This is a genomic window from Pseudomonas sp. C2B4 (genome assembly GCF_013359695.1).
Classification (GTDB): Bacteria; Pseudomonadota; Gammaproteobacteria; order Pseudomonadales; family Pseudomonadaceae; genus Aquipseudomonas.
Map to the genome: position 1 here is coordinate 57672 of NZ_JABFMU010000010.1, position 57266 is coordinate 114937.

52 protein-coding genes, 1 other RNA gene and 2 pseudogenes (2 of these 55 cut by a window edge) are annotated in these 57266 nt (G+C 60.4%); 25 read left to right on the forward strand and 30 right to left on the reverse strand.

The window, feature by feature from the left end:
* Positions 1-138 carry the 5' portion of a nucleotide exchange factor GrpE gene (grpE, locus tag HNQ83_RS10010; RefSeq protein WP_095194007.1) on the reverse strand. It extends 429 nt beyond the left edge of the window, so 138 of the gene's 567 nt are visible here — the first part of the coding sequence; the start codon lies at positions 136-138; the stop codon falls past the left edge of the window.
* Positions 139-379: 241 nt separating this feature from the next.
* Here grpE and recN point away from each other — a divergent pair, with 241 nt between their 5' ends.
* A complete protein-coding gene (gene recN / locus HNQ83_RS10015) occupies positions 380-2053 on the forward strand; it encodes a DNA repair protein RecN (protein ID WP_175388786.1) in 1674 nt (557 codons plus the stop codon).
* A gap of 75 nt (positions 2054-2128) precedes the next feature.
* Here recN and fur read toward each other — a convergent pair whose 3' ends face one another.
* The gene (gene fur / locus HNQ83_RS10020) at positions 2129-2533 is read right to left on the reverse strand and encodes a ferric iron uptake transcriptional regulator (RefSeq protein WP_003197684.1); all 405 of its coding nucleotides are present in this window, start codon (positions 2531-2533) and stop codon (positions 2129-2131) included.
* Between the two features lie 97 nt (positions 2534-2630).
* On the opposite strand from fur, the gene HNQ83_RS10025 reads away from it, so the two are divergent.
* Complete coding sequence (locus tag HNQ83_RS10025; protein ID WP_175388787.1) at positions 2631-3158, forward strand: outer membrane protein assembly factor BamE; 528 nt, start codon at positions 2631-2633, stop codon at positions 3156-3158.
* A 61-nt stretch (positions 3159-3219) separates the two neighbouring features.
* Here the strand turns inward: HNQ83_RS10025 and HNQ83_RS10030 are convergent, their stop codons facing one another.
* The 3 genes and pseudogenes from HNQ83_RS10030 to HNQ83_RS10040 all read right to left on the reverse strand — a co-directional run.
* Positions 3220-3534 (reverse strand): RnfH family protein, encoded by a 315-nt coding sequence (locus HNQ83_RS10030; protein WP_175388788.1) that lies wholly within the window; start codon positions 3532-3534, stop codon positions 3220-3222.
* Complete coding sequence (locus HNQ83_RS10035; RefSeq protein WP_175388789.1) at positions 3527-3961, reverse strand: type II toxin-antitoxin system RatA family toxin; 435 nt, start codon at positions 3959-3961, stop codon at positions 3527-3529. Before HNQ83_RS10035 ends, HNQ83_RS10030 begins: the two co-directional genes overlap by 8 nt.
* A gap of 7 nt (positions 3962-3968) precedes the next feature.
* A pseudogene (locus HNQ83_RS10040) lies at positions 3969-4252 on the reverse strand (sodium-dependent transporter); the annotation flags it as partial.
* Positions 4253-4353: 101 nt separating this feature from the next.
* On the opposite strand from HNQ83_RS10040, the gene smpB reads away from it, so the two are divergent.
* Positions 4354-4836 (forward strand): SsrA-binding protein SmpB, encoded by a 483-nt coding sequence (gene smpB, locus HNQ83_RS10045; RefSeq protein WP_077046406.1) that lies wholly within the window; start codon positions 4354-4356, stop codon positions 4834-4836.
* Positions 4837-4952: 116 nt separating this feature from the next.
* On the opposite strand, the gene HNQ83_RS10050 is transcribed toward smpB, so the two are convergent.
* Positions 4953-5720, reverse strand: coding sequence for a GntR family transcriptional regulator (locus HNQ83_RS10050; protein WP_175388790.1), 768 nt, complete (start codon positions 5718-5720; stop codon positions 4953-4955).
* A gap of 262 nt (positions 5721-5982) precedes the next feature.
* Between HNQ83_RS10050 and HNQ83_RS10055 the strand changes: the two genes are divergently transcribed.
* From HNQ83_RS10055 to ssrA, 7 genes are all read left to right on the forward strand, one after another.
* Positions 5983-7677 carry a lactate permease LctP family transporter gene (locus HNQ83_RS10055; protein ID WP_175388791.1) on the forward strand — a complete coding sequence of 565 codons (1695 nt, stop codon included), beginning with the start codon at positions 5983-5985 and terminating at the stop codon, positions 7675-7677.
* A gap of 146 nt (positions 7678-7823) precedes the next feature.
* Positions 7824-8648 (forward strand): (Fe-S)-binding protein, encoded by an 825-nt coding sequence (locus HNQ83_RS10060; protein WP_175388792.1) that lies wholly within the window; start codon positions 7824-7826, stop codon positions 8646-8648.
* Positions 8645-10099, forward strand: a complete 1455-nt coding sequence (locus HNQ83_RS10065) for a LutB/LldF family L-lactate oxidation iron-sulfur protein (protein ID WP_175388793.1) — start codon at positions 8645-8647, stop codon at positions 10097-10099. Before HNQ83_RS10060 ends, HNQ83_RS10065 begins: the two co-directional genes overlap by 4 nt.
* On the forward strand, positions 10099-10770 hold the full coding sequence (locus HNQ83_RS10070; protein ID WP_175388794.1) for a lactate utilization protein: 672 nt from the start codon (positions 10099-10101) through the stop codon (positions 10768-10770). The genes HNQ83_RS10065 and HNQ83_RS10070 overlap by 1 nt, the downstream gene beginning before the upstream one ends.
* Positions 10767-13577, forward strand: a complete 2811-nt coding sequence (locus HNQ83_RS10075) for an FAD-binding and (Fe-S)-binding domain-containing protein (protein WP_175388795.1) — start codon at positions 10767-10769, stop codon at positions 13575-13577. Before HNQ83_RS10070 ends, HNQ83_RS10075 begins: the two co-directional genes overlap by 4 nt.
* A 249-nt stretch (positions 13578-13826) precedes the next feature.
* The gene (locus HNQ83_RS10080; RefSeq protein ID WP_175388796.1) at positions 13827-14102 is read left to right on the forward strand and encodes a hypothetical protein; all 276 of its coding nucleotides are present in this window, start codon (positions 13827-13829) and stop codon (positions 14100-14102) included.
* 96 nt (positions 14103-14198) lie between these two features.
* Positions 14199-14595, forward strand: a transfer-messenger RNA (tmRNA) gene (gene ssrA, locus HNQ83_RS10085).
* Between the two features lie 108 nt (positions 14596-14703).
* Here the strand turns inward: ssrA and HNQ83_RS10090 are convergent.
* A complete protein-coding gene (locus HNQ83_RS10090) occupies positions 14704-15840 on the reverse strand; it encodes an alkene reductase (RefSeq protein WP_175388797.1) in 1137 nt (378 codons plus the stop codon).
* A 91-nt stretch (positions 15841-15931) separates the two neighbouring features.
* Here HNQ83_RS10090 and HNQ83_RS10095 point away from each other — a divergent pair, with 91 nt between their 5' ends.
* Positions 15932-16309 carry a helix-turn-helix domain-containing protein gene (locus HNQ83_RS10095; protein WP_175388798.1) on the forward strand — a complete coding sequence of 126 codons (378 nt, stop codon included), beginning with the start codon at positions 15932-15934 and terminating at the stop codon, positions 16307-16309.
* Between the two features lie 14 nt (positions 16310-16323).
* On the opposite strand, the gene HNQ83_RS10100 is transcribed toward HNQ83_RS10095, so the two are convergent.
* From HNQ83_RS10100 to HNQ83_RS10145, 10 genes are all read right to left on the reverse strand, one after another.
* Positions 16324-17043, reverse strand: coding sequence for a hypothetical protein (locus tag HNQ83_RS10100; RefSeq protein WP_175388799.1), 720 nt, complete (start codon positions 17041-17043; stop codon positions 16324-16326).
* Positions 17044-17173: 130 nt separating this feature from the next.
* The gene (locus HNQ83_RS10105; protein WP_175388800.1) at positions 17174-18124 is read right to left on the reverse strand and encodes an enoyl-CoA hydratase/isomerase family protein; all 951 of its coding nucleotides are present in this window, start codon (positions 18122-18124) and stop codon (positions 17174-17176) included.
* 341 nt (positions 18125-18465) lie between these two features.
* On the reverse strand, positions 18466-19836 hold the full coding sequence (pelG, locus tag HNQ83_RS10110) for an exopolysaccharide Pel transporter PelG (RefSeq protein ID WP_175388801.1): 1371 nt from the start codon (positions 19834-19836) through the stop codon (positions 18466-18468).
* Positions 19837-21351 carry a GT4 family glycosyltransferase PelF gene (gene pelF / locus HNQ83_RS10115; RefSeq protein ID WP_175388802.1) on the reverse strand — a complete coding sequence of 505 codons (1515 nt, stop codon included), beginning with the start codon at positions 21349-21351 and terminating at the stop codon, positions 19837-19839.
* Positions 21348-22337 carry a HEAT repeat domain-containing protein gene (locus tag HNQ83_RS10120; protein ID WP_175388803.1) on the reverse strand — a complete coding sequence of 330 codons (990 nt, stop codon included), beginning with the start codon at positions 22335-22337 and terminating at the stop codon, positions 21348-21350. Before HNQ83_RS10120 ends, pelF begins: the two co-directional genes overlap by 4 nt.
* Positions 22315-23679 (reverse strand): PelD GGDEF domain-containing protein, encoded by a 1365-nt coding sequence (locus tag HNQ83_RS10125; protein ID WP_256668923.1) that lies wholly within the window; start codon positions 23677-23679, stop codon positions 22315-22317. The genes HNQ83_RS10120 and HNQ83_RS10125 overlap by 23 nt, the downstream gene beginning before the upstream one ends.
* A 5-nt stretch (positions 23680-23684) precedes the next feature.
* Positions 23685-24203 (reverse strand): penicillin-binding protein activator LpoB, encoded by a 519-nt coding sequence (locus HNQ83_RS10130; RefSeq protein WP_175388804.1) that lies wholly within the window; start codon positions 24201-24203, stop codon positions 23685-23687.
* A gap of 28 nt (positions 24204-24231) precedes the next feature.
* A complete protein-coding gene (locus HNQ83_RS10135; RefSeq protein ID WP_175388805.1) occupies positions 24232-27855 on the reverse strand; it encodes a tetratricopeptide repeat protein in 3624 nt (1207 codons plus the stop codon).
* Positions 27833-30646: a bifunctional glycoside hydrolase 114/ polysaccharide deacetylase family protein gene (locus HNQ83_RS10140; protein ID WP_175388806.1), complete on the reverse strand. Its 2814-nt coding sequence runs from the start codon at positions 30644-30646 to the stop codon at positions 27833-27835. The genes HNQ83_RS10135 and HNQ83_RS10140 overlap by 23 nt, the downstream gene beginning before the upstream one ends.
* A 60-nt stretch (positions 30647-30706) precedes the next feature.
* Positions 30707-31639: an NAD-dependent epimerase/dehydratase family protein gene (locus HNQ83_RS10145; protein WP_175388807.1), complete on the reverse strand. Its 933-nt coding sequence runs from the start codon at positions 31637-31639 to the stop codon at positions 30707-30709.
* Between the two features lie 270 nt (positions 31640-31909).
* Here HNQ83_RS10145 and HNQ83_RS10150 point away from each other — a divergent pair, with 270 nt between their 5' ends.
* The 3 genes from HNQ83_RS10150 to rimJ all read left to right on the forward strand — a co-directional run bounded on the left by HNQ83_RS10150 (position 31910) and on the right by rimJ (position 33707).
* The gene (locus HNQ83_RS10150; RefSeq protein WP_175388808.1) at positions 31910-32380 is read left to right on the forward strand and encodes an isochorismatase family protein; all 471 of its coding nucleotides are present in this window, start codon (positions 31910-31912) and stop codon (positions 32378-32380) included.
* 83 nt (positions 32381-32463) lie between these two features.
* Positions 32464-32631: a hypothetical protein gene (locus HNQ83_RS10155; protein ID WP_175388809.1), complete on the forward strand. Its 168-nt coding sequence runs from the start codon at positions 32464-32466 to the stop codon at positions 32629-32631.
* Positions 32632-33119: 488 nt separating this feature from the next.
* Positions 33120-33707, forward strand: a complete 588-nt coding sequence (gene rimJ, locus HNQ83_RS10160; RefSeq protein ID WP_175388810.1) for a ribosomal protein S5-alanine N-acetyltransferase — start codon at positions 33120-33122, stop codon at positions 33705-33707.
* Between the two features lie 166 nt (positions 33708-33873).
* On the opposite strand, the gene HNQ83_RS10165 is transcribed toward rimJ, so the two are convergent.
* Together HNQ83_RS10165 and HNQ83_RS10170 are read right to left on the reverse strand one after the other, a co-directional pair.
* On the reverse strand, positions 33874-34707 hold the full coding sequence (locus tag HNQ83_RS10165; protein ID WP_175388811.1) for a phosphatase PAP2 family protein: 834 nt from the start codon (positions 34705-34707) through the stop codon (positions 33874-33876).
* A gap of 26 nt (positions 34708-34733) precedes the next feature.
* Complete coding sequence (locus HNQ83_RS10170; protein ID WP_175388812.1) at positions 34734-35405, reverse strand: histidine phosphatase family protein; 672 nt, start codon at positions 35403-35405, stop codon at positions 34734-34736.
* 405 nt (positions 35406-35810) lie between these two features.
* On the opposite strand from HNQ83_RS10170, the pseudogene HNQ83_RS31625 reads away from it, so the two are divergent.
* Together HNQ83_RS31625 and HNQ83_RS31630 are read left to right on the forward strand one after the other, a co-directional pair.
* A pseudogene (locus HNQ83_RS31625) lies at positions 35811-36689 on the forward strand (methyl-accepting chemotaxis protein); the annotation flags it as partial.
* A gap of 201 nt (positions 36690-36890) precedes the next feature.
* A complete protein-coding gene (locus HNQ83_RS31630) occupies positions 36891-37595 on the forward strand; it encodes a methyl-accepting chemotaxis protein (protein ID WP_372241890.1) in 705 nt (234 codons plus the stop codon).
* Positions 37596-37714: 119 nt separating this feature from the next.
* Here the strand turns inward: HNQ83_RS31630 and HNQ83_RS10180 are convergent, their stop codons facing one another.
* The 4 genes from HNQ83_RS10180 to HNQ83_RS10195 form a co-directional block, all read right to left on the reverse strand.
* On the reverse strand, positions 37715-38083 hold the full coding sequence (locus tag HNQ83_RS10180) for a glyoxalase superfamily protein (RefSeq protein WP_175388814.1): 369 nt from the start codon (positions 38081-38083) through the stop codon (positions 37715-37717).
* Between the two features lie 94 nt (positions 38084-38177).
* Positions 38178-39659: an amidohydrolase family protein gene (locus HNQ83_RS10185; protein WP_175388815.1), complete on the reverse strand. Its 1482-nt coding sequence runs from the start codon at positions 39657-39659 to the stop codon at positions 38178-38180.
* A gap of 1 nt (position 39660) precedes the next feature.
* Complete coding sequence (locus HNQ83_RS10190) at positions 39661-40521, reverse strand: MurR/RpiR family transcriptional regulator (protein WP_175388816.1); 861 nt, start codon at positions 40519-40521, stop codon at positions 39661-39663.
* A 15-nt stretch (positions 40522-40536) separates the two neighbouring features.
* The gene (locus HNQ83_RS10195) at positions 40537-41886 is read right to left on the reverse strand and encodes a gluconate:H+ symporter (RefSeq protein WP_175388817.1); all 1350 of its coding nucleotides are present in this window, start codon (positions 41884-41886) and stop codon (positions 40537-40539) included.
* Between the two features lie 302 nt (positions 41887-42188).
* On the opposite strand from HNQ83_RS10195, the gene HNQ83_RS10200 reads away from it, so the two are divergent.
* The 3 genes from HNQ83_RS10200 to HNQ83_RS10210 all read left to right on the forward strand — a co-directional run bounded on the left by HNQ83_RS10200 (position 42189) and on the right by HNQ83_RS10210 (position 44134).
* Positions 42189-42443 (forward strand): hypothetical protein, encoded by a 255-nt coding sequence (locus HNQ83_RS10200; RefSeq protein ID WP_175388818.1) that lies wholly within the window; start codon positions 42189-42191, stop codon positions 42441-42443.
* A 66-nt stretch (positions 42444-42509) separates the two neighbouring features.
* Positions 42510-43355: a DUF692 domain-containing protein gene (locus HNQ83_RS10205; RefSeq protein WP_175388819.1), complete on the forward strand. Its 846-nt coding sequence runs from the start codon at positions 42510-42512 to the stop codon at positions 43353-43355.
* Positions 43346-44134: a DNA-binding domain-containing protein gene (locus HNQ83_RS10210; protein ID WP_175388820.1), complete on the forward strand. Its 789-nt coding sequence runs from the start codon at positions 43346-43348 to the stop codon at positions 44132-44134. Before HNQ83_RS10205 ends, HNQ83_RS10210 begins: the two co-directional genes overlap by 10 nt.
* Here HNQ83_RS10210 and HNQ83_RS10215 read toward each other — a convergent pair.
* From HNQ83_RS10215 to HNQ83_RS10230, 4 genes are all read right to left on the reverse strand, one after another.
* Positions 44131-45573: a SulP family inorganic anion transporter gene (locus tag HNQ83_RS10215; protein ID WP_175388821.1), complete on the reverse strand. Its 1443-nt coding sequence runs from the start codon at positions 45571-45573 to the stop codon at positions 44131-44133. The genes HNQ83_RS10210 and HNQ83_RS10215 overlap by 4 nt on opposite strands.
* A 171-nt stretch (positions 45574-45744) precedes the next feature.
* A complete protein-coding gene (locus tag HNQ83_RS10220) occupies positions 45745-46638 on the reverse strand; it encodes an NAD-dependent epimerase/dehydratase family protein (protein ID WP_175388822.1) in 894 nt (297 codons plus the stop codon).
* Positions 46639-46741: 103 nt separating this feature from the next.
* Complete coding sequence (locus HNQ83_RS10225; RefSeq protein ID WP_175388823.1) at positions 46742-47653, reverse strand: LysR substrate-binding domain-containing protein; 912 nt, start codon at positions 47651-47653, stop codon at positions 46742-46744.
* 233 nt (positions 47654-47886) lie between these two features.
* Positions 47887-48477, reverse strand: a complete 591-nt coding sequence (locus HNQ83_RS10230) for an NAD(P)H-dependent oxidoreductase (RefSeq protein ID WP_175388824.1) — start codon at positions 48475-48477, stop codon at positions 47887-47889.
* A gap of 163 nt (positions 48478-48640) precedes the next feature.
* On the opposite strand from HNQ83_RS10230, the gene HNQ83_RS10235 reads away from it, so the two are divergent.
* Positions 48641-48955 carry a putative quinol monooxygenase gene (locus HNQ83_RS10235; RefSeq protein ID WP_175388825.1) on the forward strand — a complete coding sequence of 105 codons (315 nt, stop codon included), beginning with the start codon at positions 48641-48643 and terminating at the stop codon, positions 48953-48955.
* Here HNQ83_RS10235 and HNQ83_RS10240 read toward each other — a convergent pair.
* Complete coding sequence (locus HNQ83_RS10240) at positions 48945-49709, reverse strand: sulfite exporter TauE/SafE family protein (RefSeq protein WP_175388826.1); 765 nt, start codon at positions 49707-49709, stop codon at positions 48945-48947. The genes HNQ83_RS10235 and HNQ83_RS10240 overlap by 11 nt on opposite strands.
* A gap of 207 nt (positions 49710-49916) precedes the next feature.
* On the opposite strand from HNQ83_RS10240, the gene HNQ83_RS10245 reads away from it, so the two are divergent.
* The 5 genes from HNQ83_RS10245 to HNQ83_RS10265 all read left to right on the forward strand — a co-directional run bounded on the left by HNQ83_RS10245 (position 49917) and on the right by HNQ83_RS10265 (position 55915).
* The gene (locus HNQ83_RS10245; RefSeq protein ID WP_175388827.1) at positions 49917-50819 is read left to right on the forward strand and encodes a LysR substrate-binding domain-containing protein; all 903 of its coding nucleotides are present in this window, start codon (positions 49917-49919) and stop codon (positions 50817-50819) included.
* A gap of 105 nt (positions 50820-50924) precedes the next feature.
* On the forward strand, positions 50925-52328 hold the full coding sequence (locus tag HNQ83_RS10250) for an amino acid permease (RefSeq protein WP_175388828.1): 1404 nt from the start codon (positions 50925-50927) through the stop codon (positions 52326-52328).
* A gap of 167 nt (positions 52329-52495) precedes the next feature.
* Entirely contained in the window at positions 52496-52846 is a 351-nt protein-coding gene (locus tag HNQ83_RS10255) for a cupin domain-containing protein (protein ID WP_175388829.1), read from the forward strand.
* A gap of 470 nt (positions 52847-53316) precedes the next feature.
* Complete coding sequence (gene gabP, locus HNQ83_RS10260; RefSeq protein ID WP_175388830.1) at positions 53317-54717, forward strand: GABA permease; 1401 nt, start codon at positions 53317-53319, stop codon at positions 54715-54717.
* Positions 54718-54811: 94 nt separating this feature from the next.
* Positions 54812-55915, forward strand: coding sequence for a GlxA family transcriptional regulator (locus tag HNQ83_RS10265; RefSeq protein WP_175388831.1), 1104 nt, complete (start codon positions 54812-54814; stop codon positions 55913-55915).
* A gap of 202 nt (positions 55916-56117) precedes the next feature.
* Here the strand turns inward: HNQ83_RS10265 and mmsB are convergent, their stop codons facing one another.
* A complete protein-coding gene (mmsB, locus tag HNQ83_RS10270) occupies positions 56118-57005 on the reverse strand; it encodes a 3-hydroxyisobutyrate dehydrogenase (RefSeq protein WP_175388832.1) in 888 nt (295 codons plus the stop codon).
* A gap of 10 nt (positions 57006-57015) precedes the next feature.
* A protein-coding gene (locus HNQ83_RS10275; RefSeq protein WP_175388833.1) for a CoA-acylating methylmalonate-semialdehyde dehydrogenase crosses the window boundary here: on the reverse strand, positions 57016-57266 show its 3' end. The gene runs 1276 nt beyond the window's last position; only the last 251 of its 1527 coding nucleotides appear in the window; its start codon lies beyond the right edge, outside the window — the gene reads right to left on this strand; its stop codon occupies positions 57016-57018.

Here is a 57266-nt window from a genome sequence, read left to right on the forward strand (position 1 = left end):
CACACGCAAAGCCTGATCCTGCGCACCTGCCAGTTGCTCTTCGAGCACTTGTACACGAGCCGCCAGGTCTTCACCCGAAGCCTCGGGCGCCTGGTTGGCGTCTGGGTTTTGCGTATCCACTGTCTGTTCGTCAGCCATAGAATTCTCCTTTCAATAACGTCCGCGAGCCTGACTCGCGCTTCTGCCCAGCTATATGGGGCCGCAAAATTCAGCTTCAAGGGGCATCAGCGCATTAACCCTACAAAAAACACCTGCATTGTCATTCCAGCGCGCACTAAGGATTTCGTCGGATCAAGCGAATCGACCTAACGACGGGCATTGTCAGCCAGAAACAAAACACTGTATAAATAACCAGACCTAATACCTGGGAGCGGCCTTTATGCTGGTGCACCTGTCCGTACACAACTACGCCATCGTTGAACATCTCGATCTCGAACTCGATCGCGGGATGAGCGTCATCACAGGGGAAACCGGCGCCGGCAAGTCGATCATGCTCGACGCCCTGGGCCTGACCCTTGGCGATCGCGCCGATAGCGGTGTGGTTCGCCCCGGCGCAGACAAGGCCGACATCCTGGCAACCTTTGATCTGGCCGATATTCCGGAAGCCGGCGCATGGCTGGCGGAGCGCGACCTCGAGAACGATGGCCCGTGCATCCTGCGCAGGGTCATCACGGCAGAAGGACGTTCACGCGGCTATATCAACGGCACACCCTGCCCCCTTGGCGATCTCAAGGCGCTGGGCGAACTGCTGATCGATATCCACAGCCAGCACGAACACCAGTCCCTGCTCAAGACCGACACCCACCGCCGCCTGCTTGACGAATACGCCGGCGCGACGGACCTCGCCCGCCAGGTACAGCTTGCCGCCCAACGCTGGCGCCAGACTCGACAGGAACTTGAGCGACTCTCCAACTCAGGCGACGAGCAACGTGCCCGCCACCAGTTGCTCAGCTATCAACTTGAGGAGCTGGAAAACCTCGGCCTTGGGGAAAACGAGCTGGAGCAGCTGGAGCAGGAACACAAGAACCTGACCAATGCTGAAACACTGCTGGGCATCTGCCGGCAAGTGGTAGAACAATGCAGCGAAAGTGATTCCGGCAACGTATTGAACGCCCTGACTGCCAGCCTTAACCGACTGTCGAGCGTGAATAACTCAATCGGCGCGCTGGGCGAAGCCAGCAGCCTGCTGACAAGTGCGCAGATCCAGGTCGAAGAAGCGGTGGGCGAGCTGAACCGCTTCCTCGACAACTTCGATGCCGACCCCTCTCGCCTTCAGTACCTGGAAGAGCGCCTCGACTCGATCTACACCCTGGCACGCAAACACCGCATCCAGCCAACCGAAGTCGCCGAAATGCAGCAGAAGTTGCTGGATGAAATCGAAACCCTGAATGCCAATGACGAATCCATCGAGCGACTGAGCGATGAGCTGTCGTCCTATGCCCGCCACTATCAGGAAAAGGCCCGGGAGCTGAGCGACTTGCGTCATCAAGCCTCAAGCAGCCTGGCCAGCGCCGTGGAACAGGAAATCCAGCGCCTGGGCATGCCCGGTGGCCGCTTCACTATTGAACTGCGCCCCAATAGCGGCGACGAGTTGCTGCCTAATGGGCTTGAGCAGGTGGAGTTGCTGGTCAGTGCCAACCCGGGGCAGCCATTGAAAGCCTTGGCGAAGGTGGCATCGGGCGGCGAACTTTCGCGGATCAGCCTGGCCATTCAGGTGATCACCGCACAAACCTCTCGCGTACCCACCCTGGTATTCGACGAAGTGGACGTGGGCATCGGCGGCCCGACGGCCGAGATCGTCGGCCAGTTGCTGCGCCGGCTCGGGGAGCGAGGACAGGTTCTGACGGTAACCCACTTGCCCCAGGTAGCTGCGCAAGGCCATCAGCATTTATTTGTGCACAAAGTGCGCGGTGAAGATGCCACTCGTACTGCCGTCTCCAAATTGAGCAAGAACGATCGTGTCGAGGAAGTGGCGCGAATGCTTGGCGGTATCGACCTTACGAAGGAATCCCTGGCCCACGCCAAAAAAATGGTGATTACCGCAAAGGTTTAAGACTGGCAGAAAGCACGAAGGCGACCCTGAGGTCGCCTTCGTTCGTTTCGCGAACCTGGCGTTCGCGCGACATGCTTACTTTTTCTTGCGTACGTACAGCACCAGATTGTGATCAACCATCTCGAAGCCATACTTGTCGACGATTGCTTTCTGCAGGCGCTCGATTTCTTCGTCGAAGAATTCGATCACTTCACTGGTCTCGACGTTGACCATATGGTCGTGATGCTTGCCGTCGTCCAGCTCGAAGACCGCATGGCCTCCGTCGAAGTTGTGCCGCACCACAAGGCCAGCTGCCTCGAACTGAGTCAGTACACGGTAAACCGTGGCCAGACCGACGTCCTCACCAGCCTCCATCAGTGCCTTGTAGACATCCTCGGCACTCATGTGGCGCTGCTCGGCGGAGTCGAGCATTTGCAGAATTTTGACCCGTGGCAGGGTCACTTTGAGGCCGGCTTTGCGTAGTTCGCTATTTTCAACCATGGTCAGCTTTCTCGCGATGCTGCTTCGCAGCTTCTCTTAATGCGGGTATGATCGGCGTTTACGTTGTCCCAGCCAAGATAGTGGAAGTCGCCCACCGATGCAAAACACCAAGCTCTTGCTAACCAGTTTCACCTTTGTGGGACTGCTCGCACTCGCCGGTTGTTCATTCCCCGGGGTTTACAAAATCGACATCCAGCAGGGCAATGTCGTCACGCAGGACATGATAGACCAGTTACGCCCGGGAATGACCCGTAAGCAAGTAAGGTTTATCATGGGCAATCCACTGCTGACCGACACGTTCCACGCCGATCGCTGGGATTACCTGTACAGCCTGCAACCAGGGGGCGGTGAACGCCAACAGGAACGCATTAGCGTTATCTTCAACCCAAATGATCAACTTGTCAGCCTCTCTGGTGATTTCATGCCAGGCGTGAGCCGCGACGAGGCTATCCTTGGCAAGGATAGCGGTACTACCGTGACCGCACCGACTGAAAACGCCGAGAAGCCAAAACCGGAAAAATCAGTCAAACCGGGCTCTTTGCTGGATCAAATCCAGAAAGAGGTGGACGGTGTAGAAACTGTCCCAGTCCCGACTCCGGAACCACTGGACACCTCGCCGCAATAATTTGCGACGTAATAAAAAACCCGGAATGGCCGGGTTTTTTGTTGCCTGGCGTTTATGCCACTCACTGATTCCGAGCTTTAGCCTCAGCAGCTTTGGCTGCACGGAGTCGACGGACCTCTTTTGGATCGGCCAGAAGCGGTCGGTAAATTTCGATCCGGTCCCCAGATTGAACCGGACGAGTTTCCGGATCGACAACCACCTTGCCGAAGATGCCCACGGGACACGCCGCCAAATCCAGTTCCGGAAACGATTGGCCAATCCCGGACTCAAGCAACGTCGCCCGAACACTTGTTCCTGCCGGTACCGTTACCGACAACAGCACCTGACGATCAATGGCGGCATACACCACCTCGACCTTGATCCCTGCCTCAACCATACATTTGCTTGGCCCGCTGGCAGAACGCATCTACCAGCGTATTGGCCGCCTGATTGAACAATGGCCCAAGGGTCGCGCGGACAATCGGCCCGGCGTAATCAAACGACAGATCCAGACTGATCTTGCAGGCCTTCTCACCCAATGGCTTGAACACCCAGACACCGTGCAATTGAGTGAACGGCCCTTCTTCAAGGTTCATCTCGATGGACTGACCTGGAACCAGGGAATTACGCGTCACGAAATGCTGGCTGAGCCCCCCTTTGGCCACACCTACGCTCGCGCGCATGTGTTCGGAGGAACTTTCCAGCACTTCGGCGGAGGAGCACCACGGCAGGAACTCCGGGTATCGCGCCACGTCGTTGACCAGGTCATACAAGGCTTGTGCCGGGTACGGCAGCAAGGCCGAACGTGAAATGTGTGTCGTCATGTCAGCGTCACTTCCACAGCTGGGCGGCAAACACTACGAGAATGCCGATGGGCGCCACATAGCGCATCAAGAACAAGGACAGGGCGAACAATGCAGGGTCGCGGATCGACAGCTCGTCGCGCACCGCTTCCCGACTCATCACCCAGCCTGCGAACACCACGAAACACAAGCCACCGAATGGCAACATGGTTCGCGAGTGAAGAAATCAATCGCACCAAAGAGATCCGGCCCGATCGCGGAGCCCCATTGGTAGAGGTGGAACATACCGCCTTCGTTCACGAAAAACCTGGCACTCCAAAAAGAGCGCGCATTGTCCGGGATTCGATCAACCTGCTCAAGCACGCAGCATCACCGTAGCCGACTTGCTTGCAACTCCCTATAATGCCGCCCCTATGGCTAAACAGAAGAAACACCCCACAGGGACCATCGCGCAAAATAAAAAGGCGCGACACGATTACTTCATCGAACATCGGTTCGAGGCTGGTCTGGTCCTGGCCGGCTGGGAAGTAAAGAGTTTGCGGGCAAGCAAGCTGCAACTGGTCGACAGTTACGTGCTGCTCAAGGATGGCGAAGCCTGGCTGCTCGGCAGCCACATCACGCCCCTGACGACTGCCAGCACCCACGTCATCGCTGACCCGACCCGTACGCGAAAGCTGCTGCTCAACCGACGCGAGCTGGACAAGCTGGCCGCTTCGGTGCAGCAAAAGGGTTACGCCTGCGTATGCCTGTCCTGGTACTGGAGCAAGCACATGGTCAAGTGCGAGATCGCTCTGGGCAAGGGCAAGAAGGAATACGACAAGCGTGATACCGAGCGCGAACGCGATGCTGGGCGCGAGTTGCAGCGTGCGGTGCGGAACAAGGGCAAGGAAGATTAATTTTCCTGCTTGAAGTTTGCGGCGCCAGCGAAAAGATCGCAGCCTGCGGCAGCTCTTGCACCGGGATTACCCCGTAGGAGCTGACGCAGGCTGCGATCTTTTGCGTTTAAACGCAATCACATCCCCTTGCGCCGCTCCGCCCGGGCCATGCGCTGCACTTCCTGACGCACCTCTTCCAGCACTTCCTGCACATACAGAATGTGACGACTGGAGACTTCCCGCGCCTGTTCCGCCCTGCCTTCGATAATCGCCAGATACAATTCCCGGTGCTGCGTGATCAGCATGTCGCGGGTTTCTGTGCGCTGCTTGTACATGCCGCCAATGTTGGTCACCACATTGCGCTTGAGCAGGTCGAACAAACCGCGAATGGTGTGCAGTAACACCGCGTTGTGACTGGCCTCGGCAATCGCCAGATGGAATTTGGCATCCGCCGCGCCTTCTTCCGCCCGACTGACCTCATCGTGCCGCGAATAGCAGTCCTGCAATTCATTGAATGCCGCCGTCAGCCGCTCGCGATCAACATCCGTTGCGCGTAACGCGGCGTAGTAAGCGCAGGACGCTTCCAGCGTGTGGCGAAACTCCAACAGATCGCGCTGAGCCTCGGGATTGCTCTCCAGCAATTGCAGAAGAGGATCACTGAAAGTTGTGCCCAGGGACTCCACCACATAGTGGCCGCCACCCTGGCGACTGACCAGCAAGCCCTTGGCGACCAGCTTCTGAATGGCTTCACGCAACGAAGGGCGAGACACACCGAATTGATCGGCCAATGCCCGTTCTGCCGGCAGCCGCTCACCGGCCTTCAGCGTCCCCTCGAGGATCATGCCTTCCAACTGCTCGACAATATCGTCAGACAAACGGCGCTGACGAATCTGATCAAACCCCATAACTCGATTTCTCCACGACCCGACGGCTCGCCGGGGCTCTATTCTGGCCTATCCATGCCGCATCGGCATCTGCCAGTCAGCATTTACCCAAACGGATCAGATGATCGTGAGGGCCCTGCATTCGACAAAAGTTTTAGGGCGGCAAATTGACACACCGCCTACAAGGCTTTTACCCTAGCCAACAGCGATTGTAAATTGGTCTTACCAATTATCCAAGAACGCTGATCAGTGCCTGACCAACAACAATTAGGGGCCACCCCATATGCAAACTTGGCAACAGCTCTACAGCCCTCTCGGCAGCCTCGGTTTATCCGCGCTCGCAGCCGTCATCCCCATCGTGTTTTTCTTCCTGGCCCTGGCCGTGTTTCGCCTTAAGGGCCATGTAGCCGGTAGCATTACGCTGGCGTTGTCGATTCTGGTGGCAATCTTTGCCTTCCAGATGCCCGTCGATATGGCATTCGCTGCGGCTGGATATGGCTTCGCCTACGGTCTGTGGCCGATTGCCTGGATCATCGTGGCGGCCGTGTTCCTCTACAAACTGACGGTCAAGAGCGGCCAGTTCGAAGTCATCCGCAGCTCGGTGCTGTCGATCACCGACGACCAGCGCCTGCAAGTACTGCTGATCGGCTTCTGCTTCGGCGCCTTCCTCGAAGGTGCTGCCGGTTTCGGCGCGCCAGTGGCGATTACCGCCGCGCTGCTGGTCGGTCTGGGGTTCAATCCGCTGTACGCCGCAGGCCTGTGCCTGATCGCGAACACCGCTCCAGTGGCATTCGGCGCCTTGGGCATTCCGATCATCGTGGCCGGGCAAGTGACCGGTATCGACGCCTTCAAGATTGGCGCCATGACCGGCCGCCAACTGCCGCTTCTGTCGCTGTTCGTGCCGTTCTGGCTGGTGTTCATGATGGATGGCCTGCGCGGCGTTCGTGAAACCTGGCCCGCAGCACTGGTGGCCGGCCTGAGCTTTGCCGTCACCCAATACTTCACTTCGAACTTCATCGGCCCGGAACTGCCGGACATCACGTCGGCCCTGGCCAGCCTGATTTCCCTGACGCTGTTCCTGAAAGTCTGGCAGCCAAAACGCGCCGCTGGCCAACACATCGTCGGCGCGGTCTCTGCCTCCGTGGTGAGCGCCAGTGCCGGTGGTTTCGGCCAGAAGCGCACAACCGTGGCATCGCCCTACAGCCTGGGTGAAATCTTCAAGGCCTGGTCGCCGTTCCTGATCCTGACCGTGCTGGTCACCATCTGGACGCTGAAGCCGTTCAAGGCGATGTTTGCCGCCGGCGGCTCGATGTACAGCTGGGTGTTCAACTTCGCCATTCCGCACCTGGACCAGATGGTGATCAAGGTCGCACCGATCGTGGCCGCGCCGACTGCCATTCCAGCGGTGTTCAAACTCGACCCGATCTCCGCCACCGGTACAGCGATTTTCTTCTCGGCGCTGATCTCGATGCTGGTTCTGAAGATCAACCTCAAAACTGGTCTGACCACTTTGAAGGAGACCTTCTACGAACTGCGCTGGCCTATTCTGTCCATCGGCATGGTGCTGGCCTTCGCCTTCGTTACCAACTACTCGGGCATGTCGTCGACCATGGCGCTGGTATTGGCCGGCACCGGCGCGGCCTTCCCGTTCTTCTCGCCGTTCCTCGGCTGGCTGGGCGTGTTCTTGACCGGTTCCGATACCTCGTCCAACGCGCTGTTCAGTTCGTTGCAAGCCACCACCGCACACCAGATCGGTGTCAACGACACCTTGCTGGTGGCCGCGAACACCAGCGGTGGCGTGACCGGCAAGATGATCTCGCCACAATCGATCGCAGTGGCCTGCGCCGCGACCGGCCTGGTGGGCAAGGAATCGGACCTGTTCCGCTTCACGCTCAAGCACAGCCTGTTCTTCGCAACCATCGTCGGCCTGATCACATTGGCCCAAGCCTACTGGTTCACCGGCATGCTGGTGCACTAAGCACTACACGCGCCATGGAAAAAACCGACGCCGGGCCACGACCCCGGCGTCAGCTGTTCACTACCCGGTCTGTAAGGCTGCTGAAAGAATCTCTCTCTATATTCAGCAGCCTCGACGGACGGATAACCCGCCGAGAGACACGCCTGATGAGCGAGCTTTTTTACAACGCTGTGCCGAATGCGACCCGTGTCGCCCCGCCACTGCCCGAGCCTCGGCAATACCCCAGCGAGAAACCGCAACGGGTGTACCTGTTCGGGACCTGCGTAGTGGATCTGTTCTACCCGGAAGCCGGTATGGACGCGATCCACTTGCTGGAGCGCGAGGGCATCCGTGTCGAGTACCCGCAAGGGCAAAGCTGCTGCGGGCAACCAGCCTACACCTCGGGTTACACCGAGCAGGCCAGGACCGTCGCACGCTCTCAGCTGGCGCTGTTTGCCGGGGATTATCCGGTGGTGGTGCCTTCCGGTTCCTGCGCGGGCATGTTGCGTGAGCACTATGCCGACCTGTTCAAGGATGAACCGCAAACCTTGAAGCAAGTTCAGGCATTGGCGGCCAGAACCTACGAGCTCGCCGAGTTTCTGTTGTTTGTGTGCAAGGTACAGCTCAAGGACAGTGGTACACCGATAAAAGTGGCGTTGCACACTTCGTGCTCGGCACGCCGTGAGATGAACACACACTTGCATGGCCGCGAGCTTTTGGCGCAGTTGAGCAACGTAGAACGAGTCGACCATAGCCACGAAAGTGAGTGCTGTGGCTTCGGTGGGACTTTCAGCGTCCGTATGCCGGACATTTCCGGGGCGATGGTGGCTGACAAGACCCGGTCGCTGAAGGAATCGGGCGCGCACAAGGTACTCAGTGCCGATTGTGGTTGCCTGATGAACATCAACGGCTCGCTGGAGAAACAGAAAGAAGCGTTGCGCGGCCAACACCTGGCCAGCTTCCTCTGGCAACGAACCGGAGGCGCGCAATGAACGCTTCCGCGATTATTCCTACGGTCGCCGTAGAAGAAGATTTCCGCACCCGCGCTCACAACGCGCTGGGTGATGCGCAATTGCGAAACAACTTTCGCAAGGCGATGGATTCGCTGATGACAAAACGGGCAACGGCTTTCAGCGATGCCCATGAAAGAGAACACCTGCGAGCGCTGGGCAATGCTGTCCGCGCCCGTGCGTTATCCAAGCTGCCCGACCTGCTCGAGCAGCTTGAACAGAACCTGACCCGCAACGGTGTGACAGTGCACTGGGCGGAAACGGTGGACGAGGCCAACGGCATCGTCCTCTCGATCATCCGCGCTCACGAGGGGCGGCAAGTGATCAAGGGCAAATCGATGGTCAGCGAAGAGATGGAGATGAACCATGTCCTCGCTGAACAGGGCATTGAATGCCTGGAATCGGACATGGGCGAGTACATCGTCCAGCTCGACCACGAGAAGCCTTCACACATCATTATGCCGGCAATCCACAAGAACGCCGGTCAGGTCGCGTCCTTGTTCCACGACAAACTTGGCGTGGAATACACCAAGGACGTTGACCAACTCATTCAGATCGGCCGCAGGGTCCTGCGGCAGAAATTCTTCGAAGCGGACATCGGCGTCTCCGGTGTCAACTTCGCCGTGGCCGAAACCGGCACCCTGCTGCTGGTGGAAAACGAAGGCAATGGCCGCATGACCACCACGGTGCCACCGGTGCACATTGCCGTCACCGGCATCGAAAAAGTCGTGGAAAATCTGCGCGACGTGGTGCCTCTGTTATCACTGCTTACCCGTTCAGCCCTGGGCATTCCGATCACCACCTACGTCAACATGATCTCGGGGCCGCGCAAGGAACATGAGCTCGACGGCCCACAGGAAGTGCATCTGGTACTGCTGGACAATGGTCGCAGCCAGGCGTTTGCCGACAGCGAACTGCGCCAGACCCTGAACTGCATCCGCTGCGGCGCCTGCATGAACCATTGCCCGGTCTACACCCGAATCGGTGGCCATGCCTACGGCGAGGTTTACCCCGGCCCTATCGGAAAAATCATCACCCCGCACATGGTCGGTCTGGCGAAAGTCCCAGACCACCCGAGCGCCTCCTCGTTGTGCGGAGCCTGCGGTGAAGTGTGCCCGGTCAAGATTCCGATCCCTTCCTTGCTGCGGCGCTTGCGCGAAGAGAACGTCAAGGCGCCCGATAGTCCGAACCGCGTGATGCGCGACCAGGGCCGCAAGTACTCGCGCAAGGAACGGTTTATCTGGAACGCTTGGGCCCGGCTCAACAGCTCGCCGACGCTGTATCGCCTGTTTACGCTCGCCGCCACGCGCCTGCGGGCGCTCACGCCGAACAACGTCGGCCCCTGGACGCAAAACCACAGCGCACCGAAACCTGCCGCCCGTTCACTGCATGACATGGCTCGCGAGCATTTGGCCAAACAGGGAGATCGTTGATGAGCGCCAAGCAAAACATCCTCGGCAAATTGCGCAAAAGTCTGACAGGTACCACACCTGTGGCTGACAATTTCAACGTCGGTTTGGTGACAGAGCCGTACACCTACACCCCGGAGCAACGCATTCCGCAACTACGAAAACTGATGGAAGCGGTGCACACGGAAATCCATCTGACGTCGGGTGAAGACTGGCCGGCCCTGCTGGCAAAACTGTTGCTGGATCGTCAGCTACCTAGCCTGTTGATCGCGCCGACCACACCGCACGGTCAACACGTCACTCGGCATTGGGCGAAAAATCCGGCCCTGCCTACACTCAAGGCCTACAACCGCCCGGTGGAAGAATGGAAAGCCGAACTGTTCAACGACACCCCGGCGAGCCTGACCGGTACCTTGGGTGCGATCGCCGCGACCGGTAGCCTGATTCTCTGGCCGACGCGGGAAGAACCACGGCTGATGAGCCTGGCGCCACCGGTGCATTTCGCCCTGCTCAAGGCCAGCGAAATCCGAGACAACTTCTATCAGGTGCAACAGGAATTCGAATGGGCTCAGGGCATGCCGACCAATGCACTGCTGGTGTCCGGCCCGTCGAAGACCGCAGACATCGAGCAGGTGCTGGCCTACGGCGCCCACGGTCCGAAAGATCTGGTGGTGTTGATCCTGGAGGACCAATGAGTCTACCGGCCGCTTTCCTGCGCGATGCGCAGCAACTGATTCCCCGGGAGCGTCGCTTCGACGACCCGCTGTCGACCCTGGCGTTTGGCACCGACGCCAGTTTCTATCGGCTGATTCCGCAACTGGTGATTCGCGTCGAATCGGAAGATGAAGTGGTGGCGCTGCTGAAACTGGCGCAGCGCGACCAGGTTCCGGTGACCTTCCGCGCTGCCGGCACCAGCCTGTCCGGACAGGCTATCAGTGACTCGGTATTGATCGTCCTCGGGGATAACTGGAACGGTCGCGAGATCCGTGGCCAAGGCACGCAGATCCGCCTGCAACCGGGGGTGATCGGCGCCCAGGCCAACGCCTGGCTGGCGCCCTTCGGACGCAAGATCGGCCCGGATCCGGCGTCGATCAACGCCTGTAAAATAGGCGGCATCGTCGCCAACAATGCCAGCGGCATGTGCTGCGGTACCGCGCAAAACACCTACCACACGCTGGCCGGGATTCGCCTGGTGCTGGCCGACGGTAGCCGTCTCGATACCGAAGATGCCGCCAGTGTCGCCGCATTCCGTCAAAGCCACGGTGAACTACTGGAGCGCCTGGCAACCCTGGGCCGCGAGACCCGCGCCAACAGCGAACTGGCTGCGAAAATTCGCCACAAATACCGTCTGAAAAATACCACCGGCTTGTCACTCAATGCCCTGGTGGATTACGACGAGCCTGTGGATATCTTGAGCCATTTGCTGGTGGGCTCTGAAGGCACCCTCGGTTTCATCAGCGCGGTGACCTACGACACGGTGATCGACCATCCGAACAAGGCGTCGGCGCTGATCGTCTTCCCGAACGTGGAAACTTGCTGCAACGCGGTCACGGTGCTGAAAAGCCAACCGGTGTCCGCCGTGGAATTGCTGGACCGCCGCAGCCTGCGGTCCGTGCAGAACAAACCCGGCATGCCCGCTTTCGTACAGCACCTATCGAACAATGCCTGCGCCTTGTTGATCGAATCCCGCGCGGCATCGTCCACATTGCTACAGGAACAATTGGCACAGATCATGGCGTCGCTGGCGCCGTTCCCGGTGGAGAAGCAAGTCGACTTCACCGAAGACCCGCTGGAAAACGCCCGCCTCTGGGCCATCCGCAAGGACACCTTCCCCGCTGTCGGCGCGGTGCGCAAAACCGGCACCACAGTGATCATCGAGGACGTGACCTTTCCGGTGGAACAACTGGCCATCGGCGTGAACCGTCTGATCGAGTTGTTCGACAAACATCACTACGACGAAGCGATCCTTTTCGGACACGCACTGGAAGGCAATCTGCACTTCGTCTTCACTCAAGGCTTCAACAGCCCGGAAGAAGTCGTACGCTACCAGGCGTTCATGGACGACGTGGCGCAGTTGGTCGCGGTGGAGTTTGGCGGTTCGCTCAAGGCTGAGCACGGCACCGGGCGCAACATGGCGCCATTCGTCGAGCTGGAATGGGGCAGCGATGCCTACCAGTTGATGTGGCAGCTCAAGCGCCTGCTCGACCCCAACGGCATTCTCAATCCGGACGTGGTGCTCAGCGAAGACCCGCAGATTCACCTCAAGCATCTCAAGCCTTTGCCGGCGGCCGACGAGATTGTGGATAAGTGCATCGAGTGCGGTTTCTGCGAGCCGGTCTGCCCCTCAAAAGGCCTGACCCTGAGTCCACGCCAGCGCATCGTGATCTGGCGTGATATTCAGGCCAAGAAGCGTGCTGGCGTCGATACCCGGGAACTGGAAGCGGCCTATGAATACCAGGGCATCGATACCTGTGCTGCTACTGGCCTCTGTGCACAACGTTGCCCAGTAGGCATCAATACCGGCGAACTGGTGAAAAAGCTTCGCGGCCAGCACGCCACCCATACGAAAACCGCCAACTGGCTGGAAGGAAATTTCGCCACCGCATTGCAAGGTGCGCGCTTCACGCTGCACGTGGCCAATGGTGCGCGGATGTTGCTGGGGGCGCCGCGACTGGCAAAACTTTCGGCTACTCTGACCCGTTTGTCCAAAGGTCAAATCCCGCAGTGGACCAACGCCATGCCGCAGCCGGAACGGGCGATCCGCTTCAGCCCGACCGTGACGGACGAGCGCCCGCGCGTGGTGTATCTGGCCGCTTGTGTTTCACGCGCCATGGGACCGGCGGCCGGTGACAAGGAGCAAATGTCGCTGTACGACAAAACCCGCGGTTTGCTGGAAAAAGCCGGTTACCAAGTGGTGTTCCCGGACAATCTGGATAATCTCTGCTGCGGGCAGCCGTTTGCTTCCAAAGGTTATGCCGAACAGGCCGAACACAAGCGCCAGGAGCTGATCGGCGCCTTGCTCCACGCCAGCCGTGGCGGGATCGATCCGATCTATTGCGACACCAGCCCCTGCACGTTGCGTCTGGCCCAGGACCTTGGCGATACGCGCCTGGATCTGTATGACCCGGTACGCTTCATCCGCACGCATCTGATGGATCGCCTGGACTTCACGCCGCAGGACACGCCGATCGCGGTGCATGTTACCTGCAGCACCCAGCACTTGGGGGAAAGCCAGGCGTTGATCGATCTGGCGCGCAAGTGCAGCAAGAACGTGGTCATCCCCGAAGGCATTCATTGCTGCGGGTTTGCCGGTGACAAAGGCTTCACCACGCCTGAACTGAACGCGCATTCCTTGCGCACCTTGAAGGACGCGGTTCAGTACTGCAGTGAAGGCATTTCCACCAGCCGCACCTGTGAAATCGGCCTGAGCCAGCATGGCGGGATCGATTATCACGGGCTGGTCTATCTGGTGGATCGCGTGACGCAAGCGCGCACTGCGTAAAACCTGTGGGAGCGAGCCTGCTCGCGAAGAACGTGAACGATAACGTATAAATCCGGATACCCAGCGGGCCCCCGGTTTCTTCGCGAGCAAACTTGCGCCTACAGGCCCATGCATTGCTGCAAAAAAAAACCGAATTCCTGCGCACGGCTATAGTCATTTATCTAGGCCCTGCGAACGGGCTTATAACCCCCTCGGCCAGCGGCCCCGTTTCACCGGCAGCACCGAGCCCTCATGCGCAAGGAGATTCCCATGAAGCACTCTGCAATTGCTGGATTGTTCATCACCGCTGCACTGTTGGCCTCGCCCGTGTTTGCGGCAGATAAAGATCTTTGTGACGCGCAAGTTCAAAAACTGGACGACGCAATCACCACAGCCCCCGCCGTATCCGAGAATTCGATGGATAACGCCAAAACCGCGCTGGCTGATGCGAAAAAGGCCCAGGCTTCCGGCAACGACAAGGACTGCATCGAGATCTCCGGCCAGATGCTTGAGAAAATTCAGCAGCGCAGCCCTACCAAAAAGTGAACACAGGTAAGGCCAACCTTCGGGTTGGCCTTCCGGGCCACATTGACGTAGACTGTACAGGCTTGTTGCTCACCGTGATTTTCGAGCAATGAGTTCGGGGCCGTTTAGGATTCGACGCCGGTTGCGAAACTTTAGGTGCATGCCGAGTTGGTAACAGAACTCGTAAATCCACTGTTGCAACTACTTATAGTTGCCAATGACGAAAACTACGGCCAGGAATTCGCTCTCGCTGCGTAAGCAGCCTTAGCCCTGAGCTTCTGGTACCTTCGGGTCCAGCAATCACCAGGGGATGTCTGTAAACCCAAAGTGATTGTCATATAGAACAGAATCGCCGTGCAGTACGTTGTGGACGAAGCGGCTAAAACTTACACAACTCGCCCAAAGCACCCTGCCCGTCGGGTCGCTGAGGGTTAACTTAATAGACACGGCTACGCATGTAGTACCGACAGCGGAGTACTGGCGGACGGGGGTTCAAATCCCCCCGGCTCCACCAACTCAAAAAAAGACGTCCTAGGACGTCTTTTTTTATGCCTGAAATCCAGAGGATTCAGGAACTGCTGATTGGCCTGTGAAACCCATTCTCCCTCCTGCGCTCGCACCACTACCGATCGCAATAGGCCGGGAAGTCCGTGTAACCCACTTCACCACGCCGTGTGTAAAACGTTGATCGATCCGCTTCCACCAACGGCCAACCGTACTTGAGGCGCTCAACTAGATCCGGATTGGCTATATAGGGTCTGCCGAAGGCGATCAAGTCCACCAGCCCGGTGTCGAGGGCGTCCTGGGCGCCATGGCGATCGGTGAACCCGCCGCACCAGATAATTGCGCCAGGAAACACTGCCCGGACCCTGGTCAACAGCGCATGATCGAGGTGTTGCGATTTGAACTCGGCGATTTCCATGTTCGCCTCAGGCATCAGCTCGTAGACCAGATGCAGATAGGCAACGCCCAGGCGCCCCAAACGCTCGGCGACGTATAGCAAGGTTTCCTCGGTAAGAGGGTCCGCCGGAATGCCGTTGAACTTGCCGAACGGGGACAGGCGCACGCCAACACGCCCCGGACCCAACTCACGCACCGCCGCTTCAACGACCTCCAACAGAAACCGTGCACGGTTTTCTACGCTGCCGCCTCCGTAGCAGTCGGTGCGCGTATTGAGCACCGAGTTCATGAACTGCTCGAACAGATAGCCATTGGCGCCATGGATTTCGACACCGTCAAATCCTGCCTCCCGAGCATGGACGCATTCCTGGGAAAAAGTGCCGACCAACGCCATCACCTCCTCCGTCCTCAGGCGTCTTGGTTGACCGGCAGCGATAAAGTCCAACTTGCCATCCGGACCGTGGGCAAATACCTGCGACTCAGACCTTTGCTCGGTCACACCCCAGGGGGCCTCGCCGTTGGGCATGAGCGACGGATGGGCCATCCTGCCGACGTGCCAGAGTTGCATAAATATTGTGCCGCCATTGCGGTGAACCTGATCGGTCACCAAACGCCAGCCCTGCTGCTGGGCTTCGGTATAGATGCCGGGTGTCAACGCGTAGCCGTTACTGGAGGGTGCAACGTCGGTTGCCTCGGCGACGATCAGGCCGGCACTGGCCCGCTGCCCGTAGTAGGTGGCCATCAACTCGTTCGGGATGTCACCCTCGGATGTCCGCGTGCGCGTCATGGGTGCCATGACAATACGGTTCTTCAGCAGCACGGTGCCGCCAACCAATTGAGAATCAAACAGGTCTATCATGGGCTTTCCTTCCGGTCGGTTTTTATCGGTAGGAAAAGCGTACTTTTCGATAATCGTCACCATCTACACACCGTTTTGTCAGTGGTTGCACATGAAGACAATCAATAGACTGCCGGGCTTGCCGATCGAGCGCACGCTGGCTGTCCTCTCCGGGCGTTGGAAGGGAGTCATCCTGCATGTGCTGCTGGACGGCCCGCACCGCACCTGCGATCTGGAGCAGCGCATTGCAGGCATTTCACAGAAAGTATTGATCGAGCAACTGCGAGCGCTCGAGGAACATGGAGTCGTGAGCCGACAACCCAGCGCCGAGGATCGGCAGGGGATCGAATACCTGCTCACTCCGCTTGGCGCCAGCTTGGGGCCGATCCTGGAGTCGCTGATCGAATGGGGAGTCCATCACGCCACGGAGCTCGACGAGGTCCATAGGCTGCTGCCATGCGATGCCGTCGTTCGGGATCGCACGAGCTGACGCGTTGTTTGCCCTCAACTCAACCGAAAATCACTCAAGTCAATCGACACCATCAGGCGCTCCCGCAACGGCTGCAGATCCGCTCCCCGCAAATAGGCCCGACGCTGACTCGGGAAACGAAATCCTTGCGCCTCTACATACTCACCGACGTATTGCGCGGCAGCGAATCCGCCTGCCACGTCAACGTGGTAGTCGTGACGGTGCAAAAGGAAATCATCTGCGAAATAGAAATCCTGGAAGCGGCTGTGGCTGGCGATGTCATCCGGGAATGCCACCCGCAGTCCGCGCCAGATCTCCCCGCCTTCCTGCCAGGGCGCGATTTCACTGACACTGACCCCCTGCATCGCCATGAAAAACGGCGTGGTCAGGTAGGTCCACATGGCGTAGCCGCTGAAGTAGGCGCGATGCAGGGGATCCCACGGCGTTTCCATCACATGGCCGGCGAATGACTCACGAGGGTTCGAACGTTCACGGACGATTTCGCCCTGAGTGGTTTCGATGGCGATGTAGTCGGCCCTGAACGCCGTACGCCAGTCGGGCTTGCCGAACGGGGTCACCGAGGCGCGTTGCTGGTGCAGGCTGACAGTCATTTCCCGGGGCACGGTGTCTTGTGACACGCTCTTGATCCCCCACAACTCGCCGCCCGTCACGATGGTGGCCTTGAGTGAAGTGAAACTGTTCCAGCGCTCCAGGCCACCGTGGGCATCGAGCACTTTTTGCAGCAGTTCGATCATGGTTCGTACTCCGCAATGCTTTGTGTAGGAGCGAGCCTGCTCGCGAAAAATCTGAGGGTGCCTCGGAACATCTGATTTAACGCGTTTTCGTTCACGACCATCGCGAGCTCGCTCCTGCAGGGGCACCACCTTACTTCGACGGCTCACCCAACATACCCGTGTAATGGGCCAAGCGCTTCTCGACATCCGCCTTTTTCTGCAGGCCCAGCTCCATCAACTGCTTGATCCGCGCCTGTGCCGCCGGACGTTGCACCGAACCGATAAAGCCTTCCCACTCGCTGGCGATGGCTTCGTTGGGCGGCAGGCTGGCGGCGTCGACCAGGCGCTTGATGTCGGCAATTGATTGCTTGTCGAACCGGGCGATGCGCCGGGCCATGGTGTCGACGAACTTGTCGAGCTCAGCGTCCGGCAGCGCGCGGTTGACGTAACCATAGCGCTCGGCGAGTTCGCCATTGATATCGTTGCCGGTCAGCAGCACTTCCAGCGCCCGTCCACGGCCCATCAGTCGCGGCAGGCGCGCCATGGGGCCACCTCCGGGCACCAGGGCGGCACCGATTTCCCATTGCGACAGGATGGCTTTCTCGCGACTGGCAAAGCGCATGTCGCTAGCCAACGCCAGTTCGCTGCCGACGCCAGTGGCACGACCGCGAATCGACACGATCGAGACCACCGGTGCCTTGCTCAGCCGCACCAGCATATCGGGCAACGGTGGCAATCCGGTCGGGCCGTTGGGCAGGCTGGTGGTTTCAGTCAGGGCCGGCACGAAGTCGTAATGGGTCAAAAAGAAATCCGGCACGTCGCTGTCGAACACCACGACCACCAGTTTCGGATCGGACTCGATGGCGGTGACCACCTCGTTCAACTGCGGCATGGTTTCCGGACCGTAGATGTTGTACGGCGGGTTATGGAAGGTCACCCGCCAGTATTCGGGCGTGACCCGCGTGAGCTTGATTTCCTGTTTGACCGTGCTGGTGGAGGATGCCTTGTCGGCGCTTGAAGGGGTTGTCTCGCCAGCGAGTGCCGCATCCGTCATCGCCGTGCTGGCGAAAATCAGTGCAGCCGTGAGCAACTGAAGCCTCATGGGAACTTCTCCAGAGAATTGCCTGATGGCATGTGGAGTCCCGTTGAGCAGTCGTGACGGTCTGCCTGTTGCGCGGAGCGTGAACATTCACGCGCCGTGCTCGGTCCCTTTGCGGGTCAACACATAGTGAGTGCGCACTGCGCCGCAAAGCGGCCAGGCACGGTCGGAGGTATCGATTGGCGTCAACATGAGTTGGAGGCCCGGGACGAATGGTCTTCGGCGGCAGCTCCGACCGTTCAAGCGTAGCAGCGCAAAACGGGCTCACATGACCTGTCATCGGATGAGATCACACCCGACATGTAACGACACTGGCGAGGATCGCCAGTGTCTTCAGGGGTGTTTCAGCGCGACAACATGAAGGTGTCGTACTCGAGGTCTTCCAGCGCCGTGGACAACCGGTGCAACCCCAGCAACACGCAAACCAGCAGCGACAGGGTGAAGCCGTAGCCGAAGAAGCTTGGCCCCAGGTGCATGCTGAGCAGCGTCAATCCGGCGTTCAACACCGCAAAAATCACGCACAGTTCCAGCACCACGGCACGCTTGTCGAGGTAGAAAAACACGTTGAGCAAAGCCATGAAGACCACCTGAATGCTCACGCCGATCAGGTCGATGTAGAACAGCGGCAAGTAGTAACTGGAGATGCCCAGCCAATCCAGCAAGCGCGGGGCGAACAGGAACAGCAGCACCACCGTCAGCCCCTGCACCTTGCAGATTTCCAGAAGGCCCTGACGGATCGACAAGGTCATTTCGGTTTTCAGCGAACTGATGTGCTGCAGGGTTTCACCCTCGCGGATCGCCCGGAACAAACGGTCATACCACTCGGCGAAATCGGTTTCGATGCGCACCAGGAAGACCGCCATGCCGGGAATGATCGCCAGGTATGCCAGGAAGATCGGCAGGTCATACAGGATCGAAGCGCGCAGCGGACCGATGACGATGTTCGAGGTGCCGGAGTTGAACCAGAACAGGAATTTGTCGATCCAGATGCCCAGGTTGTAGAAGAGCCCGGTGGCCAGCAGGCTGACGAAGACCTGACGACCCTGGAGGAAGTCAAAGGCGATCAGCTTCTCGGCGCGGTACTCGCGCAGGATGTCGTAGAGAAACAGGAACAGCAGCGTGCTGTGGCCGATCAACAACGCCAGTAGCAGGCCGGCGATCCCCAGAAAGGTCAGCAGATAGGCACTGATGACCATCAGTGTGTAGCCCGCCAGCATCACCAGCAGAATGCGGTTGTAGGCCTTCATCCCCGACAGGAAGATGATCACCATCCACAGGTTGCACAGCACCACGAAGTTCGACAGCACCAGCAGTCGGTAGATCAACGACTGATCGAACAAAGTCGCCAACACGACGATACCCAGTACCCCGGCACCGACAGTGACCATCAGCAGCACGCCCAACAGGTTGGGCAGGATCTGCTCGTACTTGTGTTCGAACAGTCGGTCGGAAACGAACCGGGTGAAGAACAGTTGCAAGCCGCCCGTGAGGATCAGCGAACTGGCCATCAGGTAGGTCACCGTCACCAGAAACTGCCCGACCAGGGTATTGGGCACGACACGGCTCAGGCTGATGATGCCCACCAGCATCACGCTGATGATCGACAGCACCCAGGGCCCGGAGCTGATCAACCCGGCATAGACATAAGCGTGCAAGGTCGCGGTGTAGGAATCGCGCGACAAGATCTTGCGAAGTTCGAAGCCAATCCCGGCCATTTAACTGTTCTCCATGGCGGCTTGATACAAGTCGCGATAACGCTGCAGCATCAAGGCTTCGGTGTAGTAACGGGTGACCCGCAGCAAGCCGCTGGCCTGGGCCGCCTGCCAGCGTTGCGGGCTGCGCAGCAGTTCGAGGATCGCCACGCTGGTGGCTTGCGGATCGGCAATCGCCACCACTTTGCCGGCCAGGCCCAGGTCGCGGTCTTCGGCACTACCGCCTTCGATCAACTCGCGGCACGATCCCACATCGCTGCTGACCACCGGCGTACCGGCGGCCCAGGCTTCGAGAATCACCAGCGGTTGCGCCTCGCTGATCGAGGTCAGCACCATCAGGCCCAGTTTCGGCAAGATCTCCTGGATACGCTGGAAGCCCAGGAAATGCACCTTGCCCTCCAGCCCCAGACTGGCCATCAGGCTGCGGCATTCGCTGACGTATTCGGGGTCCTCCTCTTCCGGGCCGACGATCCAGCCTTCGACCTGCGGCATGGCGCTGATCACGCCGCGCATGGCCCGCAGAAAAGTCTTCACGTCCTTGATCGGCACCACACGCCCGATCAGACCCACCACCGGCGCAATGCCGGGAGCACGGGATTCGAGCGCCGAGGTCCACTGCGGCAGGTCGATGCCGTTGGGAATGACCCGGGTGCGGACCGAATCGGCGCCGTCCTTGATTTGCCGCTGACGGTTACCGTCGTACAACGAAATGATGCTGTCGGCGCTGTTGTAGGTCAGCTGACCGATGCGTTCGAAGAAGCGCACCCACAGGGTTCGGATATAACCCGAACCGGCGTCGAGGCTGCGGTTGAGCGCCTGGCCGGAACTCTCGGCAATCCACGTGGCCTGGGCCAGGTCGATCTTGCGCTCCTTGGTGTAGATCCCGTGTTCGCTGAGCAGATAGGTGCAATTCCAGCGTTGCTTGAGGATGCAACCCAACAGCCCGGCGTAGCCGGTGGAAATCGAATGCAGCACCCGCGCCCGTGGCATGCGGCGCGACGACTCGGCGAGCATCAGCAACGGCGACTGCATCGAGCGCAGGGTCCAGAAATAGTTGATGAACGACGGGTCGGCGCAATGCAGGCGATAACCTTCGCTCAACGCTTCCCAACTGGCGCGGCTGCGCAGCACGTCGTCCAGGGTCATGCGGCCTTGCGCGATGCAGTCGAGCAGGCTTTCACCCAGCGCCGGCTCCGGCGCGTCCGGGTGATGCAGGAAGCGATACAAATCCTGCAACTGCTGCAAATCCGCGTCCCGTGGCGTGCCCCGGGCGTCGGCCGGACGCGTGGCATCTTCGAGAAAGACTTCTTCGATGTGCAGCACGTTCGACGGTACTTGATAGCGACGCTCCCCATACGCCGAGCGCTGCCCGCCGATGAACATCACCGAGAAGGTCAGTTCCGGCAGGCCAAGGATCATCTGGTGAATCCAGCTCGACACACCGCCGCGCACATACGGCCAGGTGCCTTCGAGCAACAGGCAGATGTCGGCCATCGGCGCCTCTTCCTTGTGGCTCATGTCCAGCTCCTTACCAGATCAGCGAAGGGTGGCCGCTGACGGGTCTTCTCCGGAAGGCTGGAGAGCAATCCGGGGATTTCGTGGTAACGACCGGCCTCGAAGGCCAGTTCGGCATGGAACGGCAGGATCTGCGCCGAGCCCATGCCGTTTTCCTGGGCCTTGGTCAGCAGCACTTCGGCGCGTTCGACATCACCACGCTCCAGGGCGATACGCCCGGCCAGCAGAAACAGTTCGCCGCCCTCGCCTGCCGCCAGGCCTTGCTCGGCATGTTCGTTGGCCTGATTGAGCACGTGTTCGAGCACGCTGCCTTGCGCCAGGCCCAGATAGGCCAGCTCCCAATACCAGCGCGCCAGCGTGCCATGCAGTACACCGGCGGCCTTGGTCGTGGCGCCGTGCAATTGGCCAAGAGCGATCTGGATGCGCAGGTTGATGTCGCTTTCCTGTTTGTCGAGCATCGAGTACGCCAGCAACCGCACGTCGTCGCTCGGATCGCCCAGCGCCAGTTTGAGGATCGGCACCGCTTCCTTGCCCGGCATGCGCTTGGTGGCCAGCAACGCCGCCAGGCGCTGGTCGGGATCGGAGGCATGACGCAGTACGTCCTGCAAACCGCCATCGGCAAAGATCGGCGTGCGCGAATGCAGCTGTGCCCGGTACGGCAGGCTCGGAATGCCGACCGCCTGCCAGGCCTGCTTGTCGCGCTTGCGGGGCAGGTACAGCGCCGGGAAGATCGCCGCGACCACGCCCACCGCACCCAGCACCGGCACAAAGAACGCCAGGCTGAAAATGAACAGCGGGCTCCACGGCAGCGGAGAACGATAACGCGCCGGCAACAGCAGCCACACCGCACCGCACAACATCGCGCAGGCCAGGCCATGGCTGAAGGTGAACACCAGCAATTGTTGCAACTCGGGCAAGTCGGCCCACAAGCTGGTCCAACTGCCCGCCTCTAACAACAAGGCTCCGCTAAACAGCCACTTGCTGATCATTCAGGCCACACTCGTTGAACAGGAAATTACGCAGCCCGTTGGGTTCACCAGGCTCCAGATTGAAAGGCATGACCCGTACGCCGAGGCTGTCCATGTCGCTTTCGATACCAAAGTGTTCGTGCAACAGCAGGTTGATCCGGGCCAGATAACCTTCAGTGCCCTGCGGACTGGTCAACGGCAACAGCACCAGCAGCAACTGATGGTCGCGGTTGTTGCGCAGCGGCAAGTGCAAGTCCAGACCGCGCTGGCTGCGTTCAAGCAAACGCGTCAGCTCTTCGTTGGCGCGGGTCATTTCGAAGGCAAACAGGCCGGCTGACAGCTTGTGCTGCTCGACGTCCACCATCGAACGCTTGAGTTGCAGGGTGAAGTGCTGAGCCTCCGCGTCAGGCAGTTGCAGCACCTGCGCATCGCGCAACAACAGGTCGGCGATGTGCCCGGCCAGCAGCGCCAGCAGGCTCAACGTACGATCCTGAAACGCGAAGAACGGCATCTGCCGCACCGCCAGTACCGCCAACAGACGCCCCTCGGCATCGATCAACGGAATACAGGCCTGCAACGACGAAAATTGCGCCGAGGCGCCGGCTTCGTGCAGCTCCTGGCGCACGCTCACCAGTTCACCGCGTTCCAGGCACAGCTTGACCAGACCGTCCTCGGTATCCAGCGATCCCATGACGCCGATGGTCGCCAGCGGCGTCGGCAACACGCGCTCACCGCGATCATCGACACGGTACAAGCCGGCAACCCGCAACGCGCCATACTGTCCCAGCACGGCCACAATCGGATCGGCCAACGCGCCCAGCGCATCGCCTTCATCCGGCATCACCCGCAGTTTTTCGCGCAGGCCCAGCAAGGAACTGCGCAAACTCTGGTCGCTGCCCGCCACGCGCTGCTCCAGCAGGTCGTGGGAGACCCGCAGAATCTGATGCGCCCGGGTGAATTCATCAAGACGATACTGACGGTAATCGTTGGCCATCTGCAGACGCTCCAGGCGTCGTTCCCACAGATCGCGAACCTCGCCCACCAGCATCCCGCACACCAGCACGCCGACAATCCACGACGGCTCAAGCTGCGCGTAGCCGGCATGGCCGCTGTAGCGCAGGGCGAACACCGCCATCACCAACAACGCGGCGCTGAGCAGGCCGCGGACAAATCCGTAACGCACACCCAACAGCAGCGGCGCCAGAATCGGCCAGGGAAAACCGCCGTGCATTTGCATCGGGTCTTCCGGGGTCAGCCACAGGCCCAGGCCAATGGCCAGGCCGGTCACCAGGAACGTTTCCAGCCAAGACACCGGGCCGCTGGCGCGAGGCGCCAGGCTGTAATCCATGTGTGGAGAATTCATTGCGATCACTCGAACCGAAGGGCGCCAACAAGTGTGTCGAGCACTTTTTGTGCAGTGCCCGCCAGGCTTTCACGGGACCAGCCGGCGCGTGCGCCGCTTTTGCTCCACAGCACACGACCGCTGTCGGCTTCAAGGACGCGCAGGCTGATGCCTACCGCTGGCTCGCCGTCCAGGCCGTTCTTGTACTGCCACTCTTCGACGCTGCCGGCGACCACGTAATCGAGTTTCTGCTCGCGCGCCCAATCAAGGGCACCAGCCAGACGCTCGTTGTCGTCCATCAACGCTTGTTCGCCCCGGGTGCTGGCCGGGTAGACCCGTGGTTGCAAGCCGTGGCTGCTGAGCACGCTGAGCAGGATCTGCTCGCTGCGCTCACCGGCCTGCGGCGTCTGCGAATAGTTGACCATCGGCACGATGCCCCATTGCGCGCTGCGCGGCAGGCTCGGGCTGGCGTCGTCGGTGAAGCTGGCGCAACCGGCGACGAACAGGACCGCCAGCGCCAGGCTCAGATTACGAATTGCTTGCATACGTTTTTCTCCCGTAGAAATTCCATGATCAGCGTCCGAAACGCACGCCGTAGCTCACGCCCAGTGTTCCGCCGGCCTTGCCGTCGCCGCCTTGTGGCGCGGATTGGTAGCCGAAGGTGAAGGCCAGTTCGTCATCGCCCAGCACTTCAACACCGATCCCGGTATTGATGCCGTAGTTAAAGGTTGAATCCGTCCATTGCCAGCCCGCCGTCAGGTCCACCAGCCAGGTGTATTGCGGGCGGGTACGCACCAGCGCACCCGGCAGGCCACGGCGCCAGGAACTGCCGACGTACAGTTGGCCGTAGCGGCTTTGCAGCAGGTCGCTGGCCGTGACGGTCTCGATATCCTGTGGATTGATCGGATCGGGCAAACCGGTATCAGGATCGAATGTCTGCTCAGGCGCCGCCCTGATGACCGGACCGCCAAAGTTGCTGGACAGATAATCCAGCGTCTTGTCCTTGACCCGGTTCTTCTGGTAATCCACACCGCTGCGTACAGTCCAGTTAGGCCCGGCAAATTCCAGGGTGTGGTTGTACTCCATTTTCAGCGCATGGCCATCGCCCAAGTCGTCGTCAGCCCGGGTGGAAAACGACCGCTGAGCGACTTCCCAACTGAACTGATCGCGGGCGGTCAGACTATGGCGCCCCCCCAGATACACGCGATCCTGCTGACCGAACGCACGCATCAAGCCACTGTCTTCGTTCTTGCGATGCCAGTCGACGCCGGTTTCAAGTTCATCACTGACGCCCAACTGCCAGGTCCGGGACAGGCCCAGGCCATTGCGGTCGTCGTCACTGCGCTGGCTGGTATCGGCGAACAGCTTGTAGCTGCCGTTCTCGACACCGCGTATCAGGGTCAGGGCGGCGTTGCGCTCCTCGCCAATTTTCGAGGACTCGATGTCATCGCCGCTGTAGTCGCCCTGCTCCAGTTCCAGGTCGGCATACCACTGATCGCCCAGGTTATGCGCAATCTCCAGGCGCGGTGCGTTGAACTCGATCCCGCCGAAGTCCTGCTCGTGCCATGACAGTTGCGCGCCTTGCGGCGTGCGCTCGTGGATCTCCACCGCCTGACGGCGCAATTGCTCGCGCACCGCTTCCGGCTGATCGTCGCCGAGCGCGGTCAGACTGGTGTCGAGGGCTTCGTTCAGGCGACCCAGCCGAGTCAGGGCCTGGGCGCGCTGCGCCGGGTTGAGGTCACTGCTGGCCAGCAACGTTTCGACCTGAGCCTTGTTGCGGCTGCGCAGGGCTTGCTGGATCTGCTCATAACGCTCGACTTTCAGGCCCTGACCGCGTGCCCAATCCAGCCACTGGTCTTTTTGCGACTCCTGGTTGGTCGCGTCGAGACGTGCCAACAGGCGTTCGAACCACAGCTGCAGCATCGCCGGCGAGCCGTCCTTCCACTTCAAGACTTCCTGTTGCGCTTTCTTCGGCGAGTAGCTGCTCGCCATCAGGCGCAGCCAGATGCCGTAGCGCTGGGACGACGGTTGCACGCTTTCGCCTTCAGGGCTGCGCAGCAACTTCAGGCGCAGGCGCTGGGCCGCATCCTGATAACCGGCGCTGTCCAGCGCATCGGCGTAGGCCGCCTGCACCAGCCAGTCATTCGGACTGGTCTTGAGGTACATGCGGTACCAGGCCAGCGCTTCGCTGTCGCGCCCGAGCATCTGGCTGGCGCTGGCGAACGGCAGCCACAGGATCCGGTCTTCACGGGCCTGAGCCTTCCATTTCGTCAGCAACGGCTTGAGTTCGGCGGTGTTTCCCTGGTCGACGTAAAGCCACATCAGGCGCTCGCGGAACAGGTTGTCGTCAGGGAACCGCGTCAGGCCTTCCTGGTACAGGCGCTGCGCTTCGTCCGTCTGGCCGTTCTGCACCGCCAGGGCACCGCGCACCGCCAGCACCTGTGCTTGCCCGTAGGCGTCCGGGTACTGCTCGGCGTCCTTGAGCAACGCCTGCACCTGCGACCAGTCCTGCAACTCCTGGGCTTGCTGCAACGCTTCGACCAACCGTTGCTGATCATGGCTGCGCTGCCAGCTACCGATCATCAATTGCAGGGCGCGCTCGGGTTGGCTGGTGCGGTACAGGGTGATCAACTGGCTTTCGTCGCCGCTGTTGAGCGAGCCTTTGAGTGCGAGCATTTTCTCCAGCGACACCTGCAGCTCGTCATCCAGCTCCAGGTCCCAGGCCAACGCGGCCCGGGAGCGCCAGTAGTTCGGATCGACGATCTTGCGGTTATCGACCTGCAACACCTGCCACGCCGATTGGTTATCGAACAGCTTGAGGTAGGTGTCGACCCAATCGACCCGCTCGGTGGTGGTCAGGGCAAAACGCTTCGAATAGTCCTTGTAGACCTTGGTCTTGGCCGCATACTGCCCGGTGTTTTCCAGGTTTTGCAGGAGGCGCGTCCAGGCCAGCCGATGCTGCGGATACTTGCGCAAATAGGTGTGCAACCAGGCTTCGGCCTGTTGCGGCGTACCCCGGGATTCGTGGCCGTAGATCAACGCATCGAGTTCAACGTCGGTCAGCGCGCGCTGCTCCATGATCTCGGCGAGCAACGGAATCGAGCGGTCGAAGTCGAACTGCTGGCTGGCCAGACGCCAGGCGTGCTCGCGGGTTTCCGCGGTTTCGCGAAGCTTCAACAGTCGAATCCAGTAGCCGAGCGCCGCTTCCATTTCGCCACGCCACTCGCCCAGTTGAGCCATCTGCTCCAGCAGGTGCAGATCGTCCGGATTGTCCTCCAGCAATTGCTGACCGCTGTCCCAGGCACCCGGCAAGTCGCCCAGGGCCAGGCGCATACTGAAATCCTTGCGCAGGATTTGCGGATCATCCGGCTGCAAGACGCGCCACTGTTGCAGGAAGCGTTGCGCCAGATCAAAGCGCTTGCTCGCGATCGCCACATCGATACCCTGTTGCACCCAGGCCGTGTCGGTTTGCGGATTGATCAGCACATCGATTTCATCGGCGAGCACTTGCGCCGCCTTGTCGCCCTGCCCGGAGGCCAATAGGCTGTTGTACGCCAGCTGCGCGAACTCGCGTCGTTCGGCGGCCTGATCGGTGTCCTGTCTCAGCGCCAGATAGATCTCTGCAGCGCGTCCCGGCTGCTCGCCGGCCAGGTACCATTTGGCGGCAGACTTGAGCGCTTCGGTGCGTTGCTTCGGATCGCGGGCGGCAATCTCTTCATAGACGCTGGCGGCAAAGGCCGGCGCCTGCAAGGTCAGGGCGAGCTTTGCCAGGTTCTGCAATTGCGGCAGCGGCAACATACGATGATCGAAGCTTTTCAGACGCTCGACCAAGGCCTGCTGCGTAATCAGATCGCTGCCCTTGGCGGCTTCCAGCGCATCCAGCTCCAGCCGGTAATACGCCTGTAGTTGCAGGTTCGGCTCGGGCCAGTTTTCCAGGTGCTGGCGCGCCTTGGTGTAGTCCCCCAGGCGGATCAACAGATCGATGAGTTGCAGGCGCAGGTGATCGTCTTCCGGGTGGGCGGTCAGCAGCAGTTCGGCGTAGTTGGCCGAGACCGCGTCCGGCTCGCGGCCATCGGGCTGGAACACTTCTTCACGCTGGAAGGTCGCCCACAGCAGACCTCCCACGGCAACCGCGACCACCGCCAGTGCCCACGGATTGAGCAGGCGTGTGCTTTTAGTTGCAGAGGAGCTGACCATGACTCACCTGCTTCATTGGTAATTGAAAAGTCCACAGACCGCCGGATGCCTTGCCAGCAAAACGCTGCCCATCCACTTCCACCCGGCAAGCGCTCGCCGAGCGCACGGAGAAGCTCAGGTCGACCTGACCGGCAAAGGAAAAGCTCACGCGTTTGTCATCCAGATAGCGCCACTCCTGCAGCGGTAAATTGGCTTCCTCCAGCGCCGGACGCGGGTCACGATCGGCGCGCAAGACCAGCAACGCCTGGTCGCTGCTCAAGTGCACATAGCGCCCCTGGGGCAAATCACGCACGCCGGCGATACCTTGGGAGCGCAGCAGATCCGGCCAACCCATTTGCGGGTCCAGGCGCACGGTGCGCAGCGCATCCATGCCGCGAATCTGCCAGCTACCGTCGGCTGTCTTCGCCAGGCTGGCCTGATACAGGCCGTGCAGGCGATCGAGGTAATCGCTCATCCACAACGACATCGGCTGCTGCTCACGCATGTAGCCGTAGATCTCGTTCATTGCCTTGATCGAGGCCTGCTTGGTGCTCGAATAGAAGTGGTAATAGAGGTGCAGGCCACGCAAGCGGCGCGGGCTGTCGGTCAGTTCAAAGGTGTCGATCACATCGCGAAAACCGTAGTACGGACCTTTCCACAGGTTGGTGTAGAGGTTCTCGTTGATGATCGGTGCGTAGTACTGCAAACCGCCGGCGGTAGGCCGCAGCAACGGGTTCAGGCCGGTCAGCGACGGGTTGGCCTTGGTCAGCATGGTTTCGGCGCCGTTGACGTTTTTCAGGCCCGCGTCATAGGCCAGCTTGATCGTGGCCGCCGACGGCAAGGCATCGCCCGGCCAGAAAATCAGCTTCACCGGTTTTTCCGGGGTGGTCAGTTGCTGGTTGATGTAGTCGCGCGAGCCAAACACCTCGCGACGGAAATCCAGTTTGTCGTAGTTAGGAATGGCCATTTTCAAACCGTATTCCGGGTTGAAACCTTCACGCTTTTGCGCCACTTCCGGCTGCATGAAAAACGGATGACTGAAGGTGTGCGTGGCCACTTCGACTTTCGGGTTGGCAAACAATTCGCGAGCGATGGGTTCCAGTTCGCGGGCCAGAAACGGAAACATCCCGCGTGGGGAAATCTCGCCTTCGACAATCGATACCGAGGTCAGGAACGGGTTGGGCCGAATGAAATCGTCGAGCACCTGCTTGCCCGCATAGGGCGTGCCGCGAACTTCGGCGCGGGATGGAAAACCATCACCATCGATGTGCACGGTGGCAATGCGCCGACCGTTTTCGGTGGTGGTGTCCGGACGCGGTTGCACCGGCAGGCGCAGGCTGGCCTGGAGAAACGCGAACGGATCGAGTATCCAGCGACTGCGCTCGTTGTTGGTTTCCAGGATGTAAGGCGCCAGGGCCAAACCGCCCCAACTGGCCACCGCGACAGGAGCAAACGTTTGGCCGCCGTCGCCAGTCAACAGCAACGCCGGTTTAGGGCCGTCGGCCATAACGGAGACAGCGGTCAGGTCACGGGATCGGGGCTGCACCGGTGCTTCGAACGCCCCCAGCAGCGCCTTGTCCTGATAGGTAATGGTCAACGCTTGAGTGGCCGGAGGCGCACCGCGATTGAGGCCCAGGCGTTTGAGCAGCACCTTGTCCTCGACCGGCAGACCGGCGAAGAACACCAGCGGCACCTGCTCATCCAGGCGCTTGCCCAGCCAGCGGTTGAACGCCGGTGCGTCCTGCGGCGGGCCACTGGTCATCCAGGTGACGATGCCGGCGTACAAACCGCTGAAGCGGTGCTCCGGCAAGGTATCGTCAGCGGCCAGGTAATCGACCCGGTAGCCCAGGTACTCGAGCAGACCGCCGAGCAGCGTGTGCCCGGCGTTGCGGATCACGTCGCCTTCACGCGGGTCGTAGATCAGCGCGATGCGACGCGGCTGGACTTCGATGCTGCTGATGCCCAGCGAATCCAGGTCAGGCGTGCCGATGTAAGGGATGAAACCTTCTTCGCGCAGTCGCTTGGCCAGTTTGCGCGCTTCATCGCGACGTTCGGGCGGCAAGTAGTCGATCGCCACCAGCGGGATGCCTTTGGCGCGCAGGGGTTGCAGCTGGGTTTCCAGCCACTGGCGATCGGCTTCCGGTACCGGGCGGTAACGCTTGGCGGACGCATCCCAACCGGCATGGATGGATTCCACGGCAACCGCCGCGGCCACGCCATCGAGCTCTGGCAGCACTTCGAATCCACGGTTGAAAAACAGCTTCAGGTCCGGCTGGCTCTTGTGCAGTTCGCGCAGGAAACTGGCCAGGGCCAGACGCTGCTTTTCCCGCTCGCCTTGCGGCATCAACTGGAAGCTGTCGAGGGTGTCGAGGAACAGCCCGGCGTAACCTTCAGCCTGGAACGCCTTGGCGCGGGCCAGCAAATGCTCACGCCAGGCCGGCGAGGCGAGGTCCATGACCTGACTGTCCCAGGCGCCGTTACGCACCGGGCTGACCGCTTTGCTCAAGCCGGCCTTGTCGATGGCCGCCTTGTTGCCGCTGAACTCACCAATCGACAGATAAGCGAACGGCTGGCTGCCCAGCTTGCGCAGGGTTTTGACATCGCCCGCCGTCAAATGCCCCGGTTCGACCACTGACCAGTCAAACTGGGCCAGCTCGGAAATGGGCGGTTCGTCGGCATACCAGAAAGTCACGCTGGAGGGTGGTACCAATGTGGCCGCCTGCACGGCAGGGCCGCTCACACACAGTGCCAGAGCGGCTAACAGTCGCTTGGCGACCGAGCGGACACGCGTCCTGCGAAAAACGATTTCCATAACTCACTCTTGAATTGACTGAACCAGTACCACTGAACCTGGGACGATAAACCGACCGGGTTACAGACTGCGGATGAGTTGCGCTAGACCCTTGCCGATGGACGTCGGTTCCGGGAGATTGAAGCGCTCGAGCAGGCGGGCATTGTTGGCGCGCGAATGGCGAATGTCGCCTTGGCGTGGCGCCTGATAGTTCACCGTCAAGGGATGGCCGGTGGCACTTCCCAGTTCAGCGATCAGATCATTGAGGCTGGTGGAGCGGCTGAGGCCGATGTTCACCGCACCGGGACGCGGCTCGTTCGCCTCCACGGCCTGAAGCAGAATGCTCACCAGGTCCTGGACATAGACGAAGTCGCGGGTTTGCTCGCCGTCGCCGAAAATCGACACCGGCTGCTTGTTCAACGCCCGTTCGGTAAAGATGCTGATCACACCGGAGTACGGCGAAGACGGATCCTGGCGTGGACCAAAAATGTTGAAGAAGCGCAGGATCACCGGCTCAAGACCGTGTTCCCGGCGATAGAAGTCCAGGTAATGCTCACTGGCCAGTTTGTCGCTGGCGTACGGCGTGAGGGGTGACTTGGGCGTCTCTTCGTCAATGGCCGAACCTTCGCCATTGTTGCCGTAGATGGCAGCGCTGGAGGCGAACACAATGCGCTTGATCCCGGCCTTCAACATGTTTTCACAGACGTTGAGAGTGCCGACGAAATTGCTTTGATGGGTACCCACCGGATCGTCCACCGACGCTTGTACCGAAGCGACGGCCGCCAAATGTACGACGGCGCTGCAATCGCGCATCGCCTGGGCGACGGCGGCACTGTCGGCGACATCACCGATGACCAGGTTCAGGTTGGCATTATCCATCGGCAGATTACTGACTTTGCCGGTGGACAAATTGTCCAGTACACGAACCTTGTAACCCTTGGCCAGCAACGTTTCTACAAGATGCGACCCGATAAAACCTGCCCCGCCGGTAACCAGTACTCGCTCAACAAACATGAAATTTCTTCCTGAAGATTCAAGCGGATACTAGTGTTTGAAGTCCGCTAACGGTGTGGGCTCGTTTAACCCCATACGAATGCAAAGCATGTAAAACCAGACGGTCACAACCGGCAGTTTTATGGCGCTAGGCCATCAAAAGCGGGCCGATAATGGGAGATCCCACGTGGACTGTCAATAGGTTGTCTATTTTGTCATTGGCTGACCAATGCGATCAAAAACAAGTCATTTTTTTGACGACGAAAATCGGATCCAACTGGACGTCCACTCATGTATCAAGCCTTACTCATCATTGATGTGCAACCCTGCTTCGCCCCGCCGCAGTGGCTCATCGACGGCATCCTCCCGCTCATCGGCACGATGCCCAGCGTTGCCACCGTGGAGCGTCACGACGAAGCCAAAACGCCTTTCAGGAAACAACTTGGCTGGCACCCCGCCCCGGATGACGACAGCCTGATCGAGGCGGACCGGGTGTTCATCAAGCATGGCTACGCGCCAACGCCTGAAACCATCGAGTACCTCAAGAGCCTCAACGTGGACCGGGTCCTGGTCTGCGGCCTGCAAACCGAAACCTGCTGCCTCGCGGCGGGGTTTGCGCTGTTCGATGCGGGGTTGCAGCCGACGTTGATCACGGATCTGACGGTGGGGTCGTCACTGGATCGGTCGGGGGGATTGGGGGTAAGGCTGTGGGTGCATCATTTTGGGCAGGTGGTGAGGTTAGTCGAACTGCATCATGCTTAGAGTCGGATGCGCGGTGCGAACACCGGACGGCACTCGAGAAAGTGCATTTGTAGATCCCGCGATTGGAGGCCAGGAAGAACTCAATGACATCGATCAAATCAGATTATTGCAAAGGAACCAAAAGCTCCTTCGCCGATTTCATTCGCAATGCCAAGTCGAAGCAGAAAAAGCGTGTCTACCGTGAAGTGCTGACTGAAGCGATCAAGCGGCAGAACCTTGTGCTGATGGAAGCTGAAGCTAAAAGTATCTAACTGCACATACTGATAAATGACCGACTTAAGCGCAGCCCCCACCCTTTTTGTGGCGAAGGGATTTATCGGAATGCCACACCATCCCATTCGGCTGCTTAGCTGTCGTAAATCCGAACAACTCAATCTGTTTGAATGGACGCAGGGCCGCTTCGCGGCCCAACGGGGATAAATCCCCTCGCCACAGGTTTCCTGCACGCCGGAAAATTGCCTTGCGTGAACAGCATAACGACTCAATGCCGGGGCTTTAATGCTAACGGGATGTTTCGTATACGTGACATACGCTGCTCAATGTCACGTATACGAAACATCAGCAGCGCTCATCAGCCAATTCATGAACTTTTCTTCACGCTGCCTTAATGCCGCACCCTGTACATTTCCCATGCTCATTCAAGAAACTACGGTTTGCCCGCCCTCCCGCGGGCTTTTTTTTGCCTGTAGATTGCTCGTCATTCTCTCCACCGATGGGGCAATGCGCCCCGGAGCGCCAGATGACGATCCTCACCCTGCCCTGCAAGCGCCTGACGCTGGCGATCCTGAGCCCCAGTCAAGCCGTGCTGGAAAGCGACTTCTATCGACGCAACCACGCGCACCTCGCGCCGTGGTCGCCGGTGCGAGCGGATGACTACTACAGCCAGCAAAGAATCCGTTCTCGCCTGGCGCAGCAGGAAATGGCTTTCGATGAAGGGTACGCCGTGCATTTCGCGGTGCTGGATCGCGACGGCGAGCAAATGATCGGCGCGTGCAATTTCAGCGGCATCGTTCGCGGTGCCTTTCAGGCGTGTTATCTCGGTTACCACATTTGCGAGTCCCGACAGGGCCAGGGCCTGATGCGCGAAGCGCTGGAGGCGGGCATTGGCTACATGTTCGAAACCATGAACCTGCACCGGATCATGGCCAACTACATCCCCGGCAACGAACGCAGTGCGCGGTTGCTGGAACGCCTGGGGTTTGAGCGCGAAGGGTATGCCAAGGACTATCTGAACATTGCCGGACGCTGGCAGGACCATGTGCTGACGGCGTTGGTCAGCAGGGTTTGGGAGGACCCGGATCGGCAATGGTCGCGGCGTCTGGGTTGATAATGCCTGCGGCGATTTGCAGGCGTCAGTCTGAACCACCGCGCTATCGTTCTTCGCGAGCAGGCTCGCTCCCACCGGGGCATCGTCGCCCACCATTTTTGTGAACGACATCCATCCATTGTGGGAGCGAGCCTGCTCGCGAAAGCGGTTTCCCAGGCAACAAGACTCAAAACCCGGGCTGGGTCTCAGCCACCAACACCCGCTTTTCATCTTTCTGCAACACCGGCACATCCAGCCGCGCCCGTCCATAAAACACCAGCGCCGTCAGCAGACACGCCAGCCACACGACAATCCCGGCCCAGAACGTGTGGGACATGTAGTGCCAGCCCTGTAGCACCCGTGTCGTGCCGTACACGAAACCCAGCGCCAGCGAGCCGTACATGACCGCTTTGGAGTACCGCCAGCGATATCGCCGCGCAACGAAGTACAGCGCCAGCATCGTGAAGCCGCCCGACGCATGCCCACCCGGCCAGCAGCGGCCATCACCGGCGACCTTCAGCAAATCGAAATTCTCGTACCACTCCTTGTGCTCGATCTTGCCGCCGTACTGCGTCGTTTCAATCGGGCAATACACGCTGGTGTGGCCCTTGAGGTAGTGGATCAGGCCGGTGCTGATGGCAAACGCGAACACCACGTAGAGAAAATCCCGGCGGTGCTTGCTGGTAAAACGCAGCACCGGCGCGACCTTGATTTTCTCCAGAAAGGCGCTGAGCTTCGGACGCTTTTCGGCCTTCAAGAGTGGCCAGAGGAAGGACAACAAGGCGCCGACAATCGCGATTTCGCCCGTCCAGTTCGGGATGATCCGCGCCCATTTATGGGTGATCTTCTCGAACAGATGCACATGGTCCAGTGGAAAGGTCTGCGTCACCGGGTCAAAGAAAAGATTGTTGAAGGCGATATCGATAGTGGTCAGGTCGAACAGCAGGAACACTACGGCGGCGCAGGCCAGCGGAATACCGAAGTTCATCCAGTAAAAACGGGAGCGGGAGGCGGTCAGCATGGTGTGTCCTGATCCAGGGAGTGAATTCATTGGGCGCTCACTGAACGCCAGTCCGAGGCTTCAATGAACCCCAGCATGCGCGGCGCCTTGAGGGTTTCAGCGGTGATGAACAGTGAAGCGCCGTAACCCAGGGTCGAGGCAGGCAACTTGAGGTCTTTCTCCAGTTGCGACATGCATTCGCTGTGGGTCACCAGAATCAGGTTTCGCCCGGCCACCTTGTGCGCCAGTGCGTCACGCAGCATGGTGCCCTTGCAGTTGATCAACCACTCGTCACCCGTATCGACCTTGTTGAACATGTAGCCGGCGGTTTGCGCCGTGCGCATCATCGGGCTGTTGTAAACGTCGGCCTTGTCCAGCCCCAACTGCTCGAATTGCGCACCGACGGCCACCGCGACGCTGCGAGAGCGGTCGGTAATCCCGTCGTTGCCGCTCAGGCAAGGGGCATTGGAGTGATCGCAGCGTTCAACATGGCGCACCAACACGATCATGTCCCCCTTGGCCCACCCCTGCTGCAGCGACCGTGCACCGGCAACGTTGCCATGGGCCAGGTCCGGCACGGCGGCGGGCCGCAGTAAAAACACGGTCAACGGGAGCACCAGCAACGCCGAGGCCAGCACCACGGCTGCATTGCGATAGCGGGCCAGACCGCTCAGGTCGATCGAGCGGCTCACACCGAACAGACTCAGTCTCAATTCCACATCAAGCCGCCTCGCCGGCCTACACCCTTCATTTGATGCGCCGAGGGTAGAGAGACAGGCGTGGGCAGGCAGTGAAACGCATGTGAAAAAAAGCTTAAGGGCTGCCCGAAAGACTCAAAAAAGCCTGCCGTAGGATCCGTCCGACAAAATCCTTTCAGCTCTCGAGATTGCGGCCGATACAGACCTTCTACACACCTTGCTGGCACCTAAAAACAACAATCTTCCAGCCAACCGACGATCGAGAAGCACCACGTTCCTGGAGGAATTTTGATGAATAGCTGGTTTGGCAATATCAGCGTGAACCTGAAACTGGGCCTGGGATTTGGCCTGGTCCTGGCCCTGACCTGCGTCCTGGCCCTGACGGGCTGGACCAGCCTCGGCAGTTTGATTGACCGCAGTAACTGGATGAGCGACATCACCCAGCTCAACGCGGGCCTGACCAAGCTGCGCGTGGTGCGCCTGCAATACATGCTGACCAACGGTGACGAAACCACCGCCCAGACGGTGCAGACCACCCTCGAAGCGTTTTCGGCTCAGCAGCAGGCGCTGCTGGTGAAATTCAAGAGCCCGGAAAACCTCAAGCTTCTCAAAGAGCAAGGCGCCGTGATCGACGCCTACAAGACGTCCCTGAACAAAATGCGGGGTGCCTACCGCGCCGGCAACAGTGCGCGCGATGTCATGACCGCCAACGCGGAAACTGCCAACACGCTGATCAACGACGTCAACACCCGCGTGCAACAACTGCCGGCGAGCGATCAGCGTTTCGATCAGTTCCAGGCCATCACCGCCGCCAGGGAAGCGTTCCTGCTGGCTCGCTACGAGGTGCGTGGCTACACCGCCACCACCAACGCCGAGACCGAGCAAAAAGCCGTCGCGCAACTGGACGCCGCCATTGCCAGCGTGAAATCCCTCAACGCCCATTTGGCCGACGTCCAGCCCGATGCACTGCGTCAACTGGAAACCGCGCTGGGCAACTACCGCACGGCCTTGCAGGCTTACAAACTCGCCAGTAACGACGTGGTACAGGCACGCAAGGAAATGACCGACCAAGGCGCCGCCATCGTCTCCCTGAGCGAACAGCTGTATCAGATCCAGCTCGATCGTCGTGATGCCGAGAGTGCCAAGGCCCGCACGCTGCAATTGGTCAGCACGTTGCTGGCGTTGCTGGTGGGCATCATAGCCGCCGTCCTGATCACCCGGCAGATCACCGGTCCCCTGCGCGAGACCCTGGTCGTGGTCGATCGTATTGCCAACGGCGACCTGTCCCATGACGTCAAGGTGACGCGCCGCGACGAACTCGGCGTGTTGCAGCAAGGCATCGCGCGCATGGGCGTGACCCTGCGCGACCTGATCAGCGGCATCCGCGACGGCGTGACCCAGATCGCCAGCGCCGCCGAAGAACTGTCGGCCGTGACCGAGCAAACCAGCGCCGGGGTCAACAGCCAGAAGGTCGAAACCGATCAGGTCGCCACCGCCATGCACGAGATGACCGCCACGGTTCAGGAAGTCGCGCGCAACGCCGAAGAGGCTTCGCAAGCCGCCGCGGCTGCCGACGGCGAAGCCCGTGAAGGCGACAAGGTGGTTAACGAAGCCATTGCGCAGATTGAGCGCTTGGCCAGTGAAGTGGTGCGCTCCACCGAAGCCATGAGCGTGCTGCAGCAGGAAAGCGACAAGATCGGCAGCGTCATGGACGTGATCAAGGCCGTGGCCGAACAGACCAACCTGCTGGCGCTCAACGCCGCCATTGAAGCGGCCCGTGCCGGTGAGGCCGGACGTGGTTTCGCCGTGGTGGCCGACGAGGTGCGTGGCCTGGCACAGCGCACGCAGAAATCCACCGAAGAAATCGAAGGCCTGGTCGCTGGTCTGCAAAACGGCACGCAACAAGTGTCGGCGGTGATGAACAACAGCCGCGTTCTCACCGACAGCAGCGTGGCCCTGACCCGCAAGGCCGGCGAATCACTGGAAAACATCACCCGCACGGTGTCCAACATCCAGTCGATGAACCAGCAAATCGCCGCGGCGGCCGAGCAGCAAAGCGCCGTGGCCGAAGAAATCAGCCGCAGCATCATCAACGTGCGGGATGTGTCGGAACAGACCGCTGCTGCCAGCGATGAGACGGCCAAGTCCAGTGTCGAACTGGCGCGGCTGGGGAATCAGTTGCAGATGATGGTCAGCCACTTCAGGGTCTGACGTTTAGTCAGCGGTGTATCACAAACCCATTCGCGAGCAGGCTCGCTCCCACAGGATCTTCATTGAACCTGTGGGAGCGAGCCTGCTCGCGAAGGCGATCTGTCTGTCACGATATTTGTTCAGACACTAATCGCATTGGTAAACACCAACCGGTTACCAAACGGATCGCTGATGGTCATGTCCTGGCTGCCCCACGGCATGGCCTGGATGTGCGGGCGGGAAAATGGATAGTCCTTGGCCAACAGTTGCTGCTGGAAGGTTTCCAGTTCATCGGTCTCGATGCGCAGGGCCGAGCCCGGTGTGGCGTCGCCGTGGTGTTCGGACAGGTGCAACACGCATTCGCCACGGGAGACTTGCAGATAGAGCGGGAAATTGGCTTCGAAACGGTGCTGCCAGTCGATCTTGAACCCAAGGAAGTCGACGTAGAATTCCACGGCCTTGCTTTCGTCGAAGATCCGCAGGATCGGGGTGGTTTTGCCGAAGCTCATTGAGTTGCTCCCAGACAGAAATAGCCCAAAGTGTAGCCGGGCTGTACGTCAGCAAATCGGCTCGGCGATGGCATTCTTTAATCTCAATATGCCATCACTGTGACGTACCACCCAGAACGGACTGAAACCCGTCGCGCAAATCCCCTTCCCGCGCCAGAAACCGCCCTTCCCTGCGCCCATTCGCCTGTCCGTCGCGGTAGCTCAACACGCCGTTGACCCACACACCATCAATGCCTTCAGCTGCTCGCTGCGGATCGTTGAAGTCCGCTACATCGCGAATGGTCGCCGGGTTGAACAACACCAGGTCAGCCCAGTGTCCTTCACGAATCTCGCCCCGGCCCTTCAAACCGAATCGCGCCGCCGACAACCCGGTCATCTTGTGCACGGCGGTGTGCAGTGGGAACAGTCCTACGTCACGGCTGAAATGTCCGAGCACCCGCGGGAAAGCACCCCACAAGCGTGGATGGGGAAACGGGTCTTCGGGCAAGCCATCGGAGCCAACCATCGACAGCGGATGCGCAAGAATCCGTCGCACATCGGCTTCGTCCATCCCGTAATACACCGCGCCGGCCGGTTGCAGCTGGCGTGCGGCGTCGAGCAACGACAGGTTCCATTCGGCGGCGATGTCCATCAGGTCGCGACCGCCCATTTCCGGATGCGGCGTGGACCAGGTGATGGTGATGCGATGGGCGTCGGTGACTTGCTTGAGGTCCAGGGTCGAGGAACTCGCGGCATACGGATAGCAGTCGCAACCAACGGGATGGGTTTTCGCGGCCTGCTCCAGAGAGGCCAACAGTTGCGGACTGCGCCCCCAGTTGCCGGCGCCAGCACATTTGAGGTGGGAAATGATCACCGGGGATTTCGCGTGGCGGCCAATCTGGAACGCCTCGTCCATGGCCTCCAGCACCGGTTCGAATTCGCTGCGCAAATGGGTGGTGTACACCGCGCCGAAGGCCGTCAATTCTTCGGTCAGTTGCATGACTTCATCGGTGGATGCCGAGAACGCGCTGGCGTAGGCAAGACCTGTGGACAAACCCAGTGCACCGGCCTCCAGGCTCTCGCGAAGCTGCTCGCGCATCGCCGCGATTTCATCGGGTGTCGCCGTGCGAAACAGGTCATCGAGGTGATTGCTGCGCAACGCGGTATGGCCCACCAGAGCGGCCACGTTCAGCGTGGTGTTCGCCGCTTCGACGGCGGCGCGGTAATCGCTGAAGGTTGGGTAAACAAACGCCGCCGATGTGCCGAGCAGGTTCATCGGGTCCGGCGGATCACCCCGCAGACTCACCGGGGAAGCGCTGATCCCGCAGTTGCCGACGATCACCGTGGTCACGCCCTGGCTGAGCTTGGGCAGCATCTGCGGCTGGCGGATCACCACCGTGTCATCGTGGGTGTGCACGTCGATGAAACCCGGCGCCAGCACGTGGCCCTGCGCGTCGATTTCCTCAAGGGCACGGGCATTGCGCAAGTCGCCGATACGCTCGATGCGCCCGTTGAGAATCGCCACGTCGGCGGGGTAGCCGGGGCTGTTGCTGCCATCGATGATCAGGGCGTTGCGGATCAGCGTGTCGTACTGCATGTCAGTCTCCCAGCGGCAGGTGATCGTCGCCGCCGCGGTAATCGTCCAGGGCGAGTTTGATCCGCCGCAGACGTTCTTGATTGTCTTGAGGATTGGCCAGTGCCAGCTCGGTGGCAAGCACGTCGATGGCGAGCAACATGCCGTAGCGTGCCGCCGTCGGTTTGTAGATGAATGAGGTTTCGGCGCTTTGCAGAGGCAGGACGATGTCCGCCAGTTGCGCCAGCGTCGAGTCGCCACGGGTGATGGCCAGAATCCGTGCGCCATAGCTGCGGGCCAGTTCCACCGTTTCGATCAGCTCCGGGGTGATGCCGGTCAGCGAACAGACGATGACCACGTGTTCGGCGCTGAGGCTGGAGGCGGTGATACGCATCATCACCGCGTCGTGGCACACCGAAATCGGATAGCCCAGACGGACCAGACGCACCTGCAACTCATCGCTGCACAGGGTCGAGCAGCCGCCCATGCCGAAGGCGTGAATCATCCGCGCCTTGCCCAGCAGTTTCACCGCATCGGCAAAGCGTGACTCGTCGAAGGCCGCCAGGTGCTGGCGCAAGGTCGATTCGATATCGCCCACGATCTGCCCGTAGAACGCCGACTGTTCAGGCGTGCCCGCCGGGTCGAGAAAGCGGCTGCCGACACCGCTGGCCTGAGCCAGTTGCAGGCGCAAGTCACGCAAGTCGCGGCAGCCCACCGTGCGGGCGAAACGCGACAGGGTCGCCGTGCTCACTTCCGCCCGCTGCGCCAGTTCATCCAGGCTCGCGGACGCGGCGAAGCCTACGTCGTCGAGCATCAGGCGGGCGATGCGTCCTTCACCGGCGCTGAAAGAATCCTGGCGGGCGCGAATCTGGTAAAGGATATCCATGGCAAGCGGCTCCGGCTAAATCAGGTAAGAAAGGCCAACGGTCAACGCGAAGGCAACCACCGAAATGATGGTCTCCAGCACGGTCCAGGTCTTGAACGTCTGGGTGACCGTCATGTTGAAGTATTCCTTGATCAACCAGAAGCCGCCGTCGTTGACGTGGGAAAAAATCACCGAGCCGGCACCGGTCGCCAGCACCAGCAGTTCCGGGTGCGGATAGCCCAGGCCAATCGCCACTGGCGCGACCACGCCCGAGGCGGTGGTCATGGCCACGGTGGCCGAGCCGGTGGCAATGCGCATCAGCGCGGCGAACAGCCAGCCCATCAACAGCGGCGACAGGTGGAACTCGTGAGCCAGGCCGACGATCTGGTCGGTGACGCCGGCGTCCACCAGAATCCGGTTCAGGCCGCCACCGGCGCCCACCAGCAGGGTGATGCTGGCGGTCGGCGCCAGGCATTCGTTGGTGAACTTGAGGATCGATTCGCGGTTGAAGCCCTGGGCCAGGCCGAGGGTCCAGAAGCTCAGCAAGGTCGCCAGCAGCAGCGCGATCACCGAGTTGCCGATGAACAGCAGGAACTGGTTGAAACCGGTGCCCGGTGTGGAGATCAGGTTAGCCCAACCGCCGATCAGCATCAGCACCACTGGCAACAGGATGGTCGCCATGGTGATGCCGAATCCCGGCAGACTGTCGCGCGGTTCACGTTCGAGGAACTGACGCTCCAGCGGGTTTTCCGCCGGCAGTTGAATACGCGGCACGATGTACTTGGCATAGATCGGACCGGCGATGATCGCCGTGGGAATGCCGATCGCAATCGCGTAGAGCAGCGTCTGCCCCACCGAGGCCTGGTAAACCTGCACCGCGAGCATCGCCGCCGGGTGCGGCGGCACCAGTGCATGGACCACCGAGAGCCCGGCGACCATCGGCAAACCGACCATCAGGATCGACACGCCGACCCGTCGCGCCACGGTAAACGCAATCGGCACCAGCAACACGAAACCGACTTCGAAGAACAGCGGCAGCCCCACCAGGAACGCGATGCAGACCATCGCCCAGTGCGCGTTTTTCTCGCCGAAACGGTCGATCAACGTCCGCGCCACCTGCTCGGCGCCGCCCGACTCGGCCATCATCTTGCCGAGCATGGTGCCCAGCGCCACCACCAGCGCGATATGCCCCAGGGTCTTGCCGACCCCGGCCTCGTAAGCCCCGACCACGCCGGACGGCGGCATCCCCGCCACCAGCGCCAGGCCGATGGAAATCAGGGTGATGACAATGAACGGGTTGAGCCGGTAACGGGCGATCAGAACGATCAATGCAATGATGGCGATGGCGGCATACACCAGCAGCCAATAGCCGAAGGACAGGGTCATGCGGTACTCCTCGAGAGGGTCACGTCGAAATATTTGTGAAAGTCTTAAAACATTTCGAGAAGCGATTATCAAACGAGGTGAAAGTAATTTTCGTACAGAGGTAAGGGTTGTCGCTCAGAGATATGTGTTGTCGCAAATAATGAAAATAGCACCTGCGGATTTTCATCGAACCCGCACGCTCTGAAACAAGCTTTCGTTTAATTTCCACCACTCTGTAACAGCATCGCTACATCGCTCTCTAGTGCTGTGTCGGGATGGCGCATCCGTCCTGCCTACACATTGAAAACACTGAGGACGTAACTATGAGTTTCAAGAAAACCACCGGTGGTGCTGCTCTCGCTTTCGCTGCCGCGACGCTGTTTGCCGGTGTTGCCGCACAAGCCCAGGCCGCTGACGCGCCACAGGTTCACTGCTACGGCGTGACCTCCTGCAAAGGCATGAACGACTGCAAGACCGCAGAAAACGCCTGCAAAGGCCAGGCTGTCTGCAAAGGTCACGGTTTCAAGGCCATGACCCAGGCCGAGTGCACCAAGGAAGGCGGCAAAGTCGGCGAGTAACCGACTGTCAGTTCCTCCGCAGTGGCCCGGTCAGCTACTGCGGCATCCCTTGTCAAGGAGCCCCCGATGCCTGCCTGTTTATCGAGCCCAGCTTATGGCCTGGGTCTGCGCAGTGTTTATTTCCAACAAATTCTCGACTCGTCGCCGCCGGTGGATTGGTTCGAAATCATCTCCGAAAATTTCATGGTTCAGGGCGGCAAAGCGCTGTACTACCTGGACGCTATCGCCGAACGCTACCCCGTGGTCATGCACGGCGTGTCCTTGTCCATCGGCGGGCCCCATGCGCTCGATCCCGAGTATTTGAATCAACTCAAGCGGCTGGCCGACCGGGTCAGACCCGCCTGGATTTCTGATCATCTGTGCTGGAGCCGCGGCGACGCCCACCAGTTGCATGACCTGCTGCCCTTGCCTTACACCGAAGAAAGCCTGCGTTACGTGGCCGCTCGGGTGCAGAAGGTCCAGGACTTGCTTCAGCGGCCCCTGGTCCTGGAGAACGTTTCCAGCTATGTGCGTAACGCCGAGGATACGTTCAGCGAATGGGAGTTTCTGGATCTGCTCAGTCGTCAGAGCGGATGTGAGCTATTGCTGGACATCAACAATGTCTACGTCAGTTCCCGTAACCATGGCTTTGATCCGTTGACGTTCATTCATGGCCTGCCGGCGAACAACATTCGCCAGATTCATTTGGCCGGTCATAGCGATTACGGCGATTACGTGATCGACACCCACGATCAACCCGTGTGCGATCCGGTGTGGGCGCTCTATCAACAAACCCTCGAACATTTGGGACCGGTCGCGACCTTGCTGGAGCGCGATGACCATTTTCCACCTTTCGAAGAACTGCTGGCCGAGCTGCAAAAAGCCCGAGAGTTGGGTGGCCACGCAATGGCCAGGAGACAGGCATGCGCCTGAACGATTGGCAACGCGCCTTTGAAGACTATCTGCTGGGTGAGTCGCCTGCCTGCCACGCGCACCTGAGCACAAGCCTGATCGGTGGCCCGACACTGAATGTCGACACGGGCCTGGCGATTTATCACAACGCCTATCGGGCTCGCCTTCAAGAAGTCATGCGAAGCGACTTTCCAACCCTTTGGCATTGGCTGGGCGATGAACAATTTGAACAGCTTGCCGCGAGCTACCTGCAACAATCACCGTCCGCCCACTACAACCTGCGTTGGCTGGGAAAAGGTTTCGCGGCGTTCATTTGTCAGCATTTGATACCCGGGCAAAGCGCGCCACTGGCAGAACTGGCCGGGCTTGAATGGGCCTTCACCCTGGCCTTCGATGCGCCATCGGGTGTGCCATTGACGGTGCAGGACATGACTGACCTGCACCTTGAAGAATGGCCGGAACTGCGAGTCAGGGCGGTACCGTCCTTGCAGCAGGTCGACTGCGAATTCAACAGTATTTCACTGTGGCGAGCGGTCAAGGACGCGTCCGGGTTTCCGGGTAGCTGCGCGCTGGATCAACCGCAGACCGTCGTCATCTGGCGTGCCGGGATGACTTGCCAGTTTCGCAGCCTTGAGTCCTCGGAGTCGGCCGCGTTAAACCGCATGATTCACGAAGGCTGGAGCTTTGCCCAACTGTGTACGGAGCTGGCCGTCACCCTGGATGAAATGGCGCCAATGGTCGCGGCGAGCTGGTTGAAACAGTGGGTTCTCGACGGCTGGGTTGAGCGCCAGGTTCCCTAGGTTTCGTCTCCCGCCCGCTTGATCATCTGCTTGCAACGCTCTGAAAGATGAAACACACGCACCTGCTTGCCCGCCTTCACATAGCGTTCACGCAGTGTTTTGAGCGCCGCAATCGCCGAGTAATCGACGAATCTCAGGTGGCGACAGTCCAGGGTCACCTGAGCCGGGTCGCTGGCCGGATCGAACTGATTGAGAAACGGTGTTGTCGAGGCGAAGAACAGCGTGCCGTGCACGCGATAGGTTTTGCTGCCATCGGTTTCCAGGTGGGCATCGGCATACAGCTCGCGGGCCTGTTGCCAGGCGAAATTCAGCGCCGCGATGATGATCCCGCACAGCACGGCGGTGGCCAGGTCGGTAAACACCGTGATCACCGTCACCGCAATGATCACCAGCACATCATTGAGCGGCACCTTGTTGACCACCCGCAGCGAGGCCCAGGCAAAGGTCTGCTGCGACACCACAAACATCACGCCGACCAGCGCCGCCAACGGAATGCGCTCGATCAGCGGCGACAGGAACAGGATGAACAGCAGAATCGACACCCCGGCCACCGCCCCGGACAAGCGACCACGCCCACCGGAGCTGAGGTTGATCACCGTCTGACCGATCATCGCGCAGCCCCCCATGCCGCCGAACACACCGGACACCATGTTCGCCGCCCCCAGCGCCACACATTCGCGATCCGGATAGCCACGGCTCTCGGTGACTTCATCGGTGAGGTTCAGGGTCAGCAGGGTTTCCAGCAGACCGACCAGCGCCATCAGGATCGCGTAAGGGGCGATGATGCCCAGGGTTTCCAGGTTCCACGGAATATCCGGAAGAGCGAACGTCGGCAAGCCACCGGCAATGTGCGCCATGTCGCCGAGGGTGCGGGTCGGCAAGCCGAGCAGAAACACCGCCAGGCCCACCCCCAGGATCGCCACCAGTGCCGGTGGCACGGCGCGGGTCAGCCGCGGCATCAGGTACACGATGGCCATCGTCAGCAGCACCAGCCCGACCATCATGTACAGCGGCGTGCCGCTCAGCCAGGTGTCACCGTTCTTGAAATGCTCCAGTTGCGCCAGGGCAATGACGATCGCCAGGCCATTGACGAAGCCGAGCATTACCGGGTGCGGGACCATGCGTACCAGTTTGCCGAGCTTGAGCAAGCCGAACGCCGACATGATCAACCCGCCCAGCAACACAGTGGCCAACAGGTACTGCACACCGTGTTGCACCACCAGCGCGACGATCACCACCGCCATCGACCCGGCGGCGCCGGACACCATGCCGGGCCGACCACCGAACAGCGCGGTCAGCGTGCAGATGATGAACGCGCCATACAGCCCCATCAGCGGATTGAGGTGAGCCACCAGCGCGAAGGCGATGCATTCGGGCAGCAGGGCAAATGACGTGGTGAGCCCGGCCAGGGCATCGGCGCGCAGGTTTTTAGATTTCATGGGGGAGACCGCGGGAGTAGCGAGATAAGAGTGTGCGGATGTTACGGAATCGAGGGCAGCCCGGCCAGCTTATGCGCCTTCAGAAATGCCTTCGCGAGCAGGCTCGCTCCCACAAGTCAAATGTGGGAGCGAGCCTGCTCGCGAAGAACGATGACGCGGTCTACAGCGAACTCACACCATCTCGTTGCGAATCCACTCCACCACCGAAGTCCGCTTGGGCACCCACCCCAGCAACTCCCGCGCCAGCTTGCCGCGCACCCGGCTGTTGGAGCCCAGGCCATAGTTGGCCATTTCATAACCCCATTCGGCTTCGGCCTCTTTCAGCGGCCAGTCTTGCGGCGTGCCCAGACCCAGCGCCTGCGCCATGGCCGTGGTCATGTCGATGAAGGAGGCTTCGCCGCTTTCGACGAAGTAGAAGGTGCCCGGGATGTTCTTCGTCAGCGCCAGCAGATACAGCGCCACCACGTCTTCAATGTGCACGTTGGACCAGATGTTCCGGCCGGTGCCGACATGGCGCACTACGCCACTCTTACGCGCCTGTTTCAGCAACCGCGGCAATTGCACGCTGTCGCGATTCACGCCCAGGCTGTGCCCGTAGATCAGGGTGTTGCAGATGACCGCCGAGTTCACGCCGTCTTTCGCCGCCGCGAGGATCAGGTTGTCGATGGCCACGCGAGCGGCCTTGTCGACGGTCGGCTCCGGCAGGTTGTCTTCGAAGTAGATGACGTCGCTGGATTTGCCGCCCGACGCATCGCCGACGATGCTCGAACCGCTGGTGTGCAAGAAGACTTTGTTGGAGCCGCGCAAGGCGTTGAGCAGGGCCTCGACCGCGCCGCGATGGTCGCTGCTGGCGGCGTTGATCACGGCGTCGGCGGCACGGGCCTGTTCGGCGAGCAATGTGCTGTCGTCAAGCGTGCCGATCACTGGCGTCATGCCCAGTGCATTCAACTCATCCGCTTGTTCGGCGTTGCGCACCAGGCCGGTGACCTTGTGACCGGCCTGTATCAGGCCCGTGGCGATGGAGCCGCCGATAAAACCGGCAACGCCGGTAACGAATACGTTCATGGAGAAACTCCCTGCGTTGATAAGTGATGCAACGAGTATCCGGGAGAGATCCCCGACGAAAAATCCCCGCCGACCCAATTCACTCTTGCGCAGGGATCACGAATCAGTCCTTGAAGTCCGCGCTGGCGTACAGCGCCAGCTTGCTCTGGATGAAGTCCAGGAAACACTGGATGCGCAAGGCCAGCTGCGAGTTACGGTAGTACACCGCGTTGATCGGCTGGCGATAACCGCTGTTGAACTCGGCCAGCAGCACTTTCAAGCGCCCGGCACGAATGTCTTCGATGGTCATGTAGTGCGACAGGCTGGCGATGCCCTGGCCTTCCAGCGCCAGGTGGCGGATCGTCTCGCCGCTGGAGGCACTGAGCGACGCCTGGATCGGCCAACGATCACCGTGCACATAGCGCAACGGCCATTGGTTGAGCCCTTCGTTCTGGGTGAAGCCCAGCAAGGTGTGATTGGCCAGGTCAGCCACGGCCGTCGGCGTGCCGTGTTTTTCCAGGTAGGCGGGGCTGGCGACGATGTGTATCGGACTGCAACCCAGGGAACGGGCGTGCAGGGTCGAGTCGGCGAGTGTGCCGATACGGATGGCGATGTCGGTGCTTTGCTCAAGCAGGTCGATGATCAGGTCATTGCTGTTGAGTTCGAGCTGGATCTCAGGGTAGAGCCGGCGGAACTCATCAATGTAGGGCACGATGGCGTGCAGCATGAAAGGCGACGCCGCGTTGATACGCAAGCGCCCGGACGGCGTTTGCTGGCGAGAGGACAAACGCTCTTCGAGCTCATCCATCTGATCGAGGATCAGCTTGGCTTGTTCGAAGAAATACTTGCCTTCTTCGGTAAGGTCCATGCGCCGAGTGGTGCGGTTGATCAACGTCGTATCGAGCTTGGCTTCCAGCCGCGACAGCGTGCGGCTGACCGCCGATGGCGTCTGTCCGACCTGCTCGGCGGCGGCCGAAATCGAACCGCACTCGATCACGCAGACAAAAATCTGCAACTCATCGGATCTGGCTTTCACGTGTGTTCCTTATCGATAGCCCTGCGCAATTCACCCTGTTGGAGAGGACCCATGTGGCGAGGGGATTTATCCCCGTTCGGCGGCGCAGCAGCCGTAATAGCGGCAATTCGATTCATCTGAACGAATGCTGGGGCCGCTGCGCAGCCCAACGGGGATAAATCCCCTCGCCACAAAAGCCCATCACCACAAAAACCCAATCGCCACAGGTTCAGGCTTTCGATAGTAGCCGAGCGTTACGCCTTAAGGCCAAACACCTCGGTCAAATGCTGCTCGTAACGCGCCACATCGCCTTCGATGTCCGGGCGTTTCATCACGTCCACGCACAGGAACGTCGGCAAACCGGTCATGCCGAGGAACTCGTTGGCCTTGTGGAACGGGAAGTACACCGCATCAACGCCCTTGGCTTCGAAGAAGTCGGTCGGGTCGTCGAACGCTTGCTTCGGGGCGTTCCAGGTCAGGGACAACATGTACTGCTTGCCCTGGATCAGGCCGCCGCTGCCGTATTTCTGCGACGCATCGGAACGGGTGCGACCGTCGCTGGCGTAGAGGCTGCCATGACCTTCGGTGAAGACTTCGTCGATGTACTTCTTGACGGTCCACGGCGCGCCCATCCACCAGCCGGGCATCTGGTAGATGATCACATCGGTCCAGAGGAATTTGGCGACTTCTTCGGCGACGTCATAGCCCTCGTCGATGAAGGTGGCTTTGACATCCACGCCGCCACGGTCCAGCACGCTCAACGCGGCTTCATGCAGGGTGGTGTTGTAGCGGCCATCGGAGTGGGCGAATTTTTTACCGCCATTGAGCAACAGGACTTTTTTCATGAGGGTTCTCGGGAAGGGTCAGAAATTGGATGGCGGCAGAGTACCGATCTGCCTCGCGCGGAATAAGCGCCCATATCGCAAAAATCATTTGACCCACACGCACGAATCAATTGGCGATTGTTGCCTTAGACTGCGGCCAATTCTGTCCCAAGGAGATCGTTTCATGAGTGAACTGCAAGGCTTCATCCTGCACGCCAAGACCCGCCCGGAAAAATCCGACGCCTTCGAAGCGTTTTTCAGCGGTTATGTAGAAGCCAGCCGCGCCGAACCTGGCTGCATCGAGTACCACATGCTGCGCGACAAACAGGACCCGACCCTGTTTATCTTCTACGAGATCTGGCAGTCCCAGGCCCATCTCGACGTGCACTCGAACCTGCCGCACATGAAGGCGTTTCTTGCTCAGCGCGATGAGTACCTGGAGCGGGATTTCGAGATCCGCGCCATCGAGATGATCAGCCCGTCGTCCGCTACCCGCTGATCAGCAAATGGCCGCCGAGCAATCCAAGGCCAATGAAAAAGACGCGCTTGAACAACACGGCGCTGATCCGCTGGCGCAGCCACTGCCCGAGCAGCATGCCGAGCACCGCCGGGATCAGCGCCAGCAACGACGCACTCAACTCGCCACCGCCAAGCGCGCCGCGCCATAACAGCCCGCCGGCCAGGGCCAGGGTCGAGACGGTGAACGACAGCCCCAGTGCCTGCACCAGTTCATCCTTGCTCAAGCCCAGCGCTTGCAGGTAGGGCACCGCCGGAATCACGAACACGCCGGTGGCCGAGGTGATAATGCCCGTCAGCATCCCGCACACTGGACCGAGCCAGCGCTCGCTGCCTCCACCTACACGCAGGGTCGGCAGGAACAGTCCGCTCAGCGCATAGAGCAACAACGCCGCGCCCAATCCCCGCACCACCCAATGCCCACCGGCCATGCCGATCCACAGCGTGCCCGCCCCAGTGCCCACGAAGATCGCCACCAGCATCGGCCATAACCGCTTGACCAAGCCGAGCAGATGACCGCCGAATGCCAGTTGCCAGACGTTGGTCAGCGTGGCCGGGATGATCAACAGCGCGGCAGCCTGTGACGGAGCCATAGCCAGACCAAGCAAGCCCATGGCGATGGTCGGCAGGCCCAGGCCGATGACGCCCTTGATCATGCCGGCCAGCAGGAAGGTGGCGATGACCAGCAATGAAAGGGCCAGGCCGAGGTTTTGGTAGAACGAGGCGAGTGTGTTCATGGGGCTATGGTGAGCCCGGATGGGTCGGTTGAAAATCTGCCATATACTGAGGGTGCCTCTTCCATGGCAAGAGGCTGATGTATGAGTTGAGGCTTCCGGCGCCTTCGCGAGCAGGCTCGCTCCCACAGGGGGAGCGCATTTCAAATGTGGGAGCGAGCCTGCTCGCGAAGGCGTCCATCCGGACAACACCTAATCCAGAGCCTGCCAATGCACTTCGACCTCACCGACCTGCGCCTCTACCTGCACATCCTCGACACCGGCAACATCACCGCTGGCGCCTCACGCAGTCATCTGTCCCTCGCAGCGGCCAGTGCACGCATTCGTGCCATGGAGGCCTCTCTGGGGATCGAGTTTCTCGAAAGAGGCCGGCGTGGCGTAACACCCACGCCTGCCGGCAAGGCCTTGGCCCAGCACGCCCGCACCCTGCTGCAACAGGCCGACCGCATGCAGCAGGACCTGGCCGAGTACGCCAACGGCGTCAAAGGCCAGGTGCGCTTGCTGTGTAACACGACGGCGATCACCGAGTACCTGCCGGAGTTGCTCGCCGACTTCCTGCGCGATCATCCCAACCTCGACATCGACTTGCAGGAATTACCCAGCTCGCGCATCACCCACGCCTTGCGCCAAGGCGCGGCGGATCTGGGCGTCGTCTCGGATGCCGTGGACACCCACGGCCTCGACACCCTGCCCTTTCGCGACGATCCGCTGGTGCTGATCATGCCGCCCGGGCATCCCCTGGCCGGTGGCGAACCGCCGAACTTCAGCGACACCTTGCAGCACCACTATGTCGGCCTGAGCGCCAACAGCGCCTTGGCGGTGTACCTGGAAGAGCAGGCCTTGCACACGGGCCTGCGCATGCCGATCCGCATCCGCGCCGATGGCTTCGACGCGGTGATGCGCATGGTCGCTCACGGCGCCGGGCTGGGTATCGTGCCGCTGGCGGCGTTGCGGCGCCGGACTGCCGACCAACCGCTCGCAAACTTCGCGCTGAAAGAGCCATGGGCCCAGCGAAAATTACTGCTGTGCGCTCGCTCGTTCGATCACCTGCCTGCCTATGCCAGAGCCTTGCTCGAAGCGTTGCGCATGGCAAACCAGACCTGCAGCCCTTGAAAACAAAGGCTCAAACCAACGCCTGCCTGTATGACTAAGAGGTTGGCGAGAGTAATATCTGCGCTTTGAAATCAGGCCTGGCCACAACAAGCAGAAGGGAACCAGATGGCGGATGAAATATTGCAACAGGGGACGCTCAAGCGGGGGCTGAAAAATCGTCATATTCAGCTGATCGCCCTGGGTGGGGCCATTGGTACGGGGCTGTTCCTGGGCTCCGCTGGCGTGCTCAAGTCCGCCGGACCGTCGATGATCCTCGGCTACGCGATTGCCGGGTTTATCGCCTTCCTGATCATGCGTCAGCTCGGCGAAATGATTGTCGAGGAACCGGTCGCCGGTTCCTTCAGCCACTTTGCCCACAACTACTGGGGCGGTTTTGCCGGTTTCCTGTCCGGCTGGAACTACTGGGTGCTCTATGTGCTGGTGGGCATGGCCGAGCTGACGGCCGTCGGCAAGTACGTGCAGTTCTGGTGGCCGGAGGTGCCGACCTGGGTCAGCGCGGCGGTGTTCTTCGTGCTGGTCAACCTGATCAACACGCTGAACGTCAAAGTCTTCGGTGAAATGGAGTTCTGGTTCGCGATCATCAAGGTCGTGGCGATCATCGGCATGATCGTCCTGGGCTGCTACATGCTGTTCAGCGGCACCGGCGGCCCGCAAGCGTCGGTGAGCAACCTGTGGGACCACGGCGGGTTCTTCCCCAACGGTTACAGCGGCCTGCTGATGGCAATGGCGTTCATAATGTTCTCCTTCGGCGGCCTGGAGCTGGTCGGCATCACCGCCGCCGAAGCCAGCGAACCGCGCAAGGTCATTCCCAAGGCCATCAACCAGGTGGTTTACCGGGTACTGATCTTCTACGTCGGCGCGCTCACCGTGCTGCTGTCGCTGTACCCGTGGGACCAACTGCTGCAGACACTCGGCGCATCGGGCGACGCCTACAGCGGCAGCCCGTTCGTGCAGATTTTCGCCTTGATCGGCAGCGATGCCGCCGCGCAGATCCTCAATTTCGTGGTGCTGACCGCGGCGCTGTCGGTGTACAACAGCGGCGTCTACTGCAACAGCCGCATGCTCTACGGCCTGGCCGAACAAGGTGACGCACCCAAGGTGCTGATGAAGCTGAACAAGCAGGGCGTGCCGTTGCTGGCACTGGGCGTATCGGCACTGATCACCATGCTGGCCGTGCTGGTCAACTACGTCGCGCCCCAGGAAGCGCTTGAGTTGCTGTTCGCCCTGGTGGTCGCGTCCCTGATGATCAACTGGGCCCTGATCAGTCTGACGCACCTGAGGTTCCGCAAGGCCATGGGCCAACGCGGCATCGTGCCGGGCTTCAAGGCGTTCTGGTCGCCGTACACCAACTACCTGTGCCTGGCGTTCATGGCCGTGATCATTTGCGTGATCTGGATGATCCCGCCGGTGCGCGCCTCGGTGTACGCCATGCCGGTCTGGGTGCTGCTGATCTACGGTTGCTACCGGCTGCGCATGGCCCGGCATCGAAACCTGCCCGTGGCTCAGTAACCCCGCCCAATAAAACGCCCCGGCCTTCGATGAATGCCGGGGCGTTTTTCATGGGGGGTACCCATCACCGAGCGTTTCTGGATACCTCAATGTCGAGCACAGACAACTCGGACCGCGCCAAGCCCGGCAGGATGCGTCCTCAGCTCTCCCAAACGCCCGGAGTCATCATGACCGCAAACGCACCGATTACCGTACTTCGCGACACCCATCCGCTGCCCGTACTCGACGCCTGCAAATGGGAAAAACTCGAGGGCGACCCGCACACCGTCAACCTCAACGCCTACACCAGCGAAGACGGCAACAAGATCATGGGCACCTGGATCTGCACCCCAGGCAAGTGGTACGTGGAATACGTGAAGTGGGAATACTGCGATTTCCGCGAGGGCTACTGCATCATCACCCCGGAAGGCAAAGAGCCAATCCACCTGCGTGCCGGTGACATTTTCGTCATCGAACCAGGGATGAAAGGCACCTGGGAAGTGGTGGAGACCGTGCGCAAGTATTTTGTGTTTGCCTGATCCCTGCGCAAAACGACACCCGATTACAAAAGCGACACCCGCAACGAGTCGTTATCCAGGTAACTGCTCGTTGCACACTACGCCCTCCATCGACGCACTCACATCCCCTTCCGAACACCCCGTCCACGCTCAAAACACCCACGCTAGACGCTTCGCCACTACATCGGCAGAATGCTCGAAAACCAAGCGATTGCTTTTTGCCACTCCGTGACCCAATGGTTTCCATAACGAACGCAAAGCTTGCCCATGTCGATTTCAGATACGGAGGTGGCGCGATCAGGTAACGGGAGCGCCGGACAAGCCGGGTAAGGTGGCGCTGCTTTTCACCGATATAACCACATCGCGATGATGGGTTTGACAGGAACGGCAGCGTCTGGAGGACGCAGCCTTCAGAAAGGGCATCCGGCAACCGTGACAATCACTGCTCCCCATCAGCACGCTCAAATGTCGTTCACCAGAGAAAAAAAATAATGATTAGCCCGAGCTCAAAGGATTCCAGTGGCCAATTGGCGCAGGGCTTCAAGCCTCGTCACGTCACCATGTTGTCTATCGCCGGGATTATCGGCGCCGGTTTGTTCGTAGGCTCGGGGCATGCCATTGCGGCCGCTGGCCCGGCCGTATTGCTGGCCTATCTGTTCTCGGGCCTGCTGGTCGTGCTGGTCATGCGCATGCTCGGTGAAATGGCAGTGGCCAATCCCGACACCGGTTCGTTCTCCACCTATGCCGACCAGGCCATCGGCCGCTGGGCGGGCTTCACTATCGGTTGGCTCTATTGGTGGTTCTGGGTGCTGGTGATCCCCATCGAGGCGCTGGCCGCCGGGCATGTGCTGAACCAGTGGTTCCCCCAGATCGATGCCTGGCTGTTCGCCCTGCTGTCGATCATTGCGCTGGTGATCACCAACCTGTTCAGTGTCTCCAAGTACGGCGAATTCGAATTCTGGTTCGCCATGGCCAAGGTCGTGGCAATCATTGGTTTCATCGGCGTGGGTTTCGCGGTGTTGATGGGCTGGATTCCCGATCGGGAAGTCAGTGGCTTGAGCGGCCTGATGGCCGAACACGGAGGGTTCGCGCCCAATGGCCTGTCGGCGGTCGTGGGCGCCTTCATCACCATCATGTTCAGCTTCATCGGTACCGAGGCGGTGACCATCGCCGCCGCCGAATCCGACAACCCGTCGCAGAACATTGCCAAGGCCACGCGTTCGGTGATCTGGCGCATCGGCGTGTTCTATCTCTTGTCGATTTTCGTGGTCATCTCCGTGGTGCCCTGGAACGATCCGCTGCTGGCCTCGGTAGGTTCCTACCAGCGAGCGCTGGAAATCATGAACATCCCCCACGCCAAGTTCATGGTGGACGTGGTGGTGCTGATCGCCGTGGCCAGTTGCATGAACTCCTCGATCTATATCGCCTCGCGCATGTTGTACTCGCTGGGGCGTCGTGGCGATGCGCCGAAAGCGCTGAAGGTAACCTCCTCCGAAGGCGTGCCACGGGCGGCGGTCATCGCCAGTACCGTGCTGGGGGCAGCGATTACCGTCTGGAGCTACTTCATGCCCGCCGGGTTGTTTGAGTTTCTGCTGGCCAGCTCCGGCGCGATTGCCTTGCTGGTGTACCTGGCCATTGCGGTGTCGCAGTTGCGCATGCGCCGGATGCTGCGTCGACAGAACGTCGAGCTGGCCTTTCGCATGTGGCTGTTTCCATGGCTGACGTGGCTGGTGATCGCGTTCATTTGCGCTGCGCTGGCCGTGATGATGATCTCCCCGCAACACCGTACCGAAGTGTCGACGACCATTGGCCTGGCGCTGGCGATTTCCTTTATCGGCCTGGTCACGTCGCGTCACCCTGCACAGCCTGCAAGGGCGACATCCGTGGGATGACCCAAGAGAGAAACCGGTTGCGCACACCAGAGGCACGGCGCCCCACCCTACCGTGCCTCTGACCGTCATCGCTCTTTGTGAGGACATGACCACGATGTCATCAAGGTCCGCCCTGCTGGACAGCAAACCGACCCAATGCGTCGGTTTCCTTCTGCTGGATCAATTCACCCTGATTTCCCTGGCTTCCGCCGTGGAGCCATTGCGCATGGCCAATCAGTTGTCGGGGCAGGAGCTGTATCGCTGGCATACGTTCAGCCCCGGCGGCCAACCCGTCTGGGCGAGCGACGGCGTGCCGATCACCCCGGATGCTTCCTGGGACGAGCCCTGGGCGGCAGACACTGTGATCGTTTGCGGTGGCGTCGGCATCCAGACCGTGGTCACCCGCGAGCACATCACCTGGCTCAAAGCCCTGGCGCGTCAATCCCGGCGTCTGGGAGGAATATGCACCGGTAGCTGGGCTCTGGCCAAAGCCGGCCTGCTCGACGGATACGAATGCAGTGTGCACTGGGAATTTCTGGCGGCCATGCAGGAAGCTTTTCCGCGGGTCAGCATGAGCGCGAGCCTGTTTACCCTCGATCGCAACCGGTTCACCAGCTCCGGCGGGACGGCACCCATGGACATGATGCTGCACCTGATCGGTCGCGATCATGGGCGAGCGTTGTCGGCCGCCATTTCGGAGATGTTTGTCTACGAGCGCATACGCAACGAGCAGGACCATCAACGCGTGCCACTCAAGCATGTGCTGGGCACTCATCAGCCCAAGCTGCAAGAGATCGTCGCCTTGATGGAGGCCAACCTCGAGGAGCCGATCGACCTGGATAACCTGGCCGATTATGTGCAGCTGTCACGTCGACAGTTGGAGCGGCTGTTCCAGAAATACCTGAACTGCACGCCGTCGCGTTACTACCTCAGATTGCGCCTGATCCGGGCGCGGCAATTGCTCAAGCAAACGTCGATGTCGCTCATTGAGCTGGCGACGGTCTGCGGTTTCGTGTCCACGCCGCACTTTTCCAAATGCTATCGCGAGCACTTCGGCGTTCCTCCGAGCGATGAGCGCGCCGGCTCGGAAATGAGTCGCGAGCCGGCAACGCCCGTGACGGCTCGGCAGCCATCGATCCGACCGGTGACGGCGCTGGAGCAGGCGCGAAACGAATCGACGTTTGCCAGCGTGCGAATGCCTGATCGAACCGGTTCATGATCTTTCAGGCATAAAAAAGCCGGGAGATCACCCGACGTGATGTCCCGGCAAATGTCGATGCGCACATACCGCACCCTGTGGGAGCGAGCCTGCTCGCGAATGCGCCGGCCCATCCAACATCAATGTGGCTGACAGACCGCTTTCGCGAGCAGGCTCGCTCCCACAGGTTTCAAACTCAAACCCAACTCATCACAGCCGCCCGTTACTGCGGCTTGCGATAGCCGTTGATGATCGCCGAGAAGTCACTGCCCCCTTCCCCACGCAAACTCATCGCCTGATACAACTGCTGGGCCACCGCGCCAAGCACCACGGGTTGGTGCGCCTGACGCGCCGCTTCCGTGGCCAGACCCAGATCCTTGAGCATCAGTTCGGCACCGAAACCGCCGGTGTAGCCGCGCGAGGCTGGCGCCGTTTCGACGATACCGGGCCAGGGGTTGTACATCTCCGAACTCCAGCAACGCCCGGTGGAACTGTTGATGATGCCGGCCAGCACCTTGGTGTCGATACCCAAGGCGTCGCCCAGGGCCATGGCTTCGCTGACGCCGACCATGGAAATGCCCAGCAGCAGGTTGTTGCAGATCTTGGCGATCTGGCCGGTGCCGACTTCGCCGCAGTGGACGATGTTGCGGCCCATCTGCGCCAGCACCGGTTGCAGGGTGGCAAACAGCTCCGCGGTGCCGCCGACCATGAAGGTCAGCGTGCCGGCCGCCGCACCGCCGGTGCCGCCGGAGACCGGCGCATCGGCCATGGCCACGCCCTGTTTGGCCGCCGCCGCAGCCACGTCACGGGCAGTCTGCGGGTCGATGGTGCTGCAATCCACCGCCGGTACGCCTTTGCCGATACCGGCAAGCACGCCATCTTCACCCAGCCAGACGCTGCGCACATGCACCGCAGCCGGCAGCATGGTGATCACCAGTTCCGCGTCCTGTGCCGCTTCGCGGGCCGAGGGACTGATGCTGCCGCCCAGTTGCTCAAGCTCCGCCAGCACGGTTTTGTTCAGGTCCACCAGACGCAACGAATGCCCGGCCTTGATCAGGTTGCGCGCCATCGGCGCACCCATGTTGCCCAGACCGATAAAAGCGATTTTCATGTCCGGCTCCTTAGCGCAAGTTGATGGTGGTGTTCACGCCGTCGTTGACGCTGTCATCGTCAAACCAGCGGCTGGTGACGGTCTTGGTCTGAGTGTAGAACTGCACCACTTGCTTGCCATACGGGCCGAGGTCGCCGAGCTTGGAACCACGGGAACCGGTGAAGCTGAAGAACGGGACCGGCACTGGAATCGGGATGTTGATACCGACCTGACCCACGTCGATTTCGGTCTGGAACTTACGCGCCGCCGCACCGCTCTGGG

Coding starts and splice junctions, on each gene's coding strand:
- HNQ83_RS10095 (WP_175388798.1), top strand. CDS start 15,932: ATGAAGACAATCAATAGACTGCCGGGCTTGCCGATCGAGCGCACGCTG.
- pelG (WP_175388801.1), bottom strand. CDS start 19,836: ATGGCCGGGATTGGCTTCGAACTTCGCAAGATCTTGTCGCGCGATTCC.
- HNQ83_RS10080 (WP_175388796.1), top strand. CDS start 13,827: ATGAAGCACTCTGCAATTGCTGGATTGTTCATCACCGCTGCACTGTTG.
- HNQ83_RS10025 (WP_175388787.1), top strand. CDS start 2,631: ATGCAAAACACCAAGCTCTTGCTAACCAGTTTCACCTTTGTGGGACTG.
- HNQ83_RS31630 (WP_372241890.1), top strand. CDS start 36,891: ATGACCGCCACGGTTCAGGAAGTCGCGCGCAACGCCGAAGAGGCTTCG.
- smpB (WP_077046406.1), top strand. CDS start 4,354: ATGGCTAAACAGAAGAAACACCCCACAGGGACCATCGCGCAAAATAAA.
- HNQ83_RS10055 (WP_175388791.1), top strand. CDS start 5,983: ATGCAAACTTGGCAACAGCTCTACAGCCCTCTCGGCAGCCTCGGTTTA.
- HNQ83_RS10235 (WP_175388825.1), top strand. CDS start 48,641: ATGAGTGAACTGCAAGGCTTCATCCTGCACGCCAAGACCCGCCCGGAA.
- HNQ83_RS10180 (WP_175388814.1), bottom strand. CDS start 38,083: ATGAGCTTCGGCAAAACCACCCCGATCCTGCGGATCTTCGACGAAAGC.
- HNQ83_RS10205 (WP_175388819.1), top strand. CDS start 42,510: ATGCCTGCCTGTTTATCGAGCCCAGCTTATGGCCTGGGTCTGCGCAGT.
- HNQ83_RS10210 (WP_175388820.1), top strand. CDS start 43,346: ATGCGCCTGAACGATTGGCAACGCGCCTTTGAAGACTATCTGCTGGGT.
- HNQ83_RS10090 (WP_175388797.1), bottom strand. CDS start 15,840: ATGATAGACCTGTTTGATTCTCAATTGGTTGGCGGCACCGTGCTGCTG.
- HNQ83_RS10215 (WP_175388821.1), bottom strand. CDS start 45,573: ATGAAATCTAAAAACCTGCGCGCCGATGCCCTGGCCGGGCTCACCACG.
- HNQ83_RS10265 (WP_175388831.1), top strand. CDS start 54,812: ATGTCATCAAGGTCCGCCCTGCTGGACAGCAAACCGACCCAATGCGTC.
- rimJ (WP_175388810.1), top strand. CDS start 33,120: ATGACGATCCTCACCCTGCCCTGCAAGCGCCTGACGCTGGCGATCCTG.
- HNQ83_RS10070 (WP_175388794.1), top strand. CDS start 10,099: ATGAGCGCCAAGCAAAACATCCTCGGCAAATTGCGCAAAAGTCTGACA.
- HNQ83_RS10125 (WP_256668923.1), bottom strand. CDS start 23,679: ATGAATTCTCCACACATGGATTACAGCCTGGCGCCTCGCGCCAGCGGC.
- HNQ83_RS10195 (WP_175388817.1), bottom strand. CDS start 41,886: ATGACCCTGTCCTTCGGCTATTGGCTGCTGGTGTATGCCGCCATCGCC.
- recN (WP_175388786.1), top strand. CDS start 380: ATGCTGGTGCACCTGTCCGTACACAACTACGCCATCGTTGAACATCTC.
- HNQ83_RS10220 (WP_175388822.1), bottom strand. CDS start 46,638: ATGAACGTATTCGTTACCGGCGTTGCCGGTTTTATCGGCGGCTCCATC.
- HNQ83_RS10060 (WP_175388792.1), top strand. CDS start 7,824: ATGAGCGAGCTTTTTTACAACGCTGTGCCGAATGCGACCCGTGTCGCC.
- fur (WP_003197684.1), bottom strand. CDS start 2,533: ATGGTTGAAAATAGCGAACTACGCAAAGCCGGCCTCAAAGTGACCCTG.
- HNQ83_RS10190 (WP_175388816.1), bottom strand. CDS start 40,521: ATGGATATCCTTTACCAGATTCGCGCCCGCCAGGATTCTTTCAGCGCC.
- HNQ83_RS10255 (WP_175388829.1), top strand. CDS start 52,496: ATGACCGCAAACGCACCGATTACCGTACTTCGCGACACCCATCCGCTG.
- HNQ83_RS10105 (WP_175388800.1), bottom strand. CDS start 18,124: ATGAGGCTTCAGTTGCTCACGGCTGCACTGATTTTCGCCAGCACGGCG.
- HNQ83_RS10165 (WP_175388811.1), bottom strand. CDS start 34,707: ATGCTGACCGCCTCCCGCTCCCGTTTTTACTGGATGAACTTCGGTATT.
- HNQ83_RS10065 (WP_175388793.1), top strand. CDS start 8,645: ATGAACGCTTCCGCGATTATTCCTACGGTCGCCGTAGAAGAAGATTTC.
- HNQ83_RS10230 (WP_175388824.1), bottom strand. CDS start 48,477: ATGAAAAAAGTCCTGTTGCTCAATGGCGGTAAAAAATTCGCCCACTCC.
- HNQ83_RS10120 (WP_175388803.1), bottom strand. CDS start 22,337: ATGATCAGCAAGTGGCTGTTTAGCGGAGCCTTGTTGTTAGAGGCGGGC.
- HNQ83_RS10150 (WP_175388808.1), top strand. CDS start 31,910: ATGTATCAAGCCTTACTCATCATTGATGTGCAACCCTGCTTCGCCCCG.
- pelF (WP_175388802.1), bottom strand. CDS start 21,351: ATGAGCCACAAGGAAGAGGCGCCGATGGCCGACATCTGCCTGTTGCTC.
- HNQ83_RS10145 (WP_175388807.1), bottom strand. CDS start 31,639: ATGTTTGTTGAGCGAGTACTGGTTACCGGCGGGGCAGGTTTTATCGGG.
- HNQ83_RS10240 (WP_175388826.1), bottom strand. CDS start 49,709: ATGAACACACTCGCCTCGTTCTACCAAAACCTCGGCCTGGCCCTTTCA.
- HNQ83_RS10245 (WP_175388827.1), top strand. CDS start 49,917: ATGCACTTCGACCTCACCGACCTGCGCCTCTACCTGCACATCCTCGAC.
- gabP (WP_175388830.1), top strand. CDS start 53,317: ATGATTAGCCCGAGCTCAAAGGATTCCAGTGGCCAATTGGCGCAGGGC.
- HNQ83_RS10030 (WP_175388788.1), bottom strand. CDS start 3,534: ATGGTTGAGGCAGGGATCAAGGTCGAGGTGGTGTATGCCGCCATTGAT.
- HNQ83_RS10140 (WP_175388806.1), bottom strand. CDS start 30,646: ATGGAAATCGTTTTTCGCAGGACGCGTGTCCGCTCGGTCGCCAAGCGA.
- HNQ83_RS10135 (WP_175388805.1), bottom strand. CDS start 27,855: ATGGTCAGCTCCTCTGCAACTAAAAGCACACGCCTGCTCAATCCGTGG.
- HNQ83_RS10075 (WP_175388795.1), top strand. CDS start 10,767: ATGAGTCTACCGGCCGCTTTCCTGCGCGATGCGCAGCAACTGATTCCC.
- HNQ83_RS10100 (WP_175388799.1), bottom strand. CDS start 17,043: ATGATCGAACTGCTGCAAAAAGTGCTCGATGCCCACGGTGGCCTGGAG.
- HNQ83_RS10185 (WP_175388815.1), bottom strand. CDS start 39,659: ATGCAGTACGACACGCTGATCCGCAACGCCCTGATCATCGATGGCAGC.
- HNQ83_RS10050 (WP_175388790.1), bottom strand. CDS start 5,720: ATGGGGTTTGATCAGATTCGTCAGCGCCGTTTGTCTGACGATATTGTC.
- HNQ83_RS10130 (WP_175388804.1), bottom strand. CDS start 24,203: ATGCAAGCAATTCGTAATCTGAGCCTGGCGCTGGCGGTCCTGTTCGTC.
- HNQ83_RS10250 (WP_175388828.1), top strand. CDS start 50,925: ATGGCGGATGAAATATTGCAACAGGGGACGCTCAAGCGGGGGCTGAAA.
- HNQ83_RS10035 (WP_175388789.1), bottom strand. CDS start 3,961: ATGACGACACACATTTCACGTTCGGCCTTGCTGCCGTACCCGGCACAA.
- mmsB (WP_175388832.1), bottom strand. CDS start 57,005: ATGAAAATCGCTTTTATCGGTCTGGGCAACATGGGTGCGCCGATGGCG.
- HNQ83_RS10200 (WP_175388818.1), top strand. CDS start 42,189: ATGAGTTTCAAGAAAACCACCGGTGGTGCTGCTCTCGCTTTCGCTGCC.
- HNQ83_RS10155 (WP_175388809.1), top strand. CDS start 32,464: ATGACATCGATCAAATCAGATTATTGCAAAGGAACCAAAAGCTCCTTC.